56 protein-coding genes and 1 riboswitch (1 of these 57 only partly in view) are annotated in these 54,508 nt (G+C 71.1%); of the genes, 21 read left to right on the top strand and 35 right to left on the bottom strand.

Annotated elements, in window-relative coordinates:
• The first annotated feature begins 255 nt into the window (after window positions 1–255).
• Window positions 256–1,125: an MEDS domain-containing protein gene (locus ACQPWZ_RS33930; protein WP_433573342.1), complete on the top strand. Its 870-nt coding sequence runs from the start codon at window positions 256–258 to the stop codon at window positions 1,123–1,125.
• Complete coding sequence (locus ACQPWZ_RS33925) at window positions 1,122–2,078, top strand: anti-sigma factor RsbA family regulatory protein (protein WP_433573341.1); 957 nt, start codon at window positions 1,122–1,124, stop codon at window positions 2,076–2,078. Before ACQPWZ_RS33930 ends, ACQPWZ_RS33925 begins: the two co-directional genes overlap by 4 nt.
• Before the next feature lie 101 nt (window positions 2,079–2,179).
• Here the strand turns inward: ACQPWZ_RS33925 and ACQPWZ_RS33920 are convergent, their stop codons facing one another.
• The 11 genes from ACQPWZ_RS33920 to ACQPWZ_RS33870 all read right to left on the bottom strand — a co-directional run bounded on the left by ACQPWZ_RS33920 (window position 2,180) and on the right by ACQPWZ_RS33870 (window position 13,305).
• Window positions 2,180–2,914: an NPP1 family protein gene (locus ACQPWZ_RS33920; RefSeq protein WP_433573916.1), complete on the bottom strand. Its 735-nt coding sequence runs from the start codon at window positions 2,912–2,914 to the stop codon at window positions 2,180–2,182.
• 461 nt (window positions 2,915–3,375) lie between these two features.
• Entirely contained in the window at window positions 3,376–4,071 is a 696-nt protein-coding gene (locus tag ACQPWZ_RS33915) for a L,D-transpeptidase (RefSeq protein WP_356699793.1), read from the bottom strand.
• A gap of 139 nt (window positions 4,072–4,210) precedes the next feature.
• Entirely contained in the window at window positions 4,211–4,609 is a 399-nt protein-coding gene (locus tag ACQPWZ_RS33910) for an ACT domain-containing protein (protein WP_383246935.1), read from the bottom strand.
• A gap of 321 nt (window positions 4,610–4,930) precedes the next feature.
• Window positions 4,931–5,086 (bottom strand): DUF6131 family protein, encoded by a 156-nt coding sequence (locus tag ACQPWZ_RS33905; protein ID WP_313942358.1) that lies wholly within the window; start codon window positions 5,084–5,086, stop codon window positions 4,931–4,933.
• A gap of 110 nt (window positions 5,087–5,196) precedes the next feature.
• A complete protein-coding gene (locus ACQPWZ_RS33900) occupies window positions 5,197–5,724 on the bottom strand; it encodes a TspO/MBR family protein (RefSeq protein ID WP_433573340.1) in 528 nt (175 codons plus the stop codon).
• Window positions 5,725–6,386: 662 nt separating this feature from the next.
• Window positions 6,387–7,217 carry a DUF4397 domain-containing protein gene (locus tag ACQPWZ_RS33895; protein WP_433573339.1) on the bottom strand — a complete coding sequence of 277 codons (831 nt, stop codon included), beginning with the start codon at window positions 7,215–7,217 and terminating at the stop codon, window positions 6,387–6,389.
• Between the two features lie 93 nt (window positions 7,218–7,310).
• Window positions 7,311–7,700, bottom strand: coding sequence for a D-ribose pyranase (gene rbsD, locus ACQPWZ_RS33890; RefSeq protein WP_405574984.1), 390 nt, complete (start codon window positions 7,698–7,700; stop codon window positions 7,311–7,313).
• The gene (locus ACQPWZ_RS33885) at window positions 7,697–8,611 is read right to left on the bottom strand and encodes a ribokinase (RefSeq protein ID WP_433573338.1); all 915 of its coding nucleotides are present in this window, start codon (window positions 8,609–8,611) and stop codon (window positions 7,697–7,699) included. Before ACQPWZ_RS33885 ends, rbsD begins: the two co-directional genes overlap by 4 nt.
• Before the next feature lie 110 nt (window positions 8,612–8,721).
• On the bottom strand, window positions 8,722–10,683 hold the full coding sequence (locus tag ACQPWZ_RS33880; protein ID WP_405574980.1) for an ABC transporter permease/substrate-binding protein: 1,962 nt from the start codon (window positions 10,681–10,683) through the stop codon (window positions 8,722–8,724).
• On the bottom strand, window positions 10,673–12,220 hold the full coding sequence (locus ACQPWZ_RS33875; RefSeq protein WP_340477223.1) for a sugar ABC transporter ATP-binding protein: 1,548 nt from the start codon (window positions 12,218–12,220) through the stop codon (window positions 10,673–10,675). The genes ACQPWZ_RS33880 and ACQPWZ_RS33875 overlap by 11 nt, the downstream gene beginning before the upstream one ends.
• Window positions 12,217–13,305: a LacI family DNA-binding transcriptional regulator gene (locus ACQPWZ_RS33870; protein WP_433573337.1), complete on the bottom strand. Its 1,089-nt coding sequence runs from the start codon at window positions 13,303–13,305 to the stop codon at window positions 12,217–12,219. The genes ACQPWZ_RS33875 and ACQPWZ_RS33870 overlap by 4 nt, the downstream gene beginning before the upstream one ends.
• Window positions 13,306–13,513: 208 nt before the next feature.
• Between ACQPWZ_RS33870 and ACQPWZ_RS33865 the strand changes: the two genes are divergently transcribed.
• The 3 genes from ACQPWZ_RS33865 (at window position 13,514) to ACQPWZ_RS33855 (ending at window position 16,595) form a co-directional block, all read left to right on the top strand.
• Window positions 13,514–15,379 carry a glycoside hydrolase family 15 protein gene (locus ACQPWZ_RS33865; protein WP_405574975.1) on the top strand — a complete coding sequence of 622 codons (1,866 nt, stop codon included), beginning with the start codon at window positions 13,514–13,516 and terminating at the stop codon, window positions 15,377–15,379.
• A 187-nt stretch (window positions 15,380–15,566) separates the two neighbouring features.
• Window positions 15,567–16,022: a lamin tail domain-containing protein gene (locus ACQPWZ_RS33860; protein WP_433573336.1), complete on the top strand. Its 456-nt coding sequence runs from the start codon at window positions 15,567–15,569 to the stop codon at window positions 16,020–16,022.
• 222 nt (window positions 16,023–16,244) lie between these two features.
• Entirely contained in the window at window positions 16,245–16,595 is a 351-nt protein-coding gene (locus tag ACQPWZ_RS33855; RefSeq protein WP_433573335.1) for a PRC-barrel domain-containing protein, read from the top strand.
• Window positions 16,596–16,691: 96 nt separating this feature from the next.
• On the opposite strand, the gene ACQPWZ_RS33850 is transcribed toward ACQPWZ_RS33855, so the two are convergent.
• Genes ACQPWZ_RS33850 through ACQPWZ_RS33835 form a run of 4 tightly spaced genes read right to left on the bottom strand, consistent with a single transcriptional unit; the run spans window position 16,692 to window position 19,549 of the window.
• Window positions 16,692–17,123, bottom strand: coding sequence for a hypothetical protein (locus ACQPWZ_RS33850; RefSeq protein ID WP_433573334.1), 432 nt, complete (start codon window positions 17,121–17,123; stop codon window positions 16,692–16,694).
• A 14-nt stretch (window positions 17,124–17,137) separates the two neighbouring features.
• Window positions 17,138–17,494, bottom strand: a complete 357-nt coding sequence (locus ACQPWZ_RS33845) for an STAS domain-containing protein (protein WP_433573333.1) — start codon at window positions 17,492–17,494, stop codon at window positions 17,138–17,140.
• On the bottom strand, window positions 17,487–18,746 hold the full coding sequence (locus ACQPWZ_RS33840) for a PP2C family protein-serine/threonine phosphatase (protein WP_433573332.1): 1,260 nt from the start codon (window positions 18,744–18,746) through the stop codon (window positions 17,487–17,489). The genes ACQPWZ_RS33845 and ACQPWZ_RS33840 overlap by 8 nt, the downstream gene beginning before the upstream one ends.
• A complete protein-coding gene (locus tag ACQPWZ_RS33835; RefSeq protein WP_433573331.1) occupies window positions 18,746–19,549 on the bottom strand; it encodes an alpha/beta fold hydrolase in 804 nt (267 codons plus the stop codon). Before ACQPWZ_RS33835 ends, ACQPWZ_RS33840 begins: the two co-directional genes overlap by 1 nt.
• A 74-nt stretch (window positions 19,550–19,623) precedes the next feature.
• Between ACQPWZ_RS33835 and ACQPWZ_RS33830 the strand changes: the two genes are divergently transcribed.
• Window positions 19,624–19,800 carry a putative leader peptide gene (locus ACQPWZ_RS33830; RefSeq protein ID WP_383240777.1) on the top strand — a complete coding sequence of 59 codons (177 nt, stop codon included), beginning with the start codon at window positions 19,624–19,626 and terminating at the stop codon, window positions 19,798–19,800.
• A 92-nt stretch (window positions 19,801–19,892) separates the two neighbouring features.
• On the top strand, window positions 19,893–21,359 hold the full coding sequence (locus ACQPWZ_RS33825) for a sulfatase-like hydrolase/transferase (protein WP_433573330.1): 1,467 nt from the start codon (window positions 19,893–19,895) through the stop codon (window positions 21,357–21,359).
• Window positions 21,360–21,423: 64 nt separating this feature from the next.
• Here the strand turns inward: ACQPWZ_RS33825 and ACQPWZ_RS33820 are convergent, their stop codons facing one another.
• Both ACQPWZ_RS33820 and ACQPWZ_RS33815 read right to left on the bottom strand, forming a co-directional pair.
• Window positions 21,424–21,777, bottom strand: a complete 354-nt coding sequence (locus ACQPWZ_RS33820; protein ID WP_327677254.1) for an Asp23/Gls24 family envelope stress response protein — start codon at window positions 21,775–21,777, stop codon at window positions 21,424–21,426.
• Entirely contained in the window at window positions 21,774–22,436 is a 663-nt protein-coding gene (locus ACQPWZ_RS33815) for an Asp23/Gls24 family envelope stress response protein (protein ID WP_433573329.1), read from the bottom strand. Before ACQPWZ_RS33815 ends, ACQPWZ_RS33820 begins: the two co-directional genes overlap by 4 nt.
• Window positions 22,437–22,824: 388 nt before the next feature.
• Here ACQPWZ_RS33815 and ACQPWZ_RS33810 point away from each other — a divergent pair, with 388 nt between their 5' ends.
• From ACQPWZ_RS33810 to ACQPWZ_RS33795, 4 genes are all read left to right on the top strand, one after another.
• The gene (locus tag ACQPWZ_RS33810; protein WP_340477214.1) at window positions 22,825–23,811 is read left to right on the top strand and encodes a YihY/virulence factor BrkB family protein; all 987 of its coding nucleotides are present in this window, start codon (window positions 22,825–22,827) and stop codon (window positions 23,809–23,811) included.
• A 38-nt stretch (window positions 23,812–23,849) separates the two neighbouring features.
• Window positions 23,850–23,994: riboswitch (cobalamin riboswitch) on the top strand.
• A 69-nt stretch (window positions 23,995–24,063) separates the two neighbouring features.
• Window positions 24,064–25,179 carry a FecCD family ABC transporter permease gene (locus tag ACQPWZ_RS33805; RefSeq protein ID WP_433573328.1) on the top strand — a complete coding sequence of 372 codons (1,116 nt, stop codon included), beginning with the start codon at window positions 24,064–24,066 and terminating at the stop codon, window positions 25,177–25,179.
• Window positions 25,179–26,039 carry an ABC transporter ATP-binding protein gene (locus tag ACQPWZ_RS33800; RefSeq protein WP_433573327.1) on the top strand — a complete coding sequence of 287 codons (861 nt, stop codon included), beginning with the start codon at window positions 25,179–25,181 and terminating at the stop codon, window positions 26,037–26,039. The genes ACQPWZ_RS33805 and ACQPWZ_RS33800 overlap by 1 nt, the downstream gene beginning before the upstream one ends.
• A gap of 18 nt (window positions 26,040–26,057) precedes the next feature.
• Complete coding sequence (locus ACQPWZ_RS33795; RefSeq protein ID WP_383240789.1) at window positions 26,058–27,059, top strand: ABC transporter substrate-binding protein; 1,002 nt, start codon at window positions 26,058–26,060, stop codon at window positions 27,057–27,059.
• Window positions 27,060–27,222: 163 nt separating this feature from the next.
• Here the strand turns inward: ACQPWZ_RS33795 and ACQPWZ_RS33790 are convergent, their stop codons facing one another.
• The 4 genes from ACQPWZ_RS33790 to ACQPWZ_RS33775 form a co-directional block, all read right to left on the bottom strand.
• Window positions 27,223–27,636, bottom strand: coding sequence for a VOC family protein (locus tag ACQPWZ_RS33790; RefSeq protein ID WP_327677266.1), 414 nt, complete (start codon window positions 27,634–27,636; stop codon window positions 27,223–27,225).
• A 176-nt stretch (window positions 27,637–27,812) separates the two neighbouring features.
• Window positions 27,813–28,331: an AAA family ATPase gene (locus tag ACQPWZ_RS33785; protein ID WP_405574960.1), complete on the bottom strand. Its 519-nt coding sequence runs from the start codon at window positions 28,329–28,331 to the stop codon at window positions 27,813–27,815.
• 83 nt (window positions 28,332–28,414) lie between these two features.
• Window positions 28,415–29,680, bottom strand: coding sequence for a DUF4032 domain-containing protein (locus ACQPWZ_RS33780; protein ID WP_433573326.1), 1,266 nt, complete (start codon window positions 29,678–29,680; stop codon window positions 28,415–28,417).
• Window positions 29,681–29,838: 158 nt separating this feature from the next.
• The gene (locus ACQPWZ_RS33775) at window positions 29,839–30,621 is read right to left on the bottom strand and encodes a TSUP family transporter (protein WP_433573325.1); all 783 of its coding nucleotides are present in this window, start codon (window positions 30,619–30,621) and stop codon (window positions 29,839–29,841) included.
• Window positions 30,622–30,838: 217 nt separating this feature from the next.
• Between ACQPWZ_RS33775 and ACQPWZ_RS33770 the strand changes: the two genes are divergently transcribed.
• Window positions 30,839–31,222 carry a hypothetical protein gene (locus ACQPWZ_RS33770; RefSeq protein ID WP_356699839.1) on the top strand — a complete coding sequence of 128 codons (384 nt, stop codon included), beginning with the start codon at window positions 30,839–30,841 and terminating at the stop codon, window positions 31,220–31,222.
• A 124-nt stretch (window positions 31,223–31,346) separates the two neighbouring features.
• On the opposite strand, the gene ACQPWZ_RS33765 is transcribed toward ACQPWZ_RS33770, so the two are convergent.
• The 3 genes from ACQPWZ_RS33765 to ACQPWZ_RS33755 all read right to left on the bottom strand — a co-directional run bounded on the left by ACQPWZ_RS33765 (window position 31,347) and on the right by ACQPWZ_RS33755 (window position 33,918).
• A complete protein-coding gene (locus tag ACQPWZ_RS33765; protein WP_433573324.1) occupies window positions 31,347–32,306 on the bottom strand; it encodes a ketopantoate reductase family protein in 960 nt (319 codons plus the stop codon).
• A 155-nt stretch (window positions 32,307–32,461) separates the two neighbouring features.
• The gene (locus tag ACQPWZ_RS33760) at window positions 32,462–32,797 is read right to left on the bottom strand and encodes a hypothetical protein (protein WP_433573323.1); all 336 of its coding nucleotides are present in this window, start codon (window positions 32,795–32,797) and stop codon (window positions 32,462–32,464) included.
• Window positions 32,798–32,985: 188 nt separating this feature from the next.
• Window positions 32,986–33,918 (bottom strand): EamA family transporter, encoded by a 933-nt coding sequence (locus tag ACQPWZ_RS33755; RefSeq protein ID WP_383239776.1) that lies wholly within the window; start codon window positions 33,916–33,918, stop codon window positions 32,986–32,988.
• Window positions 33,919–34,001: 83 nt separating this feature from the next.
• On the opposite strand from ACQPWZ_RS33755, the gene ACQPWZ_RS33750 reads away from it, so the two are divergent.
• The gene (locus ACQPWZ_RS33750) at window positions 34,002–34,925 is read left to right on the top strand and encodes a LysR family transcriptional regulator (protein WP_433573322.1); all 924 of its coding nucleotides are present in this window, start codon (window positions 34,002–34,004) and stop codon (window positions 34,923–34,925) included.
• A gap of 99 nt (window positions 34,926–35,024) precedes the next feature.
• On the opposite strand, the gene ACQPWZ_RS33745 is transcribed toward ACQPWZ_RS33750, so the two are convergent.
• The 3 genes from ACQPWZ_RS33745 to ACQPWZ_RS33735 form a co-directional block, all read right to left on the bottom strand.
• Window positions 35,025–35,660, bottom strand: a complete 636-nt coding sequence (locus ACQPWZ_RS33745; RefSeq protein WP_405574951.1) for a maleylpyruvate isomerase family mycothiol-dependent enzyme — start codon at window positions 35,658–35,660, stop codon at window positions 35,025–35,027.
• A gap of 129 nt (window positions 35,661–35,789) precedes the next feature.
• Window positions 35,790–38,267 carry a DUF4132 domain-containing protein gene (locus ACQPWZ_RS33740; protein ID WP_433573321.1) on the bottom strand — a complete coding sequence of 826 codons (2,478 nt, stop codon included), beginning with the start codon at window positions 38,265–38,267 and terminating at the stop codon, window positions 35,790–35,792.
• A complete protein-coding gene (locus tag ACQPWZ_RS33735; protein ID WP_433573320.1) occupies window positions 38,267–38,680 on the bottom strand; it encodes a hypothetical protein in 414 nt (137 codons plus the stop codon). Before ACQPWZ_RS33735 ends, ACQPWZ_RS33740 begins: the two co-directional genes overlap by 1 nt.
• Window positions 38,681–38,814: 134 nt before the next feature.
• Here ACQPWZ_RS33735 and ACQPWZ_RS33730 point away from each other — a divergent pair, with 134 nt between their 5' ends.
• Window positions 38,815–39,681, top strand: coding sequence for a PhzF family phenazine biosynthesis protein (locus ACQPWZ_RS33730; protein ID WP_433573319.1), 867 nt, complete (start codon window positions 38,815–38,817; stop codon window positions 39,679–39,681).
• A gap of 61 nt (window positions 39,682–39,742) precedes the next feature.
• Here the strand turns inward: ACQPWZ_RS33730 and ACQPWZ_RS33725 are convergent, their stop codons facing one another.
• Both ACQPWZ_RS33725 and ACQPWZ_RS33720 read right to left on the bottom strand, forming a co-directional pair.
• A complete protein-coding gene (locus ACQPWZ_RS33725) occupies window positions 39,743–41,320 on the bottom strand; it encodes a glycerol-3-phosphate dehydrogenase/oxidase (protein ID WP_433573318.1) in 1,578 nt (525 codons plus the stop codon).
• On the bottom strand, window positions 41,317–41,916 hold the full coding sequence (locus ACQPWZ_RS33720) for a TetR/AcrR family transcriptional regulator (protein ID WP_340477196.1): 600 nt from the start codon (window positions 41,914–41,916) through the stop codon (window positions 41,317–41,319). Before ACQPWZ_RS33720 ends, ACQPWZ_RS33725 begins: the two co-directional genes overlap by 4 nt.
• A 68-nt stretch (window positions 41,917–41,984) precedes the next feature.
• Here ACQPWZ_RS33720 and ACQPWZ_RS33715 point away from each other — a divergent pair, with 68 nt between their 5' ends.
• The 4 genes from ACQPWZ_RS33715 (at window position 41,985) to ACQPWZ_RS33700 (ending at window position 47,467) form a co-directional block, all read left to right on the top strand.
• Window positions 41,985–43,583, top strand: a complete 1,599-nt coding sequence (locus ACQPWZ_RS33715) for an FAD-binding oxidoreductase (protein WP_433573317.1) — start codon at window positions 41,985–41,987, stop codon at window positions 43,581–43,583.
• A 31-nt stretch (window positions 43,584–43,614) separates the two neighbouring features.
• Window positions 43,615–44,496, top strand: a complete 882-nt coding sequence (locus ACQPWZ_RS33710; protein WP_356699856.1) for a diacylglycerol/lipid kinase family protein — start codon at window positions 43,615–43,617, stop codon at window positions 44,494–44,496.
• Between the two features lie 172 nt (window positions 44,497–44,668).
• On the top strand, window positions 44,669–46,015 hold the full coding sequence (locus ACQPWZ_RS33705; RefSeq protein ID WP_433573915.1) for a M1 family metallopeptidase: 1,347 nt from the start codon (window positions 44,669–44,671) through the stop codon (window positions 46,013–46,015).
• Window positions 46,016–46,168: 153 nt separating this feature from the next.
• The gene (locus tag ACQPWZ_RS33700) at window positions 46,169–47,467 is read left to right on the top strand and encodes a CAP domain-containing protein (protein ID WP_433573316.1); all 1,299 of its coding nucleotides are present in this window, start codon (window positions 46,169–46,171) and stop codon (window positions 47,465–47,467) included.
• Between the two features lie 81 nt (window positions 47,468–47,548).
• On the opposite strand, the gene ACQPWZ_RS33695 is transcribed toward ACQPWZ_RS33700, so the two are convergent.
• A complete protein-coding gene (locus ACQPWZ_RS33695; protein WP_433573315.1) occupies window positions 47,549–48,655 on the bottom strand; it encodes a DNA alkylation repair protein in 1,107 nt (368 codons plus the stop codon).
• Between the two features lie 57 nt (window positions 48,656–48,712).
• Complete coding sequence (locus ACQPWZ_RS33690; RefSeq protein WP_433573314.1) at window positions 48,713–50,218, bottom strand: metallophosphoesterase family protein; 1,506 nt, start codon at window positions 50,216–50,218, stop codon at window positions 48,713–48,715.
• A gap of 243 nt (window positions 50,219–50,461) precedes the next feature.
• On the opposite strand from ACQPWZ_RS33690, the gene ACQPWZ_RS33685 reads away from it, so the two are divergent.
• The 3 genes from ACQPWZ_RS33685 to ACQPWZ_RS33675 all read left to right on the top strand — a co-directional run bounded on the left by ACQPWZ_RS33685 (window position 50,462) and on the right by ACQPWZ_RS33675 (window position 51,951).
• The gene (locus ACQPWZ_RS33685; RefSeq protein ID WP_327677310.1) at window positions 50,462–50,695 is read left to right on the top strand and encodes a hypothetical protein; all 234 of its coding nucleotides are present in this window, start codon (window positions 50,462–50,464) and stop codon (window positions 50,693–50,695) included.
• 112 nt (window positions 50,696–50,807) lie between these two features.
• Complete coding sequence (locus ACQPWZ_RS33680) at window positions 50,808–51,587, top strand: aminotransferase class IV (RefSeq protein ID WP_433573313.1); 780 nt, start codon at window positions 50,808–50,810, stop codon at window positions 51,585–51,587.
• A gap of 100 nt (window positions 51,588–51,687) precedes the next feature.
• Window positions 51,688–51,951, top strand: a complete 264-nt coding sequence (locus ACQPWZ_RS33675) for a hypothetical protein (protein WP_313942406.1) — start codon at window positions 51,688–51,690, stop codon at window positions 51,949–51,951.
• Here ACQPWZ_RS33675 and ACQPWZ_RS33670 read toward each other — a convergent pair.
• From ACQPWZ_RS33670 to ACQPWZ_RS33655, 4 genes are all read right to left on the bottom strand, one after another.
• Entirely contained in the window at window positions 51,942–52,097 is a 156-nt protein-coding gene (locus ACQPWZ_RS33670; RefSeq protein WP_313942407.1) for a hypothetical protein, read from the bottom strand. The genes ACQPWZ_RS33675 and ACQPWZ_RS33670 overlap by 10 nt on opposite strands.
• 147 nt (window positions 52,098–52,244) lie before the next feature.
• A complete protein-coding gene (locus tag ACQPWZ_RS33665; RefSeq protein ID WP_340477188.1) occupies window positions 52,245–52,511 on the bottom strand; it encodes a hypothetical protein in 267 nt (88 codons plus the stop codon).
• A gap of 135 nt (window positions 52,512–52,646) precedes the next feature.
• Entirely contained in the window at window positions 52,647–53,579 is a 933-nt protein-coding gene (locus ACQPWZ_RS33660; protein ID WP_433573312.1) for a galactokinase, read from the bottom strand.
• Window positions 53,576–54,508, bottom strand: the 3' portion of a protein-coding gene (locus tag ACQPWZ_RS33655; protein ID WP_433573311.1) for a class I SAM-dependent methyltransferase. The gene runs 930 nt beyond the window's last position; only the last 933 of its 1,863 coding nucleotides appear in the window; its start codon lies beyond the right edge, outside the window; its stop codon occupies window positions 53,576–53,578. Before ACQPWZ_RS33655 ends, ACQPWZ_RS33660 begins: the two co-directional genes overlap by 4 nt.

Here is a 54,508-nt window from a genome sequence, read left to right as displayed (position 1 = left end):
CCGCGAGGGTTGGCATGCGCAGCACGAGGGGGCGGCGAACGCGAGACCCGAACGCAGGGTCCGGATCGGGGACGCCCGGCCTCCCCGCTCTTCGGCCGGTGCCGCACCGGCCGCCCGACGCCGCCGACGGCCCCGCGGTCACCTCCCCTCACTCTCCGGGGCGGATCCCCAGCGCGACCGATTCCGGCCTTGTAGTCTCGACGTTCGGGCGGTGCACGGAGGCGTCATGGGACCGCCGCTTCGCGAGGAGGAACGGTGCCTGCAGCCAGCGGCGGTCGGCCGGCCCCGCCACGGGGCGTCCATGCTTGCCATGCCTACCGCAGTCGCGCCGAGTGGGCCGCCACGGTGACCGCGTCGGTGCGCGAGGGGCTGGCGCAGGGGCAGCAGGTCCTCTTCTTCGCGGACACGGCCGAGCCGTCGGCGATCGCTTCGCTGCTCCGCTCCGACGGCGTGGACGTGGACACGCTGCTGAGCAGCGGGCAGCTGCGGGTGACGGACACCCACCGGAGCTATCTGGAGCGGCTCCCCTTCGATCCGGACCTGCTGATCGCGGGGCTGCGCGACACGTGCGGAGAAGCCGTGGCGCAGGGATATCCGGGACTGCGGGTGGTCGGCGAGATGAACTGGCACCTGCGGCGACCACCGGGGGCCGACCGTCTGCTGGAGTACGAACTGCGGGTCGAGGCAGAGGTGTACGCGGATCTCCCGCTGACCGGGATATGTCTCTACGACCGGCGTGACACACCGTCGGACGTCCTGCTCGCCGCCCATCACATCCATCTGTCGCCGTCCCTCACCCCCGTCGCGGGGGTCGACGCGCCCCTGACGGCCGTCCCATTGACCGGCAGCTCCGGGCTGCGGCTGCGCGGCGACGCCGACACGGACACCCGCACCGTCCTGACGGCCGTGCTGGACACCCTGCCCCGGATGCCCGGCAGCGTGGTCCATCTCGACCTGTCCGGGACGCGGTTCTTCGGCATGGACGCGGTAGGGGCACTGGTGGAGACGGCAGGCATCTTCAGGAGTCAGGGCCGCCGTCTCGTGCTGCGGTGGCCGCCACCCTCCCTGCAACGTGTGGCCGAACTGTTCCCCGACGAGTGCACGGTGCTGGAGGTGGCAGCATGAGCGAAGCGCAGGTTGTCCGGGAGCCGCAGACCGAAGCGTTCGTCCACCCCGGCCTCTTCTACCGCGGTCTCGACGAGTACGTGGCGGAGGTGGGCGGCTTCGTCACCCGGGCCCTGGAGGCGGACGAACCCGTGCTCGTGGCCGTACCCGGGCCGCAGTTGGCCGCACTGCGCGACAGTATCGGCGCCTCTGGACGCGGTGTCGACTTCAAGGACATGACCGTCCTCGGCATCAACCCCGGACGCATTCTGTCCGCCCTGCAGGGCTTTGCCGACCGCCACACCGGGCGGTCCGCCCGTATCGTCGGCGAGCCGATCTGGCCGTCCCGTTCCCACGAGGAAGTCCTCGAAGCGACGCGGCACGAGGCACTCATCAACACGGCCTTCGCCGGCCGCGCGGCCACCATTCTCTGTCCCTACGACGTCGAGCGGCTCGGCGAGTCGATCCTCGCGGACGCCCGCCGCACCCACCCGACACTCATCGAGGACGGCAGCCACCAGGCCAGTCCCGCGTACATCGACCCCGCTGTCGTCTGCGCAGACTGCGACGAGCCGCTTCCGGAACCGGCCGAAGCGTCCTCGCTCGCCTACGGCCGAGGCCAGCTCGGTCTCATACGCGAACACGCCGAGACGTGGGCCCTCGGCACCTCGCTCGACTTCGGGCGACGCAGCGACTTCGTCCTCGCCATCAGCGAGGCGACCGCCAACTCGATCGCTCATGGCGGCGGCAGCGGCACACTGCGCCTGTGGACCAGCAACAGCGGCTCGGCCGTCGCCGAAGTCCGTGACAGCGGTCGGCTGTCCAACCCTCTGGCGGGCCGTCGCCGGCCGTCCATCGCCTCGGCCAACGGTGGCCGAGGTCTCTGGATGATCCACCACCTCTGCGATCTCGTCGAGGTACGGGCCGCCGAGACGGGTCTGACGCTACGACTCCACATGGCACTCACCCGCTGAACAGCGCGGGCGAGCAGCGCGAGCCCGCCAACGGCATGACGCCGAGCGGCCGTTGCGCCGACGGCCCCCGTCCGCGTGCGGAGGGGGCCGGGGCCCGACGGTCAGGCGTTCGGGTCGAACGGGATGTTCGCCGGCTTGGCCCTGGAGAGGTGCCAGTTGAACTGATCGTCCTTGATGCCGAGGGTGGCGCTGCCGAAGTCGGCCGCGCTCAGCTTGTCGCGGAGGCCCGCGGGATAGCCGTTCCAGCCCACGAGCGTCGGGAACTGCCACGTACCCCTGTGGTTCTCCGGCGGCTCGTCACCGGAGCCTGCGGCACGGAAGGTGTGGGTGCTCACTCCGTCCTTGTGATAGACGATCTTGGGGTGTGTTCCGTCGAAGCGGATCTGGGAACGGTTGTGGACCGTGAACCCGCCGTGCGCGGAGGTCGACACGTACTCGACCTGGTTGTTCTGCACCCACACCACGACGTGCTCCCAGTCGTGGCGGTGACCGAGGCTGCCGCCGCCGAGTGACACCTGGTCCTTCTCGAAGTAGAGCGCGTAGACGATCGCGCACCACCCGTTGTTGCACTTCTCCCGCGAGTACCCGTTGGTGTTCTCCAGGTCGGACAGATCGCGGCAGCTGCCGTTGACGTCACCGCCGAGCTTCAGTCCCGGGGCGATCGTCCCGTCGGGGCCGATGGCGGGAGAGGAGTAGCAGCCGTCGCGGTCGTAGTCGTAGGCGGGCTGGAACGTCTGCTCGAGACCGTTGGCGTTGCCGGGGAGGGCGCGCGGGGGGTCGGCGAAGGCGGTGGCCGGTGACGCCACGACCAGGACGACGGCTCCGGCGAAGCTCATGAGCGACAGTCTGCCCAGCCGCCGCGACTGCTTCGGCTTGCGGGCCGTGGAGGCACCGTCCGCGGACACGGCGGGCTGTGTGGGGCGCCCGAAGGCCCTCGACGACCATTTCTTGTTCACTGCGTCCTCCTGATCGACACCGTCGCGGGACGGGCAGTCCGGCTGCGGCATGCCCGGAGCACCGTCTCCCACTTCCGTCGGCCTTCGGAGAGTGGACAGATGTCGCTCTGGTGAAGGAACGCCCAATACTGCGGAGAGGAAGGGGGGTTGGGCCCGGGGATGCTCCCGCGTGGCATGGGCATGAAGTCAAACTGCGCAGGATTCTGCCCGGTGTTGTTCAGGAGGCGCAGCCGAATGGCAGCACTGTGACCGGAGTTGGTTCACTCATCGCTCGGCCGGTTGCGCTCGCCGCCTTCGGAGGGACCGACGGCCGGCCGGCTCCCGCGGGGAGGGTGGTGCGCTCAGGTGCCCGGCTTGCGGCCGTAGACGAAGACGTCGTCGTTGGTGCGGAGCAGCTTCCAGTACGCGGCGGCGTCGGTCTTGGTCATGTTCACGCAGCCATGCGAGCCGGGCTGCCCCCAGACGCTGATGCCGACCGAGTGGAAGGCCTGGCCTCCGTCGAAGAACTGGCTGTAGGGCATCGGCGTGTCGTACAGGCTGGAGACATGGTCGATGTCGCGCCAGGAGACCTTCTTCAGCCCGGTGCGGGTCTCGTGCCCGTCGCGGCCGGTGCGCACGGGTACCGGTCCGTGGACGAGCTTCGTTCCGTCCTGGATCCAACTGAGCTGGAGCGTCAGGTCGACACAGGCGATCCGGCCCCTGTTCACGGGGCACGCGCCGGCCTTGTTCGGGTTGTGGCCGACGGCCTTCTGCCGGTTCATGAGATCCATGACGCCCCAGGTGACGGGACCGGCCAGGCCGGCGGCGGGGCTGATCGCGTGCTTGGTCTGAAACGCCTGGATCGCCTTGCAGTCGTTGACCGACTGCTTGCCGTCCACCGGGCGGCCGAGGAACCGCTCGACCTGCTTCTGATAGGTGCCGGTCTGTGTCGTACAGGAAGCCGCCTGGGCGGTCGTGCTCCCCACGACCACCGAGAGCGGGGCCACCAGGGCGGTGATCCCGAGTACGACGGCTCCCCGGCGACGTATGTCCCCCACGGCTGACACTCCTCGTTCGTGCATGGTGCGCTGTCGCCCGGAAGACGACAGAGAAGCCACATTAGTTGCACCAAGCACCAGTTCCACCCCCTGGGCCCGTATGTGACAACAGCCACAGGGAGGTACGAGTGCGGTCAGATCATCCGGAACGCCGCACAAGGTTCTCCAGCAGACCGAGCGCCTCGGCCGCGCGCGCGTGGGCGACGAAGAGGTGGTCGTGATGGAATCCGGCGACGACGTTGCAGCTCAGGCCCGCGTCGGCGAGTTCACCGGCGACCGCGGCGGTCAGGCCCACGGCATCCAGGGCGGAGTGGACACGCAGGGTGATCCAGCCGGCGACGTAGTCGTAGGCCAGGCCCGCCGCATCGGCCTCCTCCACGGGAAGCACCAACGTCAGCCCCTCCGGCTCGGTGACCGTGACCACGGGGGTGACACCGCGGGGGACACCGCCGTCGACCGAGGTGAACACATAGCGCCCGGGGTTCAGCTCGGGGCGCATACCGCTCAGCAGTTTCCGAAGGTCCCGCTCACCATTCATGATCACCACGCTATCCGGGGTGCCGCCTGGGGCGCGGGCACGGCACCCTCCGCGCCTGAGGCAGCGGTGCCGAGCGGGCCATCGCCGCGGGGTGCGGAGAACCGCCCACCGGCGGTGCTCACCCACTGCCCGCAGCCCGTCACGCGACGCATACGCACGCACCGGGGCCCATCACGGGCCTCACGCGGGTCACTCCTGAGCCTCGGCCGACCACGGACAGCGACAGGGCAGACACCCCCGAGAACCCGAGGGGGTGTCTGCCCTGTCCCGACGTGCGGGCGCACCGTTGTGCCGGCCGGCGAGCCGGCGGTCAGTCGCCGGTCACCAATAGTGCTGGCGACCGCCGACGGCGTGGCCCACCTTTCCCAGAATCCACAGTGCGGCTCCGACCGCGATCAGAATGAGCCCGATGGTCCACAGGATGCCTATGCCCGCGATGGCACCGATGATGAGCAGGATGAGTCCGAGAATGATCATTGCGTCCTCCGATGGTGGGTCCCGCACCAGCCGGGTTGCCTCATCTCGCCGCGGTAAACCACGCGCCCTCCGCACCGGTCACTGATCCTGTGCCCGACGCTCAGGAGCGGTCATGCCGACCGCAGTCGGACGCCCCTGGGGTTGCGGCGGGCCAGGTCGGCGTTGAGGACGGTGGCGAACGCGCACCAGGCGGTGTACGGCACGAGCGCGGCGCCCGCCGAGCGGCTGCTGAGCGCGGTGCGGACGAGGAGATGGGTGTTGCTCAGGTCCAGCGCCAGGGTGCCGAGGAGGCCGGCGCGCGGGCTGCGGGCCCGGAAGAACAGCCAGTTCCAGGCGGCGTTGAGGGTGAGGTTCACGGCCAGGCCGATCGCCAGGGGCTTCCGGTCCGGGGGTGAGGCCCGGTCGAGGGCGCGGCCGCCCGCCCAGGCGATGCTCGCGTACAGCGGTGTCCATACGGCGCCGAACGCCCACGGGGGCGGCTGCCACCGTGGCTTGGACAGTGCCCGGTACCAGGATGTCGTCGGGTCGACGGCGATCGATCCCGCGACGGCCGTCGCCGCGACCGCCGTCCCCGCGGCCACGTAGTACTTCCACCGGACGCGTGAACCGGGGTCGGTGCGCTCGCTGATCAGCCTCATGTCCCGACTCCTTCCCCGCGCCCGGCGAACCATGGAGGACGACCCGCAAACGGCCGAAGAGTGCCTGCGCCGGCGCGGCAACGGCCCGCGGGCCATACCGCTGCGCGCGAGCACGTCCGCGGGACTGCCGTTGCGGGCCTCTTCCACCACAACACGGCTCCGCCCGCGGCCGCTCCTGCGAGGAAGCACGCGGCGGCGAGGAGAAGCATCGGCTTGTGGCGGCGCCAAGTCGGGCGGAGCGATGCTTCCTCGACAGGCCCGGCGGTCCCGGTGGACGACCGGGCCACCCTCGCGTACGGGTCCGCCCTCATGTCCCTCGCGATCGCCTCCCACACCCTGCCGGGAGGAGCCCGCAGCAGGTCCGCCGGGCCGGCCGAACGCGCGGCCCGCACGACGCGTTGCAGCCCTTCCAGTTCGTGGCGGCACTGCGCGCACTCCCGCAGATGCCGCCGAACCTCCTCGTCCAGGTCCGCCTCACCCGCCGCTCCCAAGGACAGCTCCACGAGGTCCGCCGGATCGAGGTGCTCCGCCACCGTCTCCTCCTCCGCGCCGACGAGAACGAAGGCCCTGTACGCATTGCACGACGGGGAGGCCCGGCCGGCAGCGGACCGGCACGGGACCCCGCAGCGGGGGACCTGACCACCGTGGTCGACCGGCGGGGGTCAGACACGCTCGCGGGCCCGACGGCTCAGGACGAGTGCGCCCGCCACAGCGGCGACCCCTGCGGCGGCACTTCCCACGAGCCAGGAGTCCGAGGAGTTCGTCACGCCCATGGCACTCGGGCTGTCGGCGGCAGCACCCGGGGTGGACTGCATGCCGTCCAACGACTGCACCTTCAGGGCGAGGTTCTTGTCGGCGGCGCTGCCCCATGCGTAGACGACGGTGCCGGTTCCCTCGGCGAGCTCCAGGTCCGCGGGCCCGATGGCCACCGTGTCCGTGCCGGCGAGCACGACATCGGTGGAGACCGTGCCCGCGTCCACATCGGCGGTGGCCTCACGAGGGTTCACCAGCCCGTTGAACAGCGGTGTTCCGCCGGCCCGTACGTCCACGGCGGGTGCCGCCGCGACATGACGTACCGTCAGCCGCGCCTTCTCGGGAGGCACCTTGGAGACGTTGTTGACGAAGGCGTCGAGCTCCGGCGTCCCGTCGGCCGACAGATGGGCGACGACCGTCGCATTGGCGCCGGCCGGCACGTCGATCGTCTTCTGGATCGCGGGCGTACCGTCAGGTCCCTCGCCCGCCTTGAAGACCTTCAGGTCGTAGGAGCCGGCGGCGAGGGACTGCGGCTCGGTGAGTGTGCCGGGCTTGAAGTCACCCAGGAGTTCGTCACCGTTCGCGTAGACGTCCACTGTCAGGCCCGGCACACCGTGGAAGACGGAGACCATGGCCTGGTCCGCGCTCTGCTCCGCGGCGCCGACAGGAGCGGCGGCACCGAGTGCCAGAGCACATGCGCCGAGGGAGGCGACGACTGCTGCGGAGGTACGGGAATTCATGATCCGGCATCCCTTCGTGGCGGACTCGCGCGGTGCGGGTCTCGCCCGTACTTCCCTGCCGGGACGGTCGGCGGATGCGCAGCCGGCCTCCGCTCAGAAGAAGACGCCGCAGCGCAGCAGCACGTTCGCGTAGGGGCGCGCCTCTCCTGTGCGTACCACCAGACGGGCCGTCGCCGAGCGCGCCTTCAGCTCGTCGTGGGTGATGAAGTCCAGCCCCGGCAGCCGTTGCGCGAGGAGGTGGGCGGCCTCGGGGTTGGCCTCGGTGACCTCACTCGCCGCCGTCGCGCCCTCGATCACCAGCTCGTCCAGCAGGCCGTCCAGCACGTCCGCGAACGACGGGATTCCTGCCCGGAACGCGAGATCCACCACGCGCGGTCCGTCGGGGACGGGCATGCCGGCGTCACAGACCAGCACCAGATCGCCGTGCCCCAGTTCCGCCAGGGCGCCCGCCAGGTGGCGGTTCAGAATGCCTGTCTTCTTCACAGGGCAGCGACCTCCTCGGCCGTGGGAAAGGATTCCTGTGCGCCCTGCCCGGTGACGGCGGCGGCGCCCACACGCACGGCGAACGCGGCTGCGGTGGCGAGTGGCTCACCCAGGCCGATCCGCCACGCCAGGGCGGCCGTGAACGCGTCCCCGGCGCCGGTGGTGTCGACCGCCTCCACCCGCGGGCTGGGCACGTGGACGGGAGCACCCGTCCGCGTGTCGGCGACGAACGCCCCCTGCGCGCCGAGCGTGATGACGACCGAGCGCGGGCCGATGGCCAGGAGTCCCGCGGCCCACTCCTCGGGTGTGGCTCCCGCGGAGGGGCCCAGGATGAAGCGTGCCTCGTGCTCGTTGAGGACCAGGGGATCGCATGCCGCGAGCACGTCGGGGGGAAGCGGTGCGGGCGGGGAGGGGTTCAGGACGAGACGGGCCGTCGGCGGCAGTACGGCCACGACTTCGGCGACCGTGTCCAGCGGGATCTCCAGCTGGACCGAGATCACGCGTGCTTCGGCGAGGAGGTCCTCGGCCGCCCTGACATCCGCCGGTGTCAGCCGGGCGTTCGCGCCGGGCGACACCACGATGCTGTTGTCCCCCGACGGGTCCACGGTGATCAGCGCAACGCCGGTCGGCGCGCCGCCGACGAGGACGCCCGCGGTGTCGACACCCGCCGCCCGCTGCGACCGGAGCAGCAGGCGGCCGTGGTCGTCGTCGCCCACCCGCGCGATCAGCGCGGCGCGCGCCCCGAGGCGCGCGGCGGCGACGGCCTGGTTGGCGCCCTTTCCGCCCGGGTGGACGGAGAGGTCGGAGCCGAGCACCGTCTCCCCCGGCGCCGGGCGGCGTTCGACCCCGATCACCAGGTCGGCGTTGGCCGACCCGATGACCAGCAGGTCGTGGGGGCCGTGGTCGTGCATCGCTGGTCCTGCCTTCTCGTTCTCTCGGGTGGGGGGTGTGTGCCTGCCGGACCGGATGGATCCGGCGGGTCGGAGGGCCGCGGCGAACCCGCGGCCCTCCCGACCGCGGCTCAGGAGAAGTCGTCGACGTTCGCCTTGGTGACGACCTTCACGGGCACCTTCACCGTGCTGCTCACTTCCTTGCCCTGCGCGGCCTTCACCGCGTTCTGGACGGCGATCTTCCCGAGCTCCTTGGGCTGCTGGGCGACCGACGCGTACAGCGTGCCCGCCTGAACCGCCTTGAGGCCGTCGGGAGTTCCGTCGAAGCCCACCACGGACACGGACGTGCCCGCCTTGGCGCCGAGCGCCTTGACCGCGCCGAGTGCCATCTCGTCGTTCTCGGCGAAGACACCGTTGATGCCGGGGTTGGCCTGGAGCAGGTTGGTCATGACGTCCAGCCCCTTGGTGCGGTCGAAGTCCGCGGGCTGCTTCGCGACGACCTTGATGCCCGGGTAGGCCTTGAGCCCCTCGGCGAAGCCCGCGCCGCGTTCCCGGCTCGCGGAGGTGCCGGCCGTGCCCTGGAGAATGACGATCGTGCCCTTGCCGCCGAGCTTGTCGGCGAGCGTCTTCGCCGCGAGCTTGCCGCCGGCGATGTTGTCGGACGCGACGAGGGTCGCGGTCTCGGCCTTGTTGACACCGCGGTCGGCGGCGATCACCGGGATGCCGGCCTTGTTGGCGGTACGGACCGCCGGGCCGACCGCGTCCGAGTCGACGGGGTTCACGATGACGGACTTCACGCCGGAGCTGGTGAAGTTCTGCAGCTGGTTGGCCTGTTGCGAGGCGTCGTTCTGGGCGTCGGTGACCGTGATGTCGATGCCCGCAGCCTTGGCCTCCGCCTGCGCGCCGTCCTTCATCTGCACGAAGAACGGGTTGTTGAGGGTGGAGAGCGACATCCCGATCTTCGTGGTCGTCCCGGAGGAGCCGGGGTTGAGCAGGGACACACCACCGACGACGGCCGCGACACACACGGCGGCCACGCCGAGCTTCACCGCACCGCGTTTCCCGCTTCCCGGACCTCCGGTACCGGGAGCGCCCGCGGCCGCCGCCGTGGTTCCGGTGCGCCGGCGCAGGGTGTCGAGCAGGACGGCCAGGGCGATGACGACACCGATGACGACCTGCTGCCAGAAGGCGGAGACCGAGAGGAGGTTGAGACCGTTGCGCAGCACGGCGAGGATGAGCGCGCCGATGAGCGTGCCCGACGCCTTGCCGACTCCGCCGGCCAGGCTGGCGCCGCCGATGACGACCGCGGCGATCGCGTCGAGTTCGTAGCCCTGCGCGGCCTGGGGCTGTGCGGAGACGAGCCGGGAGGCGAGGACGATTCCGGCGACCGCTGCGAAGAGACCGGACAGGGCGTAGATGACGAGCTTCTGACGCTTGACGCGCAGGCCCGAGAGGCGGGCCGCCTCTTCGTTGCCGCCGATGGCGTACATCGAGCGGCCGATGTAGGTGCGGCCGAGGATCAGTGCGGTGATCAGGCCCATGCCGATCATCACGAGGACCGGGACGGGCAGCCAGCCGCCGAGCGTGTCGCCCAGCACGGAGATGGAGTCGGGGAAGGCGATCGGGCTGCCCTGGGAGATGACCAGGGACAGTCCGCGGCCGATCGAGAGCATGGCCAACGTGGCGATGAAGGGCGGCAGTTTGCCGTAGGAGATGAGGGCGCCGTTGACGAGACCGCAGGCCAGGCCCGTGCCGATCGCGAGAAGGACCGCGAGCCAGACCGGTAGTCCCTCGGACGTCGCGATCCAGGCGAGGACCGTGGCGCTGAGCGCGGCCACCGATCCGACCGACAGGTCGATGCCTGCCGAGACGATGACGAAGGTGACGCCGAACGCGAGGATCGCGGTGACGGCGGCCTGGACGCCGACGTTGAGAAGGTTCTGGGTGGTCAGGAAGTCGCCGGAGAGCAGCGACATCGCCACCACCAGGACCACGAGCGCGGTCAGGGCGCCATTGTCGAGCAGGATCCGGCGCAGGGTCGAGGCGGAGGCGCCGCTCTTGCCCGTGTCGTTCTTGAGCGTGTCACTGGCCACGGGGGCCCTCCTCGTTCACTGCGTCGTTCTGTGCGGGGGTTGTCGTGGGTGGTGCGCTGACGGCGAGCGCCATCACCGCGTCCTGGGTGGCTTCGTGTGCGGTGAGCTCACCGGCGATGCGGCCCTGTGCCATGACGAGCACCCGGTCGCTCATGCCGAGGACCTCGGGGAGGTCGCTGGAGATCATCAGGACGGCGTGACCGGACGCGGTCAGCTCGTTGATGAGCTGGTAGATCTCGACCTTCGCGCCGACGTCGACTCCGCGCGTCGGTTCGTCGAGGATCAGCACTCTGGTGTCGGCGAGAAGCCATTTGCCGATGACGACCTTCTGCTGGTTGCCGCCGGACAGGGTGCGGACGTGCTGGCCGAGGCCCGCCATCCGTACACCCAGTTGCTCGGCGATCCGGGCGGCCGCGACGCGCTGCGCCTTGAGGTCGACGAGTCCGGCGCGGGTGGCCGAGCGCAGGGTGACCAGGCCGAGGTTCTCCTGCACCGTGGCGTCGAGCACCAGTCCCTGGCCCTTGCGGTCCTCGGGGACGAGGCCGATGCCGGCCCGCATTGCGGCGTTCACGTCGTGTCCGCGGAGCTGTTTGCCGCGTACGTCGACGGTGCCCGTGTCGTAGGGGTCGGCACCGAAGACGGCCCGGGCGATCTCGGTGCGTCCTGCGCCGACGAGCCCGGCGAGGCCGACGACCTCACCGGCCCGCACCTCGAAGCTGACGTCGTGGAAGACGCCGCCCCGGGTGAGCCCGCGCACCGAGAGCAACGGCTCGCCCACCTCGGGGCGCTGCCGCGGATACTGCTGGTCGATGCTCCGGCCCACCATCAGCCGTACGAGTTCGGCCTCGGGGGTCGACGCGGGGACCTCGTCGATGCTGCGGCCGTCCCGCAGGACGGTCACCCGGTCGCCGAGTGCCGCGATCTCCTCGAGGTGGTGGGTGATGAAGATGATGCCCACGCCGTCCTCGCGCAGTTGCCGCACGATACGGAAGAGCTGGTCCACCTCCTCCGAGGTGAGCACGGCGGTCGGCTCGTCCATGATCAGAACGCGGGCGTCGAGACTCAGTGCCTTGGCGATCTCGACCATCTGGAGCCGGGCGATGCCCAGTTCGCGGACGAGGGCGCCCGGGGAGACCCGCAGTCCGACGCGGTCCAGCAGCGCGGCCGCGTCCGTCTCCATGCGCCGGCGGTCGATCATCCCGAACCGTCGCGGCTGACGGCCGAGGAAGATGTTCTCGGCAACCGTGAGATCGGGGACCAGGTTGAACTCCTGGTAGATGGTCGCGATCCCGAGCCGTTCGGCGTCCTGGGTGCTGTGGATGCGGACCTCGCGCCCGTCGGCGAGGATGCGTCCGCTGTCGGGGCGGTAGGCGCCGGAGAGCATCTTGATGAGGGTGCTCTTGCCGGCTCCGTTCTCGCCGAGCAGGACGTGCACCTCACCGCGGCGCAGGTCGAAGTCGACGGCGTCGAGGGCGACGACGCCGGGGAACGTCTTGCGCAGTCCTTCGATGCGCAGCAACTCGTCGGGGTGGCTCACAAGTTGCTCCTCTGGCTCGCGGGGTGGTCGGGGGTTTCGGGGGTGCCGGGGACGTCCGGCGCTTCGGGTCTGCCGGCGCTTTCGGCATGCGCGCCGCCTTCACCGCAGGAGCGGCGTACGACCAGACGCGCGGGGAGGCTGACGGAGCTCGGGGGTCTGCCCTCGATCACGTCGGCCAGCGCCCGGACCGCGGCTCTGGCGAGCTCGGCGGTGGGCTGGGAGATCGCCGTGATCGGTGGATCGGTGTGCAGGAACCACGGGATGTCGTCGAAGGCGGCGAGCCCGATGTCCCGCGGTACGCGCAGGCCGTGTCCACGGATGGCGTCCAGAGCTCCAAGTGCCATCAGGTTGTCGGTGGCGAAGACCACCTCGGGCGGCTCGGCGAGCGCCAGGAACGCCTCGGTGGCGCGGCGGCCGCTCTCGGCCTGGAAGTCGCCCTGCCCGATGTACGCGTCGATCAGCGGGAGCCCGTGTTCGCGCAGCGCGTCGCGGAAGGCGTCGACACGCTCGCGTCCGGTGGTGGTGGCCGCGGGACCCGCGATGATGGCGAGTCTGCGGTGGCCGAGGCCGTGCAGGTGGCCGACGAGATCCCGGATGGCCTGCCGGCCGTCGGAACGCACGACGGGCACGTCCACGCCGGGCACCCAGCGGTCGACGAAGACCATCGGGGTACCGCTGCGTGCCGCGTCCAGCGTCAGCGGGGACCGTCCGTCCGCGGGTGAGACGAGCAGGCCGTCGATCCGGCGGTCGAGCAGGGTCCGTACATGGTGGTCCTGGAGCTCGGGCCGCTCGTCGGCGTTGCCGATGATCACGCTGTAGCCGAGCGCGCGGGCCTCCTCCTCGACGAAGCGGGCCAGCTCGGTGAAGTACGGATTGAGCACATCACTGATCACGAGGCCGAGGGTGCGGGTCTGATCGGTGCGCAGCGACCGTGCCACGGCGTTCGGCCGGTAGCCGAGCGTGTCGACGGCGGCGAGGACGCGGGCCCGCGCCCCGGGACTGACGGAGGGATGGCTGTTGAGGACGCGGGAGACCGTGGCAACGGAGACTCCGGCCTCGGCCGCGACATCCTTGATGCTCGCCATCGACGGTCCACCTCCTTGTGGGTTCCGTGCGCCTCGCACCACGGCAGTGAGCCATGGAAACGATTACACGGCCGATTGGAATCGATTACATGGCTGAAACGCAAGGGTCGGACCGCTGACCGATACCGGATCGTGACCAGCGTGCGTTCGCCGCACCGGTGAGTGAGACTGGGCAGGACGAGTCACCGGGGTGGCGAGGTGCCGGGAAATGACCACAGCGCGAGCACAGGAGCCCACCGACAGCGACCCGAGCGGGTACCTGCCGATCGCCGAGCACGGCCTGATCGGCGATCTGCGCACGGCGGCCCTGGTCGGCACCGACGGACGGATCGACTGGTTCTGCGCCCCGCGGTTCGACTCCCCCAGCGTCTTCGGCTCCCTGCTCGACGCACAGCGTGGCGGCTACTGGGAGATCCGGCCGAGGTGCGAGAGCGTCACCCACCACCAGTTCTACTTTCCCGACACGAACATCCTCCTCACGCGGATGCTCACCGAGCACGGCATCGTCGAGGTCCAGGACTTCATGCCCATCCTCCGCGACAAGGACCCCGACCACAGGCAGCGCCTCGTGCGACGGGTGGTCAATGTGCGAGGCCATATGACGATGTCCGTGCGGATCGCACCGCGACTGGACTACGGCCGCGAAATGCCCCGCACCGAGCGGACCCGCCAGGGCGTACGGTTCACGGGCCGGGAGATCAGCCTCTCGGTGCGCTCCACCGTCGACCTGGAGCTCGATGCGACCGACGCCTACGCCCGGTTCGTCCTCCGTGAGGGCGAGACGGCGCTCTTCATCCTGGAGACGGCCGACGACGAGGACGGCACGACGTCGGACCCGGTGGAGGCCACCGCCGCCGACGAGCTCTTCGATGCCACGGTGACGTACTGGCGCAACTGGCTGAAGCAGTCGACGTACACCGGCCGCTGGCGTGAGATGGTCCACCGCTCGGCCCTGACGCTGAAAATGATGACCCATGAGCCCACGGGTGCGATCATCGCCGCGCCCACCCTCGGGCTGCCCGAACAACTCGGCGGCCGGCGCAACTGGGACTACCGGTACGTGTGGATCAGGGATGCCGCGTTCTCCCTGTACGCGATGGTGCGCCTCGGATTCACGCAGGAGGCGCAGGAGTTCATCGACTGGCTCGCCGCGCGTCTGCGCAACGCGACGAACGGCGCCGCGGGACCACTGCGCGTCATGTACTCGATCGACGGCGACGCGATCCTCCCCGAGGAGACGCTCGACCACCTGGAGGGGTACCGGGGATCGCATCCGGTGCGCATCGGCAACGGAGCGAGCGATCAGTGCCAGCTGGACATCTACGGTGAACTGATCGACTCGATCTATCTGTTCAACAAGTACGGCGCGGGCATCTCGCACGACAGCTGGGCCGACCTGTGCGGCATCCTCGACTGGCTGCTGAAGAACTGGGACGGCGCCGACGAAAGCATCTGGGAGACGCGGGCGGGGCAGCAGAAGCACACCTACTCGCGGCTCATGTGCTGGGTCGCGCTCGAGCGCATGGTCAGAATGGCCCGCCAGCGGGGTCTGCCCGGGGACCTGGTCCGCTGGATGCGGGTCCGCGACGAGATCTACGGCCAGATCATGGCGCGCGGCTGGAATCCGGAGGAGCGCACGTTCGTCCAGCGACTCTCCGACGACGACGGTCACCCGAAGACGATCATGGACGCGTCCCTGCTGCTCATGCCGATGGTCAAGTTCCTCTCCCCCACCGATCCCCGGTTCCGGTCGACCGTCGAGGCCATCGAGCGCAGGCTCGTGGTGGACAGTCTGGTGTTCCGCTACAACCCGGAAGAGGCACCGGACGGACTGGACGGGAGCGAGGGGACGTTCTCCATCTGCTCGTTCTGGTGGGTCGAGGCACTGGTGCGCATGGGCGAGGTGGAGCGCGCCCGGCTCGCGCTCGAGAAGATGTTCACCTATGCCAACCATGTGGGTCTGTACGCCGAGCAGATCGGGCTGACGGGCGAGCATCTGGGCAACTTCCCGCAGGCGTTCACGCACCTCGCCCTCATCAGCTCGGCGATCAACCTCGACCACCGGATGACCTGAGGCGTCCCCCGCACGGCGGGACGGAACCACTGCCCGGAACCGCTGTGCGCACACAGCCCTCGCATCGCACACATGCGCGATATCTCACGAATTCCCGAATACCGTCCGCCCCGAGGTGGTTGGACCTAACCTGGGCGTCTTGCCGGGCCCGATTTGGGGGGTGCCCGGCCTTGATCTGAGGACGCCCATGCTCCACACCCGTTCCATCGCCGCTGCCGCTGTCGCTGCGTGTCTCGGTGGCCTTGTCCTGATGCCCACGCAGTCCCAGGCGGCGCCCAGCTCGGTGCATCTGTACAAGATCTACTACGACAGCCCCGGCTCGGACACCCGCACCAACACCAGCCTCACCAACGAGTGGGTGCAGATCCGCAACACCACCGCCGCGGCCGTCAGCCTCACCGGCTGGACGCTCGTGGACGCCGCCAACCACCGGTACGTCTTCGGCGCCTACACCCTCGGCAAGGGCAAGACGGTGACCATCCGCACGGGCAAGGGCACCAACACCGCGACCAACCGGTACCAGGGCCGGGCGGCCTACGTGTGGAACAACGACCGGGACACGGCGACCCTCAAGAGGTCCACCGGGGCGATCGTCGACACCTGTGCCTACAACTCCACCAAGGTCGACTACAAGATGTGCTGATCCGAGCAGTACGCGAGAGCGCAGGCGCCCACCCCTCGAGGGGTGGGCGCCTGCGAGCATTTCCGGCCCCGTTTCCGATCACGTGTGTGACGTGAATGGGACGGGGCACTCGGTGGCCTGGAGGCCGAGAGCCATCGGCCCCGCCATTTGCACTTTCCGACGCATCATCAATAACGGGTCGACGGCCGGCAATTCAGCCGATCGAGCGACAGAGGAGAATTCATGAGTGAGAACATCTGGGGCTACCAGCCGACGACCGGTTACACCCCGGGTCACAGCCTGGTGGGATTCAAGGTCGAGGCGACGGACGGTCACATCGGCAAGGTCGACAAGCACTCCGACGACGTGGGGGCGGCCTACCTGGTGGTCGACACCGGTGTCTGGATCTTCGGCAAGCATGTCCTGCTGCCGGCCGGCACCGTCGTCCGCGTCGACGCCGCCGAGGAGAAGATCTACGTCGACCGGACCAAGGAGCAGATCAAGGACGCTCCCGAGTTCGACAAGGACAAGCACATCGGCGACGCCGGAAATCACGACGAGATAGGCGGCTACTACGGCCGTCCGCTCGCCTGAACGGCATGCACCCCGTGAAAAGGGGGCCGGCCGGAGATTCCTCCGGCCGGCCCTCTTCTCTGTGTCATGCGCTTCATTTCGTGCGCGGAATCCAGGTCATGCCGGTTTACCGAGGGACCAGCCGGCGACATCCGCAAGCCGCCCCCGCCACAAAGCGGCGGTCACCGGATGGGGGGTGCCGGTGAAACAGGTGGTGTCCCGCAGATGGATCCATTGCGGAAGGCCCTGGTGGCCGTCGTCGCCGGCCATCTCGTCCAGGGCCTGGTCCACCGATTCGGGAAAGGACGCGAGGAGTTGAGCGCCGGGCCCTTCCATATGCCGCAGGCTCTGCGCCCAGTCCGCCTTCCACGCCTCGTGGGCGATCAGATCACCGTGGATGACAGCGCCGGGGACGTTCAGCGTGATGGGCAGACTCATCCGGGGATCCTGTCCCAGGAGGCGGATCAGCAGCTGCAGTTGGAGATCCGGCACGGGTTCGGTGATCACTGATGTCCGCTCTCGCTGTGTCGGATCGGAAGGGCCGTTCATCGGTGTGCTCTCCCTCATTCGGTTTGCTGCGGCCAGGCGGCGACCGCGTCCTCCACGGTCGGGTACGTGACGAAAACCTGATCCAGACCGAGGATGCGGAAGACGCGCTGCACGCGGTCGGGGACTCCTGACAACGCCATGCCGGCCTGGGCCGCGAGGACATGATTGCGGGCAGCGAGGAGGACGGTGATCCCACTCGAGTCGCAGAAGGTCAGGGCGGTCAGATCGACGACGAGCTGTGTCCCCGGGCGCAGTTCCAGTCCGGACAGCAGGGCTCGGACCTCGGAGGCGGTGTCGTGGTCCAGTTCACCCGCCAGCTCGACGACCGGGCCGTTCGGCCCGGAGCGGGTGGTGACGCTCAGTTCACTCACGGTGGCTCTTCACTGGACGGAGGGGCACGCTGATGGCGAGGACGGCGGCGTCGTCGTCCACGCCGGCGCCGAAGGATGCGAGCAGGTCGCTCAGGGCGGTGACGGCGGCCGACGCAGTCGTCGGCGCGAGGGCCCGCGCGAAGTCGAGGAGCGCTTCGTCACCCCAGCGTTCGGCGGACGCGTCGGTACGGGCCTCGGTCAGGCCGTCGGAGTAGAGGATCAGTGTGTCGCCGGGATCGAGACGCACGGCGACCGTGGCGACGTGGGCGTCGGGCAGGACGCCGACGAGCTGTCCTCCCGGGGTGGGCAGGTAGTCGGCGGTGCCGTCGGCCCGCAGAAGCAGGGCCGGCGGATGCCCGCCGCCGGCCAGCGTGACGCGGAAGCCGTCGGCGTCGGGGGTCAGCACACCGAAGATGACCGTGCAGAATCGCGGGTCGTGCCCGTGGTACTCGTGGTTCAGCACGGTGTTCAGATTGCTGATCACCGCGGCGGGGGCGGGGTCGTACACCGCTGCGGCGCGCAGCGTGTAGCGCGCCAGGGACGTCACGGCCGCGGCTGCCGTTCCCTTGCCGCACACATCGCCCAGGAACAGGCCCCATGTCCCGGCGGCCAGCGGGAACAGGTCGTAGAAGTCGCCGCCCACCTGATCGATGGAGGCGATGTGATAGTGCGCGGCCACATCCAGACCCGGTACGGGCGCCAGAGCTGGGGGCAGCAGCGTCTGCTGGAGGGTTGTGGCGAGCTTCTGGAGGCGCTCACGTTCCGTGTCGGCCTCCCGGCGGGCGCGCAGCAGCTCGGTCTCGTACGCTCTGCGGTCCCGCGCGTCGAAGATCGTGGTGCGGATCAGGAGCGGCCGGCCGTCGCTGCCGGTCTTGACCGTCGAGGTGACCAGCACCGGCAGCCGGACTCCGTCGGCCGTCCGCAGCTCCAGAGCGATGCCGTTGATCTCCCCCTGCATCTGCAGCAGGGGGGCGAAATGCGTCTCGTGGTAGAGCCGGCCGCCGACGGTGAGCAGGTCGGCGAAGCGCTTGCGGCCCACGAGGTCCTCGCGGCGGTACCCCAGCCAGTCGAGGAGTGTGGCGTTGACCTTGGCGATCTGCCCGTCGAGGAGCGTCGAGAGGTAGCCGCAGGGCGCGTTCTCGTAGAGGTCCTCGGCGCTGTCCTCCAGCAGAGCGGAGAAGCGTGCCTCGTCGTCGCCCGGCTGCTCCGCATCCGGGCACGGTTCAGGCCCGCCGTCACTCGTGTCGCACATCATCGAGTCGTACCGGCGAAGGCCGCGATCGCCTTGGCCGTCGCCTCCGGTGCGCTCAGCTGCGGGCAGTGTCCCGTGGCTTCCAGGGTGACCAGCTCGCTGCCCGCGATCCGGGCGTGGACGTACGCACCCACCTCCGGCGGGGCGATCGCGTCGTTCGAGCACTGGGCCACCAGCGTCGGAACCGTGACCTTCGCAAGATCCGCCCGGTTGTCGGACAGGAACGTCGTCCGGGCGAAGACCCGTGCGATGTCCGGGTCGGTGCGGCAGAAGCTGTTGGTCAGTTCGTCCCCGAGCTCGGGCCGTTCCGGATTGCCCATGATGACCGGCGCCATCGTCGCCGACCAGCCCAGATAGTTGCTGTCCAGGGAGTCCAGCAGTTCCTCGATGTCCGCCGCGCTGAACCCTCCCCGGTAGTCCCCGTCGTCGATGTAGCAGGGCGACGGGGTCAGCAGAACGAGCCGCTCGAAGGCGTCCGGTTCCCGGGCGGCGGCCAGCACACCGACCATGGCGCTGACCGAGTGCCCCACGAAGGTCACCGGGCCCGCTGCGAGGTCTCGGCACACCTCCAGGACGTCGTCGGCATATCCGTCCAGCGTGGAGTACCTCTCCACGCTCCACGCCGCCAGATCCGACCGGCCGGCTCCGACGTGGTCGAACAACACGACCCTGAAGTCGCGCGCCAGATGGGGCACCACGAGGCGCCACATGTTCTGGTCGCAGCCGAACCCGTGCGACAGCACCACGACCGGGCCGTCTTCGCGGCCGGTCACCCTGACATGATTTCTGCTCCGCACGTCCATATGGCTCATCCTTCACCCGCGTTCCCTCGAAACACGAATCCGCACCCACCGTCTTCCGGATTCGGTGTTCCCCGATGCGGCGTTCCCCAGCGGGCCCACGGCGTTCCGGCCCGCGGACAGGCGTTGACAGGTACGCGCGGTGTGGGACAGGCTCCCCGATCATGCAGCCCCTCGGTGACCCGACGGTCACGCTCGTGGAGCGCCGCCACGTCGACCTGGTCCGTGTAGCGAGCGCCATCTGTTGCGTCTGAGTCGCGTCTGAGCCCTGCGGCTCCGAGCGCTGAACTCCCTGTCGTTGTCTGACCGGCCTCCGCGGCCGCCTCTTCCTTCGCCCTGCCCTCCCATGCCTGAGGACCCTGTCCGCAGGCGCGTGGTGATCCGACACGGGCAGGTCTCTTTGTCTGGAGACGTCATGGTTTCACGTGAATCCGAGCTGTCCCGTCGCACCTTCGGCGGGGTCATCGGCGCCGGCGCGGCCGCCGCTGTGGGGGTGACAGCGGGTGGGGCACAGGCCGCCGAACGGCCCTTCACAGCCGCCCCGCGACGCCCTTCCCGCAGGCCCAACATTCTCTTCATCCTGGGCGACGACCTCGGCTGGGCCGACCTGTCCTCGTACGGGTCCCCGCACATCAGGACGCCGCATCTCGACCGGCTCGCCCGGCAGGGTGTGCGCTTCACCGACGCCTACTCCGGGTCCGCGACCTGCTCGCCGACCCGGTTCTCCCTCTACACGGGCCGCTATCCGGGCCGCACCAAGGGCGGGCTGGCGGAGCCCATCGCGGACCGGTCCGTGGGGCTCGAACCGACCCATCCCACCCTCGCCTCGCTGCTCGGGGACGCCGGCTACGCGACGGCGCTGATCGGCAAGTGGCACTGCGGCTATCTGCCGGACTACTCGCCCACCAGGTCCGGCTGGGACGAGTTCTTCGGAAACTTCGGCGGAGCGCTGGAGTACTACTCGAAGCTCGGGCTCGGCGGTGAGTACGACCTCTACGAGGGCGATGCCGAGTACCGGGACCTGCGGTACTACACCCGCATCCTCACCGAGCGCGCGAGCGAGTACGTACAGCGCGACCACGACAGGCCGTGGCTGCTCAATCTCAACTTCACCACCCCGCACTGGCCCTGGATCGCCGACGGGGACACACGGGAGAGCGCCGAGATCGTCCGCAGGATCAAGGCCGGCGACGGGCGGGCGCTGTGGCACGCCGACGGCGGGTCCATCGAGAAGTACCAGGAGATGGTCGAGGACCTGGACCGGTCCGTGGGGCAGGTGCTCGCCGCGCTCCGCAGATCGGGACAGGAGCAGGACACCCTTGTCCTCTTCGCCAGCGACAACGGCGGTGAGCGGTTCTCCTACAACTGGCCGCTGAGCGGCAACAAGGCGTCGTTGCAGGAGGGCGGCATCCGGGTACCGACCGTGCTGCGCTGGCCGGCCGCGGTCGACGGCGGTCAGGTCAGCCGGGTGCCCGTGTTCACCCCGGACTGGACCGCGACCCTGCTGGACCTGGGCGGCGCCCGCCCGCATCGCGCCTACCCGCTCGACGGCATCAGTCTGGCCGGGTATCTGCGGCGGAGCGAAGAGCCCGCCGCGAAAAGGGAGTTGTTCTGGCGGGTGCGCGGCGAGCGGGCCCTGCGGCGCGGGGAGTGGAAGTACTACCGGGGCCGGAGCGGCCAGGACCAGCTCTTCCATCTGGCATCGGATGTGCGCGAACAGGCCGACAAGGCCGCGCTGCGGCCGGAGTTGCTGCGCGAGCTCAAGGCGGCCTGGGAGCGCACGGACGCCGGGCTGCTGCCGTACCCGGCGTAGGGGCCCGGTCGACGGACAGGGGGCCGATGCCGGAGGCGCACGGAGCACCACCGCGCGCCCCGGCTCAGACCACCCCGCTGACCGTCACCGTCACATGCACCGGCACCGATGGGCCGCGCGCGGGGCGGACCGTCTCCGCGACGGCCGCCCGTACCGCCCGGGTGACGTCCAGCGCACGATGGCCGCGCCGCAGGACGATGGTGACCTCGACGGTCCACGCCTCGGAGTCCTTCTGGCGCACGACACGCACTCCGCCGCCGGCTCTGGTCGTGTCGCCGGCCGGGCGGCCCCATCCGGAGCCGGACGAGGCGATGAGGAGGTCGGTGAGCCCGGGGCGCAGAAACGCCACGCCCCGGGTGCTGAGGACCGCGGTGGTGATGGCGTCCGCCAGTTGCGCGGACGGCTTGCTGTCCGTCATCGGTCTCCCCCTTCGTCGCCGGCCTCGGGGTCGAGGATGTCGGCGATCCGTACGTCGATGACAGCGACGTCCATGCCCAGTTCCGTGTCGGCGGCCGAGGTGATGTGCTCCCGGATGCGTGCGGCGACCTCCTGAAGGTTCCACGTTCTCGCCACGACGGCGTCCAGCCGGACGTGCACCGGACCACGCGGCCACCGGGCCGGCCCCGAATCCGCCGCGTCGAGCGGACGCACCACGCAGTCGCTGACGTGGACGCCGGCGAGTGACGCGGCCGCGGCCCGGAAGGTCCGGGCGGTGGCCGCCTCGGTGATCCACGTGTCCTCGTCGCTCCCGCCGAGCGGGAGGTTCCTGCCGGGGCTCAGCTCCAGGCGCACCACGTCCATGATCCGTGCGGTCCGGTCTGTGTCGTCGCCGGCGTCGGCGTCGCCGCCGGCGGAACCGCCGTCCCCGGCCCGGCGTACGACGTCGTTCAGCAGGGCGGTTTCGCTCAGCACGGCCGTGCAGTACGCGCAGGAGCGGGCGTGCGCATCGGGCTGCTCGCTCTGCCCCTGCTCGATGGTCCGGAACGGGTCGCGGCCGCACGGCAGAAGATCGACGTCCTGCGTCTCTTCCGTGCCGGGGCCGGCCTGCTCATGAGGGGCGTGAGGGTTCCGGGTCATCGCCGTACCACCGCCTCCCGTGTCGGGCGGCGGCGTGCGCGGACGCCTCGCGCGCGGGCCGGCTGCCGGTCGAGGCCCGTCATCTCGGCCATGGCCACGTGCTCACCTCGTCTGTCCATGGACACGCCCGACGACCGCGTGACGCGGCACGAGGGACGGTCCCGAGGAGTGTGCGGACGTTCCGCGACCGCGCAGCGGATCCGTGCGGCCGGTGCCCCCGGGTGCACCGTATCCACTGAACGCACCGAATGCCGTCACCTCTGTGACGAGGACATTGCCGTGGCGGGGGCACACGGAGGTCAGGGCCCTGTCGCCGGACCGGGCCCCCACCACGGATGACATGATCACAGCCGCTCCCCCGCACCACGCACCCCTGAGAGGCAACGCCATGACACGGCGCGTCCCCGCCCCCGACGGCATCGGCCTCGGCCTCAGGCCGGCCGCTTCCGCCCCCGCGGCCGCAGCCCCGGCGAAGCCCTGCGCGACCCCCCGCGCCCACACCGCCTGGTCGCAGCGGCGCGTGGCGCTGCGTCGCACACCGGTGTCGATGTGGAACGACGACGTGTCCGACTGGGCGGCGGCGCTCACCTACTACGCGATTCTCGCTCTGCTGCCCGCTCTCCTCGTCTCCGTCTCCGTCATCGGGCTGGTCAGCGACGCCACCACCGAGACGCTGATCGCCCATGTCACGGCGTGGGCGCCCGCCGAGGCGGGCAGCGCGCTCCAGGAGGCGCTGCGCGGGATGGCGGCTGAACGGTCCGCCGCGCTCACCCTCGTGGCAGCGGGCGGTGTCAGCGCCCTGTGGTCCGCGTCCAGTTATGTGGCTGTCTTCCGGCGGGCGCTGCATGCCCTCCACGGCACCGAGGACACACGGCCCGCCCTGCGTACGGCGTACCGGATCGTGCTGACGGCGATCACCGTGCTGGCCCTGCTGGTCGTCAGTGCGGTCGTCCTGGTGACCAGCGGTGCGCTGGCGGCCATGCTCGGCCGGTGGGCCGGCATCGGCGAGGGCGGCGCGGCGGCCTGGAGTCTGTTGAAGTGGCCGGTCCTGGTCGCGCTCGTCGCGGGCCTGGTGATGGTCCTCTTCCGTACGGGACCGACGTCCGCGCGCTGTCTGCGGCACGCGCTGCCCGGTGGTGTGCTCGCCGGCCTGCTCTGGCTCACCGCCTCCGCCGGCTTCACGGCGTACGTCTCCGGATTCGGCACCTACAGCAGGCTGTACGGCTCGCTGGCCGGGATCGTCGTCTTCCTGATCTGGCTGTGGGTGTCGAACCTGGCGCTGCTCGCCGGCGCCCAGTTCACCGCCGAACTGCACCGACTGGCAAAGGGCGCACCGGCGCAGGACCCGGGTCCGGCCGCCGCGTCGACCTCGTAGCTCGGGGCGTACGTGGGCCGGTCGCCCTGTTGCGGTCCGTCCGCGGCCCCTTGCTACGCTGCGCAGGCGCCCCGCGGGGGAAGTCCGGTGAGAGTCCGGCGCTGACCCGCAACGGTAAGCACGCCGCCTGGTGAACCAGGACGACGTGCAAGCCCGGTTACCCACGGAGCGTACGGAACTCCCCACTGCTCGCCGCGGACTGCGAGAGGGAAACCGCGCGCCTCGTGCCGTGCGGGCCGCCCTTGCTCACCTATGCCCGCGGCCCGATCCGAAGGACCGCGCGTGTCCGCAGCCACCGCCACGCCCGTGAAGTCTCCGGGGGCCGGTCCACCGCGCCGGACGCCTGCCGGGCCGCTCGCCGTCGGTCTCGCGGCCGCCCTGCTGCTGTCCCTCGTGTGCGGAGTGGCACTGGGAGCCTCGGATCTGACGTGGGGTGAGGTGCTGCGACTGCTGTGGGCCGGGCTGACCGGCGGAACGCTGCGGGCGGACGAGACGGCGGCCTACAGCATCGTCTGGGAGATCCGTTTCCCCCGCACCCTGCTCGCGGCCGTCGTCGGGGCGGGCCTTGCCACGACGGGCGTCGCCGTCCAGGCGATGGTGCGCAACGCGCTCGCCGACCCCTTCGTCCTCGGCATCTCCTACGGCGCGGCCGTGGGCGCCAACGCGGTGATCCTGTTCGGCACCTTCGCGGCGCTCGGGATCTGGGCGCTGTCCGTCTCCGCCTTCACCTCCGCGCTGGCGGCCATGACCCTGGTCTACGCGGTGGCCCGCAGTGCGCACGGTCTGACCCCGCTGCGGCTCATCCTCACCGGGACCGCCATGTCGTACGGCTTCTCGGCCGTCACCACCCTGATGGTCTTCGGCGCGGAACGCGGCGAGGCCGCACGGTCCGCCCTGATGTGGCTGCTGGGCAGCCTGAGCGGCGCGTCGTGGAACGCGCTGCCGATCGCGGCGGCGACGGTGGCCCTGGGGCTGGCGTATCTCGCTCTGTCCTCGGGCCGGCTCAACGCGCTGGCCATGGGCGACGAGACCGCGGCCGCGCTGGGAGTCAGCCCCGAGCGGCTGCGCCGCGAGCTGTTCGTCGTCACGGCCGGGGTCACGGCCGCCGTGGTCGCGGTGAGCGGTGCGATCGGCTTCGTCGGTCTGATGGTTCCGCACCTCGTCCGGATGCTGGTCGGCGCCGACCACCGGCGGGTCCTGGCCGTCGCGCCGCTGATGGGCGCGGTGCTCCTGGTGTGGGTGGACATCCTGTCCCGTCTGCTGCTCGCACCCGCCGAGCTCCCGGTGGGTGTGATCACCGCCGTGGTCGGCGTGCCTCTGTTCCTGGTGCTGATGCGCCGTCGTGGCTACGCCTTCGGGGGTCGATGATGCGGATCGACATCGAGCACCTGTCGGTCGACATCGGTGGTGCCCGCCTGCTGCGGGACATCGATCTGGGGGTCGCCGCGGGTCTGGTGGTCGGCCTCGTGGGCCCCAACGGCAGTGGCAAGTCGACGCTGTTGCGCTGCGTCTACCGGGCGCTGCGACCCTCGGACGGCGTGGTGCGTCTCGACGGCGAGGACCTGCACACCATGGACGCACGGGCCGCGGCCCGCGGTGTCGCCGCCCTCCCCCAGGACTCGGCCCCGGAGTTCGACTTCACGGTCGCCGAGGTGGTCGCCATGGGACGGCTGCCTCACCAGCGTGCCTCCGCGCTGGGCCGGCCGTCGGCGAACGACATCGCCGTGTGCTCCGAAGCGCTGGAGCGCGCCGGTGCGGGGCATCTGGCGGACCGTACCTTTCTCACCCTCTCCGGCGGTGAGCGGCAACGGGTGCTGATGGCCCGCGCCTTCGCGCAGTCCCCGCACGTGCTGGTGCTCGACGAGCCGACCAACCACCTGGACATCGCCCACCAGTTGGACCTGCTGGCGCTGGTACGCGACTGGCGGCCACCCGGCTCCGACCGTGCGGTGACCGTGCTGACCGCGCTGCACGACCTCAACCTCGCGGCGGAGTACTGCGATCTGCTGTACGTGATCTCCCAGGGCTCCGTCATCGCCTCGGGCCCGCCGGACGAGGTGCTCGCCCCCGAACTGCTGGCCGACGTCTTCGGGGTGCGCGCCCATCGCGTACGCCATCCCGAGACCGGCGCCCTGCGGCTGCTGTTCGACCGGCTGCCCGCGCAGGCCCCGATCCCCGTCGCGGCGCTTCCCGAAGCCGCTGTTCCCGAAGCCGCTCTCCCCGAATAGGAAGTCCGCATGTTCGCCATGTCCCGCCGCCGTTGCGCTGCCTTCGCCGTCGTTCTCACCCTGACGCTGGCGGGGTGCGGCGCGAAGAAGTCCGAGCCCTCCGACGCGAAGGGCGACGGCGGACCGGTGACCATCGAGAACTGCGGACGGAAGGTGACCTTCGACAAGGTGCCCCGGCGCGTGGTGACGAACGATGTCGGTATCACCGAGATCATGTTCGCCCTGGGTCTGGAGGACCGCATGGCCGGCTATGTGATGCCGGACGACAAGGGCGACCTGAACAAAGTGCCCTGGCGCGCCGGTTACGACAAGGTGCCGTGGCTGTCCAAGAAGGCGATCACGCGTGAGGTGGTGCTCGACGCGCGTGCCGACATGGTCTTCGCCGGCTGGAACTACGGCTTCAGCGAGGGCGACGGCATCACGCCGGACTCGCTGCGCAAGGTCGGTGTCGACTCGTACGTCCTCACCGAGTCCTGCCGCAACGGCAACGAGAAGGCACGCGGCATCATGCCGCCGCTCCAGGCCCTCTATACCGACCTCACCAACCTCGGAAAGCTCTTCGGGGTGGAGGACCGGGCCGCGAAGCTGATCGCCGACTTCAAGAAGCGGATCGCCGTCGTCGCGGCCAGGACTCCCGAGAGTGCCGAGCGGCCCACGGTCTTCCTCTACGACAGCGGCGAGGACAAGCCGTTCACGGCGGGCCGTTTCGCCGCGCCCGAGGAGATCATCACCAAGGCGGGCGGCACGTCCATCACGCATGACCTGGCGGACTCATGGACGACGATCGGCTGGGAGACGGTGGTCGAGAAGAACCCGGACGTCATCGTCATCAACGACTACGCGCAGCCGAGCGCCGAGGCGAAGCGGAAGTTCCTGCTGTCCTATCCCCCGCTGGCGCATGTCGCCGCGGTCAAGAACCGGAAGATCTTCGTGCTCGACTATGTGGACCTGGTGGAGAGCCCGCGCAATCCGGCGGCGATCGAGGCGCTCGCCGCGTATCTGCGGACGGTCGGCGGCTGAGGCCTGGCGACGCCGGGGCGCTGGTCGGGGGCGCCGCTCACGCGTGACGGCCGGCGAGTTGTGCCGGCGCTGCGCGTCGGCCCGGCGAGGAGTCGTTCTCGCCGGGCCGTCGACCACGCACACGTCCGGACGGCACAGCCGGGCCATGTCCTCGGGCGAGAGGTCAGCCCTGGTCGCCACCGGCGGCGGACATGTCCATCCAGATGACCTCCCAGTTGTGGTGGTCCGGGTCCTGGAAGGAACGGCCGTACATGAACCCGTGGTCCTGCGTCTCGCCCGCGGGCGAACCGCCGGACGCCAGCGCGTTGTCCGTGAGTTCGTCCACGCGCTCACGGCTCTCCGCACTCAGCGCGATGATGACCTCGCTGGTCGTGGAGGCGTCGGCGACGGCCTTCTTGGTGAAGTCCTTGTAGCGCGCCTCGGTGAGGAGCATCGCGTAGATGGTGTCGCTGATGACCAGACAGGCCCCCTGCTCGTCACTGAACTGGTCGTTGAAGGAGAACCCGAGCTTGCTCCAGAAGGCCTTCGTCGTCTCGAGGTTCTTCACCGGAAGGTTGATGTAGACCTGCTGTGCCATGTCCGTCACTCCGCTTTCGTGTCCGCGGCCGCCGCGGTGGCTGCCGTTCGGATAAGTAGACGGGCGGCGATCAGAAAACTCATCGGCTCGCGGAGGACGTGTTGCGGGTGGCCACCGGTTCAGCGCGCGGTGGCAGCCGGTACCGGCCTGCTGTGCGGCGGTCCGGAATGGTCAGGTCACACCTGCCGCAACCACTCCTCCGCGCTTCGGGGGGACGCGAAACGCAGGACGTGCAGCGGTGCGAAGCGGGGATCGCGGGTGCGCCGTTCGATCTCCGCACGCCGGGTGGCGTGCTGCGACCAGGCCCACCATGCCGGATGATCACGGCGGAACCAGTCGGAGACGGTCTCCACGTTGCCGCCGAAGATCCGCTCACGGAACAGCGTCCGCCGCAGCGACCTGCGCAGGATGCGGGGCATGACGACGGCTCTCGGGTAGTCGAGCCAGATCACGGTGTCCGCGTGCTCCCACAGCAGGTCCCGCACTTCGGGATAGCCGAGGGAGTCGATGATCCATCCCGGGCGGACGGCGATCGCCGCCACCTGCTCGACGAAGTCCGGGCCGGTCGCCCAGTCCGGGCCGGTGAACTTCAGGGAGTCCATCTCGTGGAACGGCAGGTGCAGCCGCTCGGCAACGGCCTGAGCCATCGTGGTCTTGCCGGCCCCGCTGATGCCGGCCACGAGGATGCGTTTCACGGGGTGCAGGCTATCCGCCGCGGTTGGGGGATCCGCCCTCGTCCACCGGGAGGGCCGGGCCCTTCCGCCACCCCACGCCCTCCTCATCGTGACGGTGGCGCCTGGTCCGTCCCCTGTGCTGCGCCGGTCTCGTTCGCCGCCTCCGGTGACTGGGGCAGCACATGCGTGACGAAGTCCTCGACCACCTTCTCCAGGCCTATGTCGTGCTGCGCGCGTTCACAGAGATACCAGCGGTGTTCCAGCAGCCCGTGGTAGACCTCGGCCGGGTCCATGGCGCCCCTGAGCTGCTGCGGGACCGCCCGTACCGTGGGCCTGAAGACCTCGCGGACCCAGCGGTGGGCCAGCACCTCCGTCCGGGCGCCGAGCGGGTCGCCCGGTGCGTAGTCCTCCTGTGTCGCCATCCAGCTCTCCAGGTCGTTCAGGAGGCGCCGGGCCTGGTTCTCCTCGGTGTCGAGTCCGGTGAGGCGCAGCAGTTGGCGCTGGTGGTGGCCGGCGTCGACGACCTTCGGCACGAAGGTGACCGTGTCGCCGTTCGAGGAGTGCTGGATCTGCATCTCGGCGACGTCGAAGCCGAGATCGTTGAGCCGCCGGATCCGGCGGTCGATGTAGTGGTACTTGCCCGCCGGATAGACCGAGGTGCGGGTCAGCTCCGTCCACAGATCGTGGTAGCGGCGGCAGATCTCGGTGCCGAACGCGATGGGATCGACCGAGGGATGCAGGGCACCCGACGCTTCCAGGTCCAGCATCTCGCCGATGATGTTCACGCGGGCCAGGTCGATGTCGTACTCGCGCTGGCCTGTGCTGAGTCGGCGGTGCAGCTCGCCGGTCTCCGCGTCCACGAGGTAGGCGGCGTAGGCACCGGCGTCCCGGCGGAAGAGTGTGTTGGACAGCGAGCAGTCGCCCCAGGCGAAGCCCGCCAGATGCAGCCGGACCAGCAGGACGGCCAGGGCGTCCATGAGCCGGTGGACCGTGGTGGGGCGCAGCGTGGTCTCGAACATGGAGCGGTAGGGCAGGGATCCGTTGAGGTGGCGGGTGATCAGCACCGGCTCCAGGGGCTCCCCGTCGCTTCCGCTGCGCCCGGTGACCACCGCGAGTGGATCGACCGCGGGAATGCCGACCCGGGCCAGGGTGCGCAGCAGTTCGTACTCCCGTGTCGCCGGCCGCTCCGCCAACTCCTTGACGGCGACCACCTCGGCCCCGGCGCGGGCGTAGCGCACGACGTGGCGGGAGATACCACGCGGCAGCGGCACCAGATACTTCTCCGGCCACTCCTCCAGCGGGAGATGCCACGGCAGTTCGAGCAGGACGGCGGGGTGCTCGGGGTTGGTGGCACTGATCTGCAAAGCCATCGGTCGCCTCGCGTCGTACGGTGACGGGTCACCAGTGTGACGTACGGGTTGCGCACCCTGTCGCCCGGCCTGGTGACCCGAGCCTGCCGCCGATCGGTCGCCCGACGGGGCTGGTTGGCGGGGCTGGCTGACAGGGCCTGTCGGGGAACGGCCGCCGGTCAGCGCAGGACCTGTACCGCGTACAGGATGCCCAGGGCCGCTGCCATCAGCCCGAGCATCACGCGCAGTGCCGACTCCGGGAGATGCGGCTGGAGCACGGCACCGAGATATCCGCCGATGAGACCGCCGATACCGCAGGCGAGGCCGAGGAACCAGTCGGGGGCGATGGCACCGGAGCCGACCAGGGACAGCAGCGCGTAGGCGCCGGCGCCGACCACGGAGGTGGCGAACGTCGCCGCGAGCGTGGCCGGGGCGACCTTGGCCACGGGTACGCCCCGGCCGACCAGAATCGGTCCCAGGAGCGATCCGCCGCCGATGCCGTAGATCCCGCCGACAGTTCCGACGGTCACGGCCAGGGCGGTGAGTGCCGGACCCGACAGTTCGTCGACGGTCCGCTGCCGTACGGGCCGGAGCGTGCGCAGGCACAGGGACAGCCCGAGCGGCAGCAGCAGGGACGCGATGAGCAGACGGAAGACCGTCGGCCCGGGGAGCGCGAAGACCCGGATACAGGCACCGAGGACGACGCCGGGCAGCGTGCCCAGCACCAGGCGACGCGTCAGCGGACCGCCGAGGGTGCCGGCGGTGCGGTGACGCCACAGTGCGCCCGGGCCGGCGACGACGTTGTACAGCAGGTTGGTCGGGGTGACCGCGGGGTTCGGCACGGCGAACACGCTCAGCTGCACCGGAAGGAGAAACACCGCCCCGGACACACCGACCGGCGCGGTGAGTACCGCGATGGCCAGCCCTGCGAGCAGGCCGCCGACCAGCGTCCACCAGTCCACCGCGGCCCCTTCCGCCGGTCTCGATCTTCTCCGGTGCGTCATTCAACCGGGTTCGTGCGGGTCGCGCACCGGCCCTCGTGATCTCGGCGGTTACGGGGGGGCGCAGCCGTGTGCCGCACGCGCGACTGCGCGCTGCGCCTCCATGACCGGCACTCCTGGAACCAAACACCCAGAAGGGCGGATACTGGGACAGACGACATCAACGAGAGGTCTCGCGATGGCGAACAAGCCCAGGCAGCCCCGGCACGGCGAGGGGCCGAGCCGACACGAGGGGGACAAGCAGCACGGGTGGTCGCCCGATGTGGACGAGAAGTCCCAGCAGTCGAACCCGAGCGCTCACCGGTCCTTCCACCCCGACACGTACGCCCCCGAGGCCGACGAGCCACGCAGGGCATCCACCAGGGAGGAGAAGCGGGCTTCGGAGGCCGGCACACCCATGGACAGCATGACCACCAGCGGCGAGGACCGTGGCAAGAAGTCCGAGGGCATGCACGACACCGGCCGCCGGGGAAAGTCCCAGCGCCCCAGTGGCGAGAAGGACGCTTCCGCCTTCACCGGCGTGGACCCGCAGGAATCGTCCGACAAGGACGGCAGCCGCTGATCCGTTCGGCCGGCGCGATCGGCCGGCGCGCAATCGTGCGCCCGGACCTCGTAACAGCCTTCCCGAGTGCCTGCTGTCCGGCCGCTGGGCCGGGCAGTCGGTGTGCGCTCAGGTCGCCGCCCGTTCAGGCGTCGGTGTCAGCGTCGATGGACTCGTCCACCGAATCCGGCTCACCCAGCTCGTAAGGGGCCAGGATGTCGGCGACGGTGCGGTGGCGTGGTGTGCTCACGCCGAGTTCCTCGCCCAGGTCGGCCACCGCGCCGCTCAGCCACGCCAGTTCGAGCCGGTGCCCCTCCGCCAGATCGTGATGCATCGAGGAGGTCATCGTCGCCGGAAGGCTGTCGCAGAAGGTGAGCCGGTCGTCGGCGAACGCCGGGTCCAGGCCGACGCCGGCGGCACGGCCGACCGCGACGACCTCCGCCATGAGATCGCCGAGCAGGGCGCGGGAGCGGGGGTCGGCGCGGACCACACCGATGGGTTGGCGGACCGCGGACGTCGCTCCCGAGATGCTGGCCAGGAAGACGAACTTCTCCCAGATGACCCGCTCGATGTCGGCGCTGATCTCGGCATCGATACCGGCCTTGAGACAGGCGGCGAGGAACGTCCGGGTCCGGTCCGAGTCCTGTCCGCCGTACTCGCCGAAGACCAGTTTCTGCATCTCGCCGTTGTGCACGACGATCCCGGGCTCGGCAATGGCGGCCGAGATGTAGCAGACGCCCCCGGCCACGGCCTCCGCGGGCAGTTCGCGGCGCAGGACCGCGTCCTTCTGTACGCCGTTCTGCAGCGAGATGACCATGGTGCCCGCGCCGACGTGGTTCCGGAGCTGGGCCACGACGTCGTCGGTGTCCCAGAGCTTGACGGCGACGAGAAGGACGTCGACCGGGCCGAGGTCCGCGATCGTGGGCACCACCGCGTCGGCGTGCACCCGGAACTCGCCCAGCGGGCTCCGCACCAGCAACCCGTCGCGGCGGATCGCCTCCAACTGCCTGCCCCGGGCCACGAACGTCACCTCGTTCCCGGCCGCCGCGAGGCGCGCACCGAAGTACCCGCCCACTCCTCCCGCACCTACGACAGCGATACGCATGACGCCTGTTCCTTCTCTGTGAACGACCCGCGCACTCCGGACAGCCCGCGCCCGAGCGCCGGCTCGGTCGGATCAACGGCCGACCGCCACGGTACGCGGCACCCTCCGCCTGCTGCGGCGCGGCTCCGGACGGTGTGCGGAGCAGGTGCGCAGTCCTACGCCGGAGAGTCCGGGCGCCGGGACCGGCCCGTCTCGAAGGCGGTGTCGATCCATCCCGCCACCACGGCGGCAGCATCCGGGGACGCCTCGGCGACAGCGCCGACCACCGCCTCGTCCTGGTCGCCGAACACGTCGAGGACTCCCGTACGGGCCAGCGCCCGGCGAAGGGTGTCCCGGCCCTCGGGCGACGTCGGGGCTGCCGCCTCCGCCGCGGCAACCACCGCTTCCCGCTCCGTACGCTCCCGTTCGCGACCCCCCTGCTCGGCGGCGTTCCTCCGGAGCTCGTCCTGCGGTCGCTGAGGTACGGCGTCGTCCGTGCCGTGATCGTTCATCTGCGTCTCGCCTCGAATCGCTGGATGTCGGCCCGGCCTCCTCGGAGGGCGGACCCGCAGGAGCCCGGCGCCCCGCGGGAGCGAGGGCCGAGGTCATCGGTTCCCCCGTGGGCCGCGTACCCGGTGCCCGGCCGGACATGGGCACACGAATGGACGCGCCCCGGGCGGGCGAGCGGGCCGCAGGCGCGCTACAGGACCGCGGGTCCGCCGGTCCGCCTGCGTGCCTCCGCCCGCGTCGCGCCGATGCCCGCGGCGACCACCAGAGCGGTGCCGGCGATCTGGAGCGAGGTGGGTGTCTGCGCGATGAGGATCACGCCGGCCAGCAGACTCACCGCCGGTTCCAGTCCGGCCAGAGTGCCGTAGGTGGTCTTGCCGATGCGCTGGAGGGCCTTCATCTCCAGCAGGAACGGCACGAGCGGCATGAGCACCGCGATACCGGCGACGGCCGCAGCGGTGTGCCAGGTGAGGGCCGGGACAGCACCGGGCGCGCCGAACGGTGCGGCCACGAGGGCGGCGACCGCGAGCGAGACAGCCAGGGCGTGGGACGCCGAGAAGCGGCTGCCGACGTGGGCCGTACCGACGACGTAGAGCGCCCAGCACGCCGCCGAGCCGAGACCGAACAGCACGCCCGTCAGGCTCGTGGCTCCCGCCCACGGTGAGGTGAGCAGCAGGACGCCGATGGCCGCAAGTCCCAGCCAGGTCAGCTCCTTGAAGCGCCGCGACGCGACGACGGCGACCGTGAGGGGGCCGAGGAACTCCAGGGCGGTGGCCGTCCCCAGCGGGAGGCGCGCGGCCGCTTCGGAGAAGAGGAGCATCATGCCCGCGCTGACCGCACCCAGCAGGAACGTGGCCAGCAGGTCGGCGCGCGGTGTCGTCTTCAGCGTCCGCCACAGGGATCTGCCGGTGCAGGCCAGCAGGAACACGGCCGCGAACGTCAGCCGGAGCCACGTGGTGCCGGCCGGACCGAGCGAACCGAACAGCTCGGTCGCCAGCGCGCTCCCGGTGTGCAGGGCGGCCATGGCGATGAGGACGAGCGCGGGGCCCGGCATCAAGCGGGGCCCGGAGGGGGCCGTGGCACCGGTGATTGCGTCGGTCGTATCGGCGGCGGTGGTGGCAGTCACCAGGCCATTGGACCGGCCGAGCTCTGTTTCTGTCCACGGGCCGATGGTGGACGCTTCGGCCACTTTCGGTGGACAATTGCTTGATGACGAGTGACGGCAACGAGCATCTGCCCGATCTGGGACGGCTGCGTCTCCTGGTCGAACTGCACCGCCTGGGCACGATGGCCGCGGTGGCCGCGAGCACGGGCTACGGGACGTCGGCCGTCTCCAAGCACCTTGCCGTCCTGGAGGAGGAGGTCGGGGTCCCGCTGCTGAGCCGGGTCGGCCGCCGCGTCCGGCTGACACCCGCCGGTCAGCGACTGGTCGAGCACGCGGTGGGCATCCTCGCCGCGGTGGAGGAGGCCCAGGCGGAGCTGCGGGGCGCTGCCGATCCGGTGGGAAGGGTGCGGCTGGCGAGCTTCTTCACCGCGGTGGAGCCTGTCGTCCTCCCCGCCCTGGAGCATCTGCGTGAGGTGTACCCACGGGTGGTGGTGGAGGTGTACGAGCACGAGCCCGAGCACACCGCGGGGCTGCTCCGCTCCGGCGGGATGGACCTCGGTGTCGTGTACGACTACAGCCTGGTCCCGCGCGGCCTCCCGCCCGAGCTGAGTGCCCGGCAGTTCGAGGAACAGCCGCTTTTCCTGGCGGTCCCCGTGGACCATCCGGACGCGGGAAGGCCCGTGGCGGTGTCCGAGCTGGCGGAGTTCGCCGGGACGGGCTGGATCGCCAACTCCCGCGGGACCGACGACGACGAGCTGGTGCAGCGCGTGTGCGCCATCGCCGGGTTCACGCCCCGCATCGCCCACCGCGTGGACAGCCTGCACCTGGTGAACAGCCTGGTCGGGGCCGGACTCGGGGTGGCGCTGCTCGCGGAATCGGGGATCGAGAGGAACCGGTCGGACGTCGCATTCCGCCCGCTGGACCCCCTGGCCGGCAAGCGCCGCAGCTTTCTGCTGGCGCGTGCCGGCCAGTGGTCGTGGCCGCCGATCACGGCTCTGGCCACCGTCATCACGGGCGTCGGCCTCTGAGCAGGGGACGGGGAGCACACGAGAAGAGCGCGGCATCCCGCGAGCCCGGTGCCATCAGGGCGCCCCTGTCGCGGGAAGCCCGGCTCGCGGGGCGCCCTGTCACCGCAGCACCGCCTCGAGGCGTCGCACGCCCGGGCCGGTGAGACCCGCCAGCCCCTCCGGACGCCCCGTCGCCAGGAGGAGCAGTTCCCCGACCGGTCCCCTCACCTCGTCCGGCCCCTCTCCCGCCGACCAGTCCGCGTCCGTGGCCACCAGCTGCGTACCACGGAAGCGTTTGCGTGCGCCGTAGAAGATGCTGCCGTGGACATGGGTGAGGGCCGCGACCGTCTGCTCCAGCGGCATGTCCCGGCGGCGCCCGAGTGGACGGGCCACGTCCTGGCCGTGCACCAGGGCGTCGACCAGCGGGTCCAGCGGGGCGGCGCCGGGCGCTCGACGAGACGAGCCGGCCGTCTCACGGAGCTGGGCGATCAGCTCGGCCGGACCGAACCCGGCCGCCCTGTCCCGTGCCTTGTCGGCTTCCATCCGGTCCCAGTTGCCGCGCGCCCGGATGATCCCGGTGATCGAGCCCGCCAGTGTGGTGCGGGTCGACAGGGTCAGGTGCGCTGCCACATCGTGGATCGTCCAGCCGGCGCAGAGCGATGCCGCCTCCCACTCCTCGTCATGGAGGCTTTCGAAGAAGTCGGCAAGGCTCAGCCGCTCGGCCTTCACCCAGGAGAGAATCTCGTCACGGTCCATGGTCGGCTCCACCGTCCAACGGGCGGGGCCTGTCCCCGCCTCTCACTCCTGCGTCGAACAGGAGACGGCCGGATCGACATGTGCCGCGACCTTTCTCCGAGGATTTCCCGGACCCGGCCCGCCACGCGCTCAGCGCAGCTGGCTGACGATCGTGGGATCAGTGATCTCCTTGTCCCTGGACAGCATCGTGGCCTTGCTGAGGATCACGGAGAGCATGCCGTCACCCTCGAACGGCAGATAGCCGGTGTCGTGTCCGCCGCCGGCCTTGGGCACGATGCACAGATACTGGTCGTTCGGCGTCCGCAGGATGTTGCCGGACCCCAGATGGATCTTGTACGTGTGCAGATCGCCCCGTACCTCCAGGAAGCGGCCCTCGACCGTGCAGCGGTCGGCCATCGCGAGGCGCGGCACGAGCCGGGTGAGGAGCTCGCGGCGGGTCGCCGCGCTCTGGTTCAGCTCGCCGAAGCCGTAACTGGTCCAGTACTCGCGGAAGCGGCCGCCGGGGCCGCCGTCCTGCCACGTGGGGTCATTGCCGACGGAAGCCACGCCGACGAAGAGGTCGACGTCGCGCAGGACTTCGGAGAGCACCAGCTCGGGGATGTCCGTGAGCGCCAGTGGTGCGACACGGTCACCGCCGTCCCGCAGCCACATCTCGTAGCGCCCGCTGCCGGCGTGCGCGTAGTTGTGCGGGGCGTCGATCGGATAGAAGCGGACCTGGTCGGTGGCCAGCCGCAGATAGCTGCCGGACTCGGTGGTCTCGCCCGGGCCCCAGCCCTCGCCCTCGCCGTCGATCCAGTACTCGGCGCGCAGCCCCCACTGGGGAAGGTCGCGGTAGGCCGGCGTGTAGGAATCGTCCACACAGAGTCTGAGCTTGTTCGTCCAGCCTCTGACCGCCGCGAGCGAGTGGAACTGGTGCTGGCGCAGGATGTGCCCCGCGAAGCGGTTGCTGTACGTCCCCGTGGTCCGCTCGGCGTCGGTGAGCGGATAGACCTCGCGGTGTGCCTGCTTGAACGGCTGGGTGATCGCGTGCCGTTCGAGCCAGAGCCGCCATCGGACGACGTCCGCGGCATCCTTGCCGACGGGGTGCCACAGCTCGACGGTGGTGCCGCCGGTGACGGGCTCGTCGTCCTGGCCCCGCAGCTCGCCGTCGGCGTATCCGCACGTCGTGCCGTCCACGGTCCACAGCAGCCGTCGCGCGAGGGTGCCGACGAGCGGATGGTCGAGGTACCGCTCGCGCCAGGACCGGTACGCCCATGACCTGCGGGCCAGGAACTGCCGGTCCAGCCGCTCGGACTGGGCACCGAGCATCTTGTCGATGTCCTTGGCCGCGCCCTTGAGCTCCTTCAGCTCGTCGGCGTGGTCGCGCCGCACCGCGGCGGGCGGCGCCTTGACCTGCTTGCCCGCGGCGTTCAGCCAGGTCAGGCGGGCCCGGCCGCCGGTCACGGTCAGCTCCGCCGTGCACTCCCCCAGGTGGTGCACCGCCCGGCCCACCTCGGTCAACCCGTAGGCGGGCACGGCGAGTTCCTCGATCTCGTCGCGGCTCAGCCCGAGCGCGGCGGCCCGTGCCTCCAGTGCCGCGTCGATCAGTTTCAGGGTCCCCTTGTAGGTCACGCGGGTGGCGAGCCGCGCCAGTTCGGCGAGGGCGGACTCGCTCTCGATACGGGCGAGTGCCGTGACCCCCGCGTTGGCGATCTTCGGGTTGCGCGGGCCGAGCCCGGCGACCTTGCGCAGACAGACGTCGGTCAGCGCCCCGAGCGCCCGGGCCGTTTCGGGGTGCGGCGGAAGCAGGGCCAGCATCCAGGCGAGACCGCGCAAGGCGTTGGCGTTGTACGGGTCGAGAGCGTTGTTGACGTCCGACTCGTAGGGGCCCCGGACCAGTTCCAGCGTCCGGGGCCGCCCGACCAGCGCGAACCATGACACCAGCGTCGTCCGCACCTGATCAGGTCCGATGGCGGCGATCAGCTCCCGGGCGGGCCGGTCCCACGTCGCGCTGGGCTTCGCCGAGGTGGCGGTCAGCGCGTGCGCCAGCAGGGCGGGCCAGTCACCGGCGAGCACGGGCAGGTCTGCCAGCGCACGGTCCGACCAGGCCTCACCGGGGTTGAGCACCGGCTCGGTGAGCCGCTTCGCGAGCTCGCCGAGCCTCTGTTTGTCGTGGTAGGCGCCCATGTGACAGCGCCGCACGACGGCGACCACATGGCCCGACAGCGGCCGTCCGGCGGCCAGTTCGGCTTCGACGAGGGTCTGGAGTTCGTGGGTTGCGTAGTGGGCGCTGACCCGGGAGAGGTCGTCCAGTTTCCGCAGCCGCTCCGTGGAGAGCAGATCGTCGGGCAGGTCACGGCCCACGACGCCGACCAGGGTGAGGACATGCCCGCGGACGATGTCACCGTCGCCGCCCGACCGGTGACGTGCGACCAAGGCGTTGGCGAGCCGCAGCCGGGAGTTCTCGGGCAGCGCGCGCACCGCCGCGAGGATCTTCGCGCCGTCGTCGTGCCAGTGGTTGTTGTTGACCGCGGCGATGTTCACGAGCTTCTTCGCCAGCTCGCCCATGGTGTCGTCGGCGATGTGGCCCTCGACCTGGCGCAGCTGTTCGGGTCCGTACTGGGTCATCAGCCACCCACCAGGGGGACGAGCTTGAGGAAGGTGACTTCGGTGTCCAGGCGCAGCTCGATCTCCTCGTCGAGATCCTCCACCTGCCGGTCGCCGACGAGTATCAGAAAGCCGTTGCGCTCGAAGGCGGCGAGCGCGAGAGCGCACTGGGCCTCCGGATCCATCCGGCCACCACCGGTCGCCCCGCTCGTACGGCCGCCACCGGACGCCCGGTCCGTCCCACCGTTACCGGAGGCGGGCCGGACCAGCCCTCGGTACTCGCCGGCGCCCCGTGCGTGGAACTCCGCGACCTCCTGGAAGACCCGCCGCCGGATCACCTCACGCAAGGCGAGCCGCTCCTCGGCGATGTCCAGTCCCCAGCCGTCGGTGCGGCTGCCCGATGTCGTCTCGTCGACGAATGTCACCCGTGCCATGCCGAGGAGATTAGGCGGCCGCACTGACAACGGCCCGCGAACGGACGGCTGTCGCGTCCCGCGAACGGCTTCGGCCTGTCACCTGCCGGACCGCGGGCAGGAACAACCCACGCCCGTCCGTGGTTGCGCCCGTCATGACGACGAAGCAAGAGGTCCTGCGCTACACCGCCTTCTCCGAGGATCCGAAGGGCGGCAACCCTGCGGGCGTCGTCCTCGACGCGGCAGGGCTCGGCGACGCGGAGATGCTGTCCATCGCCTCGGAGCTCGGGTACAGCGAATCCGCGTTCCTCACCTCACCGCCGGAAGGGCTCGGCGGCGAGAGCGGCCGTGCGTTCACCATCCGCTACTTCAGCCCGCAGGCCGAAGTGCCGTTCTGCGGGCACGCCACCGTGGCCACGGCCGTCGCTCTCGGCGAGCGCATCGGTCCCGGCGACCTGGTCTTCGCGACGCGCGCGGGCACGGTGCAGGTGACCGTGACCGAAGTGAGCGGCGCGCTGCGGGCCACGCTCACGACGGTCGAACCGCACACCGAAGAGATCGCGACCGCGGACCTCGACGAGGCGCTCGCCGCACTCGACTGGCCGGCCGGCGATCTGGATCCCGCGATCCCGCCCCGTATCGCCTTCGCGGGCGCGCGTCATCTCGTGCTGGGAGCCGCGACCCGCGAGCGACTGGCCGACCTGGAGTACGACTTCGAACGCCTCGAAGCCCTGATGCACCGCCTCGGCCTGACGACGGTGCACCTGGTGTGGCGGGAGTCGGAGAACGTCTTCCACGTCCGCGACCCGTTTCCGGTGGGCGGCGTGGTCGAGGACCCGGCCACGGGTGCGGCCGCGGGCGCCTTCGGCGCGTACGCCCGCGAACTGGGCCTGGTCCCCGCGTCGTCGGTGCTCACCCTCCACCAGGGCGAGGATCTGGGCCGCCCGGGGGTTCTGACGGTGGAGCTGCGCGAAGGCGACGAGCGGGTACGGGTGTCGGGGACGGGCACGCGGATCGCCTGACCCGGCGGCGAGGACGGGGGCGGGTGCACCAATGCCGATCGCTCGGCCCACGACCCCTCGGTCAGTCGCTCCCGCCCCCGCCGGGCGACCCCGCGAACAGCGCCGAGCGTGCCGCGTCCATCGCCGTCTCCCGGTCCTGCGGGACCAGTCCGATGCGGGTGCGACGGTCGAGGACGTCGGACTCGTCGAGCGCGCCTTCGTGCTGGACGGCCCACACGAGTTCGGCTCCGGTGACGGGATGGCCGGCGACCACCGGTTCCCGCAGGGCCGGGTCCTCGGCGCCGAGGGCGTGGACGGCGGGGGCCTCGGTGCCGTACCGCTCGACCAGGCGGCGGGGGACGTCCAGGGCGGCGAGGGCGTCCGGTGCGGCGGCCCCCACCAGCGGCAGCGTGGCCGTCCGGCACGGGCCGGCGACGAGTCCGCGCGTCTTCACTGCGTGGTCGACCGCGTCCTGCGCCATGCGCCGGTAGGTGGTGAGTTTGCCGCCGACGACGGTGACGACACCGTCCCGGGAACTGAGGACCGCGTGCCGGCGTGAGATGTCGGACGTACGCTCCTGCGTCCCGCTGCCCGCGGTCAGCAGGGGCCGCAGCCCGGCGAACGCGCCCACGACCGCGGACCGGGGCAGCGGTGCCGACAGGGCCGAACCGAGCACGTCGAGCAGGAACCCGATGTCGGACTCGGGGACGTCGGGGACGTCGGGGATGTCGCCGTCCACCGGCTCGTCGGTGAGACCGACGTAGACCCTGCCGTCGCCCTGCGGCAGCACCAGCACGAAACGGTTGGACTCTCCCGGGACCGGGATGTGCAGACCGGACGACAGACCGCCCAGAGCCTCGGCCCGCAGGACCAGATGCGTCCCGCGCGACGGGCGCAGGTGGATGTCCTCCACAAGGCCGCCCGCCCATACGCCCGTTGCGTTGATCACGGCTCGCGCCCGGACGAACCCTTCCTCGCCCGTGAGCTCGTCCCGTATCCGTGCGACGGAATCACCGACCTCCAGTGCACGGACCCGGGTGAGGATGCGGGCGCCGTGCGCCGCCGCCGTACGGGCGATCGCCGTCACCAGACGCGCGTCGTCGCTGAGTTGGCCGTCCCACGACAGCAGGCCACCGCGCAGCCCCGTCGAGCGGAGGCCGGGCGCCAGGTGCCGGGTCTCCCGCGCGGACAGGGAGCGCGGGGCGGGCAGCGTGGCACGCGAGGTGCGGGCGGACGCGCGAAGGACGTCGCCCGCGCGCAGACCGACCCGGGTGATGGCGGCCTGGGTCCGCCCCACCAGCGGGGTCAGGGGCAGGACGAAGGGCAGCGGGCGTACCAGGTGCGGGGCGGTCCGTTCCATCAGGATGCCGCGTTCGACGGCGCTCTCGTGGGCGACGTCGAGCTGGCCCGTGGCGAGGTAGCGCAGCCCGCCGTGGATCAGCTTCGAACTCCAGCGGGAGGTGCCGAACGCGAGGTCGTGGGCGTCTATCGCTGCCACGGACAGGCCCCGGGCGGCAGCGTCGAGCGCGGCTCCGGCGCCGGTCGCGCCGAGTCCGACGACCAGAACGTCAACAGTGGGGCCGTCGGTGAGCTCGGCCAACTCCCGTGAGCGCCGCGCGGCGTTGAGGGAGGAAGGGAAGGTGTCGGGGGTGGGGCTCATGGGGCGAGCATCCTCTCCAGGACGGTCCGCAGCTCCTGCTGGAACGCGGCGGCGGTGAGGTCGGGTTCGCTGTCGTCGGTCATGGTGCGCAGCGAGAGGGTGAATCCCTGGACGACGAGAAGCAGCGAGCGGGCCTGACGGACGGCGTGGTCCCGGCGGATCGAGCCGTCGGCCTGCCCCTCCTCGACCGCGGTGGTGATCAGCCCCAGCAGGGCGTCCTGCGTGGCACCGCGCCGGTCGAGCAGATAGGGCAGGAGCAGCTCCGGATCCACGTCGATGATCTTGCGGAACAACGGATGCGCCCGGAACGCCTGCGCTCCGGCCGTCAGCCCGTCGACCAGCCGGTCCCGGGTCGGGGCGGAGTCGTCGGCCTGAGGGAGCGCGCCCTGGGCGACGGCGATCCACTCCCGCGTCATCAGATCGCCGACGAGGGTCCGCACATCGGGCCAGCGCCGGTAGAGCGTCATACGGGAGACGCCGGCCCGCCGGGCCACGTCGGTCAGGGTGGTCCGGCGGACGCCGACCGCGAGAACACAGTCCCGGGCCGCGTCGAGAACGGCGTCGCCGTCCGAATGGTTGTGACGAATGGGCGTCATCTGTCACAGTGTAACGGCAGTGCGGCCGACTGACACGGCCACCGGACCAACCAGTGAGGAAAACCCGCGTGGACATGTTGTGGAGCGGCTGGGGCGACCCGGCCAAGGCGGCCCCTCTGCCGGACTCGGTCATCGAGCTCCTTCAGGCAGCCCTCGGCGTGAAGCCGCGGTCCGCGGATCCGATCGCCCTCGAGGAGATACGGGTCCCCGACTCGCCGCTCGGCGCCGACGTCCGTCACGCCCTCGCCGGCGCGCTCGGCGGCCCGGAGCATCTGCGGACGGACGCCGAGACCCGGATCCGGCACACCCGCGGCAAGTCGACGCCCGACCTGCTGCGCATCCGGGCCGGCAACACCGACGACACCCCCGCCGCGGTCCTGCTCCCCGGCAGTCACGACGACGTCGTCGCCGTCCTGGCGGTCTGCGCCGACCACGGCGTGGCCGTCGTTCCCTTCGGCGGCGGCACCTCCGTCGTCGGCGGGCTCGCGCCCGAGGGCCAGGGCCCGTTCGTCGCCCTGGACCTGCGCCGTATGGACGCCCTGCTCTCCCTGGACGAGGTCTCGCGCACCGCCACGTTCCAGCCCGGGCTCCGCGCGCCGGAGGCCGAGGCTCTCCTCGCCGAGCGCGGCTTCACGCTCGGGCACTTCCCGCAGTCGTACGAGTGGGCCACCATCGGCGGCTTCGCCGCGGCCCGCTCCAGCGGGCAGGCCTCGGCCGGATACGGCCGCTTCGACGAGATGGTGCTCGGCCTCACGGTCGCCACCCCCCGCGGCAGCCTCGATCTCGGCCGCTCGCCGCGCTCGGCCGCCGGCCCCGATCTGCGTCAGCTGGTCCTCGGATCCGAGGGCGCGTTCGGCGTCATCACCTCCGTGACGGTGCGCATCCGCCCCCGCCCGGTGGAACGGGTCTACGAAGGGTGGCGCTTCGCCACGTTCGAGGCCGGAGCCGCCGCCCTGCGCACGCTCGCCCAGGACGGCCCGCGGCCCACCGTGCTGAGGCTGTCCGACGAGACCGAGACCCTCATCGGGCTCGCCCAGCCCGACGCCATCGGCGGTTCCGGCCCCGACGGGGCGCCCGCCGGCTGCATGGCCATCGTCGGCTTCGAAGGCACGCACGAGGACAACGCGAGCCGGCAGCAGCAGGCACGGGCCGTGCTGGAGACCTGCGGGGGCGAGCTCGTCGGCACCGAGCCGGGTGAGCGCTGGGCCCACGGACGCTACTCCGCCCCCTACCTGCGGGACGCCCTGCTGGACGCCGGAGCCTTCGCCGAGACGCTGGAGACCGCCACCTTCTGGTCCGGCATCCCCGCGCTCTACGACGCGGTCCGTACGGCTCTCAACGAGACCCTGACCGCCGCGGGCACCCCGCCGCTGGTCATGTGCCACATCTCGCACGTCTACGAGACCGGGGCATCGCTGTACTTCACCGTCGTGTCCGCCCAGGGCGAGGACCCGATCGCCCACTGGACCCCCGTCAAGCGGGCCGCGAACGACGCGATCCTCGCCTCGGGTGGCACCATCAGTCACCACCACGGCGTGGGAACCGACCACCGCGACTGGTTCGGGCAGGAGATCGGCGCGCTCGGCACCGACATCCTCCAGGCCGTCAAGGCACGTCTCGACCCCGACGGGATCCTGAATCCCGGCGTCCTCCTCCCCCTCCGCTGACCGGCTCCCCTGCCTTCCGAAAGGCGTACGCATGCGACAGTTCACCGCCGTCGTCAACCCGGCCTCCGGGGGATCCAGCGGAGCCGCGACCCTTCTCCCGCTCGCCCGTCTGCTCCGGGAGGCGGGCGCCGACCTGGAGACGGAGTACAGCAACAGCCTGGAGCACGCCCGCAGCGTGGCCCGGGCGGCCGGCGAACGGGGCCGGACCGTCCTTGCGGTCGGCGGAGACGGGATGGCCGGCTGCGTGGGCGGGGCGCTGAGCGGCACGGACGCCGTGCTCGGCCTCGTGCCGGCCGGGCGGGGCAACGACTTCGCCCGTGCGCTCGGTCTGCCCACCGAGCCCGGAGCCCTGGCGGACGTTCTGCTGAACGGCGCTCCCCGCAAGGTCGACACCATCGAGGTCGAGTCGGCGTTCCACGACAGGACCGCCGTCCTCGGCAGTGTGTACGCCGGCGTCGACGCCCTGGCCAACCGCCATGCGAACACCTCGCGGCTGCTGCGCGGTGCCGCGTCGTACTACGCCGGCGGGCTGCGGGCGGTGGTCACCTGGCGGCCGGTGAACTACCGCATCACCGTGGACGGCACGCTGTACGAGCGCCGCGGCTACACGGTTGTGGCAGCCAACTCCGGCTACTACGGCTTCGGGCGTCTCGTCGCACCGAGTGCCCGTGTGGACGACGGTCTGCTGGACGTCGTCGTCATCCGGCACGCCCCGAAGCGGCTGTTCTTCACGATGATGAACGAGCTCAAGACGGGTGCCCACATCAGCCGCCCGCAGGTGGAGATCCTCCGGGGCACCGAGGTACGCGTCGAGACGGACCGGCCCGTGCCGTACGGGGCGGACGGCGAGGTCGACGCGACACTGCCGATGACCGCGCGGGTCCTGCCGGGGGCACTGAACGTCCTGGCCTGAGCGCACCTTGACCGTTTCGAGGGAGTTCCGTGGCGATCGGCACCCTAGTCTGGATCCGAGTGATCGCCTCCGAGCCCGAGGAGCTTTGGTGACCCGACCCTTCCAGCAGGTTGCCGGGCGCCCGGCGCGCCCCCGACGGCGTGCCGTCGTCGCGACGGGTCTCCCCGTCGCCGTGGTCGCCGCACTGGCCGCGGCGGCCGGGCCCGCCGTGGCCGGGACGGCGGGGTCACCCGGTGTCGGCGACCCGTACTTCACGCTGGCGGGCAACGGGGGCTACGACGTCCGTCACTACGACCTCACCCTCGGCTACGACACCACGAGCCGTCACCTCGACGGACGGGCCGTGATCACCTCCCGGGCCACGGAACGGCTGTCCCGCTTCCATCTCGATCTGAGCGGACTGCGGGTCACCGGGGTCACGGTCGACCACGCCAAGGCCTCCTTCCGCCGGGACGGGCAAGAACTCGTCATCACGCCGAGGAAGGCGCTGCGCAAGGGCCAGGAGTTCCGCACGACCGTCACCTACGAGGGGACTCCCCGGCCGGTCACCGACCCGGACGGGTCCCTCGACGGCTGGATCCCCACGGACGACGGGGCGTTCGTGGCGGGTGAGCCGCAGGGCGCCATGACGTGGTTCCCCGCCAACAACCACCCGAAGGACAAGGCCGCGTACGACTTCGCCGTCACCGTGCCGGCCGGGCGAACAGCGGTCGCCAACGGCGTCTTCCGCGGCCAGAAGACCTCCGAGGGACGCACGACGTTCCGCTGGCGCCAGAGCGAGCCGATGGCGGCGTACCTCGCGACGGCGACGGTGGGCACGTTCAAGGTCCAGCAGTACACCGCCCCCGGCGGTCTGCGGATCTACAACGCCGTCGACCCCCGCGAGGCGGCCGCGGCCGCTCCGGTCCTCAAGAAGCTGCCGTCGGTCATCGCGTGGGGAAGCAAGCTCTTCGGGCCCTACCCCTTCCGGGCCGCGGGCGCCATCGTCGACCGCGCGCCGCAGGCGGGCTACGCGCTGGAGACGCAGACCCGGCCGGTGTACGACAGGGCGCCCGACCTCCCCACCCTGGTCCACGAGAGCGCACACCAGTGGTTCGGCAACTCCGTGTCGCTCACCAGCTGGAAGGACATCTGGCTGAACGAGGGCTTCGCGACCTACGCCGAGTGGCTCTACGCGGAGCAGCACGGCGGCGAGACCGCGCAGAAGGCCTTCGACGCCCTGTACGCCGAGCCCGCGAGCAGCGAACTGTGGGCGTTCCCGCCGGCCGACCCGGGCAGCGGAGCGAACATCTTCGGCGCGCCCGTGTACTCGCGCGGGGCGATGGCTCTGCACCAGCTGCGCAAGGCGGTCGGCGACAGGACCTTTATGCGGATCCTGCGCGCCTGGGCGACCGACCACCACGACGGTCACGGAACCACCGCGCAGTTCGTCCGCCTCTCCGAGCGGCAGTCCGGCAAGGACCTCGACGGGCTGTTCCACACCTGGATCGGCACGAAGGGCAAGCCCGCCCGGCCGTAGAGCCGAGCCGGCCGGGAACCCGGGACCGGCCGTGCTCCGTTGAGCGAGCCGGGAACCCGGGACGGGCCGTGCTCCGTTGAGCGAGCTAGGGCCCGCCGCGAACAAGGGCCCGCAAGGCTCCTGCGGGGCACGTACACCGCGAAGGCGACGGTCATGAGCGAGTTGGTTCCGGGCGGCAACGTCCCCTTGCCGCACGGCACGCTCACCTTCCGCGTGCCGGGCCCCTTCGACCTTTCCGTGCTGGTCACGGGTGACGACGGCAGGGTCCGCGACGACGGCGACTTCGTGTTCTGGAACCAGCCGTCGGCGCCCGGTGTCCGCCTCGGCACGGCGACCGTGACGCTGGACCGGCAGGGGCTTCGCCCGGGCGCCGGCCGCGTCACCCTGGTCGTCAGCTCCTCCGCACCCGGCACGCCGCTCAGCCGCCTCCCCTCCCCCAGGATGGAGGTCGCCGACCTGTCGAACCGCACGCTCACCCACTTCACGCCGCGCCCGGCGGGGCAGGAGAGTGTGCTGCTGCTGGCCGAGGTCTACCGCCACCGCGGTGCGTGGAAGCTGCGTGCTCTCGGCCAGGGGTACGCGGACGGCCTCGCGGGCGTGGCGCGTGACTTCGGCGTCGATGTGTCGGACGACGGCACGTCCGACATCGCGCCCGACGCGGCTCCCGCGGGAGGGCCGCCGGACGCGTTCACGTCACTCGTCAACGCCGAGCGGCAGCGGGTCGGCGTCCCGCCCATCACCTCGGCTCCCGCTCTCACGGCCGCGGCCCAGGCGCATGCCACCGCGATGGCCCGGCAGAACCGCCTCGGCACCGAGGGACCCGACGGGCGGTCGCTGTACCAGCTCGTCACCGCCCACGGATACGCCTATCTCGACCTCGCCGAACACCTCGTCTCGGGTCCGCGCACTCCGGATCAATTCCTCGCCCACTGCCTCGACGGAGCCGCCGACCGGAGCACCGTGACGGCCCGCGACATCACCCACTTCGGTGTGGCCTCCGCCGTGGACAGCCGGGGAGAGACCTACTGGACCGCGCTGTGGGCCCGGCCCCTCACGCCGGACGGCCTGGCCCGTACGGTCGCCGAGGTCCTGTCCCGTACGAACGCGGAACGCGCCGTCGCGGGGCTGTCGCCCCTGGCCCCCGATCCGGTCCTGGCCGGCGTGGCACAGGCCTACAGCGCCGACATGGCCGCGCGCGGTTTCTACTCCCACACCTCCCCCGAGGGTCTTCAGCCGTGGGACAGGGCGGCCGCCGCGGGCAGTGACCACCGGGGTATCGGCGAGAACATCGCCTTCGGCCAGCGCTCTGCGGCCACTGTGGTCCAGGGATGGATGAACAGCCCGGGACACCGCGCCAACATCCTGAAGCCGGACTTCACGCACCTCGGCGTCGGCTTCGCGAGCGGCGGCCCCGGGGGTACGTACTGGACCCAGCTCTTCGGCATGCGGTGACACACACGGCCTGAACCGTCGCTCCCGCGGCCCGGTGCGACAACGCCGCGTCGCCGCGGGCGAGTTCCGGGCGGGAGGTTCTCATCCGGGCGGCAGCAGCGTGAACTCGGCGCGGCCGGAGCGGATGCCGTTGACCTGGAGCTCGACAGCGTGGGTGCCCGGGTAGTAGCGCCTCGTTGTGATCGCGCGGAACGAGTGGTCGCGGGCGATGTCGAAGCGTTCGCCCGGTTCGAGGGTCAGCGTCGTGAGCTTGAAGATCTTCTCGGTCTGTGTGCCGTTGGCCTTCCGGTGGTGAACGATGTAGTCGACCGCGAGCCGCGCCGGCTCCGGGCCGGTGTTGCGGATCGTCGCGGTGAAGCTGAGGGTGCCGCCGAACGCGATGCCGTCGGCCGCCAGGCGGGGACCGGTCACCTCGATGGCCGCCGGGGCGAAGCCCAGGAGACCGAGCGCCCCGGGGTGGCCCTTCTTGACGAGGGTGCGCAGCCCGTGGCGGACCACGCGTTCGGTGTTGTCGTCCGGGTCGGCGAGCCAGGCGGCCGCCGTTTCCACCACGAGGTCGGGCTGCCGGCGGCTGAGGTCGTTCAGATGGTTGGCGACGGAGCGCCGTACGTACTCGCTCTCGTCGCGGTAGAGGGCGTTGATGACGGGCAGGGTCGCGCGGGGTTCGGCCAGGATGCGTGGGACGCGGGTGGACCAGGGCAGGAAGGGTCTTGTTCCTTCCGAGGCGAGGCGGCGTACGTCGGCGTCGTCCGACGCCGTCCACGTCGCGACGGCTTCCAGTGCGCGGTCGAGGTCGTGGTTGAGGAGCCGGCGGATGGCGAATTCCGAGGTGAGCCGTGAGGTCAGCTCGGCCAGCAGCCGCAGGCCGTCGTCGAAGGCCTCGTCCGTTCCTTCGTCGACCGCCTTCGCCGCGACGGCGCTGGTGACGGGCCAGATCAGCCAGCCGCTGAACTCGGGGTCGCTGTCGCGGGCGGCTCGTACGGTCCGGGCGAAGGCCGCGTAGTCGCCCGGCAGATCCTCGATCAACGCGTCGCGCAGCAGATCGCTGCGCTCCCGCAGCGACAGCGGGTCGAGCGCGGAGGTCGCGGCGCGCAGGGCCTTGAGGGGCGCGTCGGGGGCCGCGGCCCGCACGGCGTTCGTGAGGGCTTCGGCCGTGGTCCGCCCGATGAGTTCATCGGCGAAAGGCATGGGGTTCTCCTGTCGGGCGGCACACGGCCGGATGGGGCTGGTCGGGTCGGAGGTCGGTCAGATCAGCGGGATCGTCACATCGTCCTCCACCGGCGGGTCGAGTTCGGCTTCCCGGTTCCCGGTCGCGGAGAAGCAGCGAAGACGAACCGATTCCGGGGTGACGTCCAGTCGCAGGAAGCACTTGAAGAACGGAGGGCTGTACGTCGCCGAGCCGGGCGAGAACAGCTGCGTGTAGGTCTTGCGGACCGGGAGGCGCAGCCACGACGCGCGCCGGGGGCGGCTGCCGGCACCCAGCAGGGACGCCACGACGCGGGTGCGGAGGGTCACGCGCGCCGGGGGCCCGGCGGCCCGGGTCGGGCGGATGCCGAGGCGATGGGCGACGACCGCAGCGGCCTGCGCCTCGCTGAGGTCGAAGAAGCGGCGCATGCGCAGTCTGCGGCCGTACAGCCTGCTGTAGAACGCGAGCGAGTCACCGCGCAGCGGGTAGCAGCGGAAGTCGTCCTCGGTGACCTGGGCGACGGAGACCCGCGGAATGGTGTGCGTGGCGTGCATGAACGCGCCCCCGCCACCGGCCACCACATACTGGATGGTGCGGCCGTCCACGTTCACCGGGTAGCGCTGGTAGTTGTGTATGTCGCCGCCGATCGCGGCGACATAGTGGTGCGCGGGGTTCCTGACGATGTCGTCGACCGTCCCGCCGCCCTCGATCGGGCACGGCTCGTGCTCGGCGTCCACATAGAGCGGCGAGCCCGTCACCAGAATCTTGGGGGTGTCGCCCCGCGAGACCTCACGCAGCCAGCGGCCCTGCTCGGCGTCGATCCCGCCCAGCAGGCCGGTGTCTATCCCTATGACGCGCACGGGCCCGGCGTCAACGGCCCAGTACGGGCCCGGCTGGACGGCCCGCTGGGTCGGCGCCGACCGCAACTGCCGTGCCTCGGCGAGGCGTTGCTCGTCGGGAGTCCGCGGTTTCCGCCACAGAAGGGAGCGCAGCCACGCCCGGCTGAGAGGCCGCGGCCGCGGGACGGCGTCCTGCGGCAGGGCCGGGGCGTCGCAGAAGACCCGCATGAAGCCGTTGATGCCGTCGTACCAGTCGTGGTTGCCGGGCACGGCGTAGATGGGCGCCGGATAGTCCTTGTAGGGACGGAAGAACTTCGCGCCGTACTCGTCGGCGTCGCCGACCGGGTACACGACATCGCTGGCCAGCACGGCGAAGCGCGTTCCCCGGCTCGCCGCCAGAAAGCCCGGGACCACCGCGTACTGCGGGTCGTCTCCCTCACCGGTGTCGGCGATGAGCATGAAGGAGAAGTGATCGGGGTCGTCGCGCCGGATCACCAGGTCGGCGGGGGCGCCGTCAACTGCCATGCGTTCCACCCAGCGTTGCCGGTGGTCGTTGGTGGGGTCGCCGAACCAGGAGGCCAGGACGCCGTTCCGGGCCGGCCAGAGCGTCCTCGGGTTGAACCAGGAGAGCTTTTCGACGTGCGGCGGCATCAACTCCTTGTACGAGCCGCGTTCCTTGGTACCCCAGCCGGCACCGTCGGCCGAGTCGCGCGAAGAGTCAGGCATCGGCGAACCGTAACAACGATCGCGGGTACGGCGGGAGGGATCAGCAGCGGGCGCACGTGCACGGACCAGGAGGGCTCCCCCAGCCCGGACGGCAGCCCGGATCGGCAGGTGGTCGGCAGGTGGTCGGCAGGCCGCGTCGACGGGTCCGTTCGGGTGGAACGGCGACGCATCACGCCACTGCGGAACCCGGGCGGTACTGATCACGTTGTGCCAGTAGGTACTACTGATCCTCAGGAGGCAGACATGGCCGGGTTCCTCGACCGAGCCAAGGAGCAGGCGCAGTCCGCGCTGCAGCAGGGCAAGCAGAAGGTCGACGATGTGCAGCAGCAGAAGGCCGGCGGTGACCTGCTGAAGAAGCTCGGCGCCGCGTACTACGCGGAGCGCCGTGGCAGCGGCAGCCCGCAGGCCACCCAGGACGCGCTCACCGCGCTCGAGGCCTATGTGAACACCCACGGAGACGCTTTCCTGCGTCACTGACCCGCCCTGGCCACGGCATCCCGACGCCCCGCACCGTTTCGCACGGCGCGCGGGTGTCGGTTCCAGCGGCCGTGCCCGACGAATCCGCCGAACCCGCGTCGAGGGTGATCGCTTGACCTGCGCAGAGACCACGTACACAGAGATCAACGGGGTGCCTGCCGTCGACTCCGCACTGGCGGCGCCCGCGCTCACCGGTCCCGGTCACTTCACCGCCATGCAGGTGCGTGACGGCCGGGTGCGGGGCCTGGCGCTCCATCTCGAGCGTCTGGACGCGGCGACCCGGGAGTATCTCGGCCGGGCAGGCCTGGACGGCGAGCGGGTGCGGGCGGAGATCCGGCAGGCGCTCGCCGCCTCGGGACGCGCTGACGCGTCCGTGCGGGTCCATGTCCACTGGCCGGACGGCGACAGCCGGGCGACGCTGAAGGTCACGGTGCGAGAGCCCCAGGTCGCAGCGACCGGGCCCTTGCGCCTGATCTCGGTGCCGTACGTCCGCCGCACTCCGCGGATCAAGCATCTCGACGGAGCAGTGCAGAACCGAGCCCTGGACGAGGCCGAGGCCGAGGGCGCCGACGAAGCGCTGCTGACCACCCCCGAGGGCCTGGTCACCGAGGGCGCCATCACCAACATCGCTTTCTGGGACGGCGAGCACGTCGTCTGGCCCGACGCGCCCTGCCTGCGCGGGATGACGATGGCACTGCTGGAGCCACGGCTGCCGTCGGTCCGCCGAGCAGTCACCCTCGCCGATCTGCCCCGCTATCGCGCCGCGTTCGTCACCAACTCCCACGGCATCAGCCCCGTGGGCCGGATCGACGACGTCGAGTTCCCGGTCGCCCGGGAGTTCATGGCCGGCGTCACCGCGGCGTACGCAGCAGTGCCCTGGGATGCCGTCTGACCTCCTGGGTCATGCCGTGGCGGAGGTGAGTATGTGGGGCGCGTCCGGCTGAGTATCCGAGCCGATACCCGCCGTCTTCCGAGCTGGTCGAATAGCGGCCATGACACCTGATGCGGCCCGCCGCCCCCGCCTCCAGCACGTCTCCGTCACCGGGGCCGCCCTGGTCGGCGTCCTGTTGCCGCTGGCCGCCGGCGTCCTGCTGGCGAGGACCATGGGCGCCGATCCGCTGACGCCGGTGAACGCGTTCATCACCCACGGCGGGCAGCGGGCCAACGGGCTGCCCGGGCAGTTGCGCCGCTGCGGACGGTACGCGCTGCGGCGCGGGCGACCCGTCGCCCGTCTGCGGCGAGTGCCTCAGCTGTAGCCGTGCGCCCGGGCGCGGAAGTTCATCGTCTGCTCGAGCTGCTGCTGGGCCTGCTCGGCCGTTCTGCGTGCTTCGGCCGGGACGTCCCCTCGCTCGTCGACGAGCTCTGCGTAGATGGGGGCGTCTGATCGGTCCGCGGTGCTCACGGTCGTGAGGTCCTTCCTTCGAGCGGCTTCCCGCTTCCCGCCGGCGGCCGGAAGCGGGAACAGAGTCTACGGTCCGCCCTGCGGCGATGACCGGCCGCCCCCTCGGGTGGGTCGGGGCGCGGGACGCGGGGTGGTGTGCGGGTGGGGTCAGCGGACGTCGCCCGTCCAGTCCCAGCGCCGTGGGTCACCGGCCCGCGGGCCGTACGCCGCACGACCGCCGGGCCCGAAGGAACCGAGCTCGGTGGGCAGCGCGGCCCCCTCCGCCAGTTGTGCCGCGGGCCAGTCGGTGACATCCAGCAGCAGCCCGTCCAGCGGCCCGCCGACCAGCTCGCGATAGACGTGCCCGGGCTGCGGGCCCGGATCGGGATCGTCATGGTCAGCGCCGTACACCCGGCCACGCATCAACTCGTCCATGTCTCACACCATCGCAGGCACCACTGACATCGCGGCCGGGTCAGGTGGGCGGCCGGTTCGTCATAGGGGCGGGAAGCTCTCCGCAGGCTCCCCGCTCCCCCTCGGCACGGTACGACTCAGTCGGCGACAGCCCTTTCAGTCCTCGCGGCGGGCCGGGCCCGCCACCGCGATGTTCAGGAAGCGCGGCACCGGCAGACCGGCGGACCGGAACTCCTGCGCCACCGCGGTACGCATGGGTGTCAGCCGGTCCTGCGGCAGCAGCACAAGCATGCTCCGTCCAGGACCCCGGCCCGGTCGCCAGGCGGCCAGGGCTCCGGTCCGACGGGCACACTCCTGCGCCCGTCGGACGTCGTCGGCGCCGAGGCCCTCACCTCGGGTCACCAGCAGCATCATCCTGGCCCCCTGGGCGGGAGGGTCGAAGTCGATCCGGCGTCTGCGGCCGCCTTCGAGCACCAGCGCCCGGCCGGGGCGGCCGAACAGGACGGCCTCGCGCAGCGCCGCGTCGCCTTCCGGGGACGCGGACCTCGCCAGGGACGCGAGGCGCCCTCGCGGCGGACGCGTTCCGGCGCGGGTGGTGTGCAGTTCGGCGATCGCAAGCGCCACCGCGCACTCCAGCGGTTCGGTGCTGGAGAGCCCTGTCGCCGGCGTCAGCGTGGAGTGGATGTGCAGATCGGCGCCGCCCCGGCCGTATCCGGCACGAGCCATGGTGCGCAACAGCGCGTAGCTGCGGGCCGCCCACTCGGGGTGCGACGACGAGGGCCCGGTGAGAGGGAACTCGCAGCTCTGCGCCGGGTGGGCCAGCGAACTCAGCCGCACCAGACCGTCGTCGCGTGGTGCCGCGGCCGCCGCCACCGGCCAGCCCGCGGCCGCGACGGTGTTGCGCGCCGCGAGGTGGAAGGCGTGCGGGGCGCTCCACACCGTGGCCGGCGGACGACCGTGAGCGGATTCGAGGGCGAAGGCCACCAGGCGGAAGAGCGGGTCGGCGGTGTGCCGGCGCGCGATGTCCGGCACGCTCGGCACGGTGCCCGTCCCCGCTCCACCGCCCGTGCGGCTTCCGGTGTCCGTCACCCCGCCTCCGGTGTCTTGCGGGCCAGCAGCCGGTACGCGTTGCCGCCCTCGGTGCGCCGGGCGACTGCCGCACGGGCGGCGTCGAGACCGGCCGCGACGGCGAAGCACGGCAGCGCGGCGGTGTGCACGGCGGCGCGGACGACACGCTTCCTGCGGGTCGCGGTGCCCTCGCCCCACGGGGCGTACGGATGGGGGGCGAGCCGGTTCGCGGTCAGCAGGACGGCCCCGACGAAGTCGCAGGACTGGTGCGCGGCGCCGTGTTCTTCTGCCAGCACCGTGAAACCGCGGCTCTCCAGCGCCTTGCGGAGGTTGCCGATCGGGATGAGGTGCTGGTGCTGGGGCTGGAACCACGGCAGCCAGTGCGGGCCGAGCACCCGGGAGAGCCGGGACTCGGGGTCCGGGAGCTCGATGATCAGATGGCCGCCGGGGGGCAGGACGGCCGCTGCCGCGTCGAGTTCGGCGAGCGGTTCACGGGTGTGTTCGAGGTAGTGGAACATGCTGACGGTGTCGTAGCGGTCGATGAGGCCGGTGGCGAGTTCGGGGAACTGGCCCTGGTGGGCGGCGGCGACCCAGCCCCGTACCTCCGCCTCGCGCACCGCGGGGCTCATGTCCAGGCCGTCGAAACGGGTGCCGGGCCAGACGTCGCGTGCGCTGTCGCAGAAGTGGCCGTGACCGGTGCCCACGTCGAGCCATGCGGTGGGAGTCCCGAACGGCTGGAGCATCGCGGCGCGTGCCCGGTAGGAACGGCCCATGGTGCCGAACACCTGGGCGGCGCCCGAGACTCCGAGGCCCTCGTAGAAGTCGCGGTAGTAGAAGTCGAGTCCGTCCAGGGAGAGGCGGGGATTCTGGAAGACGTGTCCGCAGTCGCCGCACTGCTCGAGGGTGAAGCGGCCCGGTTTGCCCTGGAGCAGGTCGGGGACGCGGATGCG

This window comes from Streptomyces sp. CA-251247, assembly GCF_050952975.1.
Classification (GTDB): domain Bacteria; phylum Actinomycetota; class Actinomycetes; order Streptomycetales; family Streptomycetaceae; genus Streptomyces; species Streptomyces achmelvichensis.
Note: the sequence above shows the minus strand (reverse complement) of the source record. Positions and strands in the feature narration are given on the sequence as shown.

Coding starts and splice junctions, on each gene's coding strand:
- ACQPWZ_RS33925 (WP_433573341.1), top strand. CDS start 1,122: ATGAGCGAAGCGCAGGTTGTCCGGGAGCCGCAGACCGAAGCGTTCGTC.
- ACQPWZ_RS33920 (WP_433573916.1), bottom strand. CDS start 2,914: ATGAGCTTCGCCGGAGCCGTCGTCCTGGTCGTGGCGTCACCGGCCACC.
- ACQPWZ_RS33910 (WP_383246935.1), bottom strand. CDS start 4,609: ATGAATGGTGAGCGGGACCTTCGGAAACTGCTGAGCGGTATGCGCCCC.
- ACQPWZ_RS33905 (WP_313942358.1), bottom strand. CDS start 5,086: ATGATCATTCTCGGACTCATCCTGCTCATCATCGGTGCCATCGCGGGC.
- ACQPWZ_RS33900 (WP_433573340.1), bottom strand. CDS start 5,724: ATGAGGCTGATCAGCGAGCGCACCGACCCCGGTTCACGCGTCCGGTGG.
- ACQPWZ_RS33895 (WP_433573339.1), bottom strand. CDS start 7,217: ATGAATTCCCGTACCTCCGCAGCAGTCGTCGCCTCCCTCGGCGCATGT.
- ACQPWZ_RS33885 (WP_433573338.1), bottom strand. CDS start 8,611: ATGCACGACCACGGCCCCCACGACCTGCTGGTCATCGGGTCGGCCAAC.
- ACQPWZ_RS33870 (WP_433573337.1), bottom strand. CDS start 13,305: ATGGCGAGCATCAAGGATGTCGCGGCCGAGGCCGGAGTCTCCGTTGCC.
- ACQPWZ_RS33865 (WP_405574975.1), top strand. CDS start 13,514: ATGACCACAGCGCGAGCACAGGAGCCCACCGACAGCGACCCGAGCGGG.
- ACQPWZ_RS33860 (WP_433573336.1), top strand. CDS start 15,567: ATGCTCCACACCCGTTCCATCGCCGCTGCCGCTGTCGCTGCGTGTCTC.
- ACQPWZ_RS33855 (WP_433573335.1), top strand. CDS start 16,245: ATGAGTGAGAACATCTGGGGCTACCAGCCGACGACCGGTTACACCCCG.
- ACQPWZ_RS33850 (WP_433573334.1), bottom strand. CDS start 17,123: ATGAACGGCCCTTCCGATCCGACACAGCGAGAGCGGACATCAGTGATC.
- ACQPWZ_RS33840 (WP_433573332.1), bottom strand. CDS start 18,746: ATGTGCGACACGAGTGACGGCGGGCCTGAACCGTGCCCGGATGCGGAG.
- ACQPWZ_RS33835 (WP_433573331.1), bottom strand. CDS start 19,549: ATGGACGTGCGGAGCAGAAATCATGTCAGGGTGACCGGCCGCGAAGAC.
- ACQPWZ_RS33830 (WP_383240777.1), top strand. CDS start 19,624: ATGCGGCGTTCCCCAGCGGGCCCACGGCGTTCCGGCCCGCGGACAGGC.
- ACQPWZ_RS33825 (WP_433573330.1), top strand. CDS start 19,893: ATGCCTGAGGACCCTGTCCGCAGGCGCGTGGTGATCCGACACGGGCAG.
- ACQPWZ_RS33820 (WP_327677254.1), bottom strand. CDS start 21,777: ATGACGGACAGCAAGCCGTCCGCGCAACTGGCGGACGCCATCACCACC.
- ACQPWZ_RS33815 (WP_433573329.1), bottom strand. CDS start 22,436: ATGACCCGGAACCCTCACGCCCCTCATGAGCAGGCCGGCCCCGGCACG.
- ACQPWZ_RS33810 (WP_340477214.1), top strand. CDS start 22,825: ATGACACGGCGCGTCCCCGCCCCCGACGGCATCGGCCTCGGCCTCAGG.
- ACQPWZ_RS33805 (WP_433573328.1), top strand. CDS start 24,064: ATGCCCGCGGCCCGATCCGAAGGACCGCGCGTGTCCGCAGCCACCGCC.
- ACQPWZ_RS33800 (WP_433573327.1), top strand. CDS start 25,179: ATGCGGATCGACATCGAGCACCTGTCGGTCGACATCGGTGGTGCCCGC.
- ACQPWZ_RS33795 (WP_383240789.1), top strand. CDS start 26,058: ATGTCCCGCCGCCGTTGCGCTGCCTTCGCCGTCGTTCTCACCCTGACG.
- ACQPWZ_RS33790 (WP_327677266.1), bottom strand. CDS start 27,636: ATGGCACAGCAGGTCTACATCAACCTTCCGGTGAAGAACCTCGAGACG.
- ACQPWZ_RS33780 (WP_433573326.1), bottom strand. CDS start 29,680: ATGGCTTTGCAGATCAGTGCCACCAACCCCGAGCACCCCGCCGTCCTG.
- ACQPWZ_RS33770 (WP_356699839.1), top strand. CDS start 30,839: ATGGCGAACAAGCCCAGGCAGCCCCGGCACGGCGAGGGGCCGAGCCGA.
- ACQPWZ_RS33765 (WP_433573324.1), bottom strand. CDS start 32,306: ATGCGTATCGCTGTCGTAGGTGCGGGAGGAGTGGGCGGGTACTTCGGT.
- ACQPWZ_RS33760 (WP_433573323.1), bottom strand. CDS start 32,797: ATGAACGATCACGGCACGGACGACGCCGTACCTCAGCGACCGCAGGAC.
- ACQPWZ_RS33750 (WP_433573322.1), top strand. CDS start 34,002: ATGACGAGTGACGGCAACGAGCATCTGCCCGATCTGGGACGGCTGCGT.
- ACQPWZ_RS33745 (WP_405574951.1), bottom strand. CDS start 35,660: ATGGACCGTGACGAGATTCTCTCCTGGGTGAAGGCCGAGCGGCTGAGC.
- ACQPWZ_RS33740 (WP_433573321.1), bottom strand. CDS start 38,267: ATGACCCAGTACGGACCCGAACAGCTGCGCCAGGTCGAGGGCCACATC.
- ACQPWZ_RS33735 (WP_433573320.1), bottom strand. CDS start 38,680: ATGGCACGGGTGACATTCGTCGACGAGACGACATCGGGCAGCCGCACC.
- ACQPWZ_RS33730 (WP_433573319.1), top strand. CDS start 38,815: ATGACGACGAAGCAAGAGGTCCTGCGCTACACCGCCTTCTCCGAGGAT.
- ACQPWZ_RS33725 (WP_433573318.1), bottom strand. CDS start 41,320: ATGAGCCCCACCCCCGACACCTTCCCTTCCTCCCTCAACGCCGCGCGG.
- ACQPWZ_RS33720 (WP_340477196.1), bottom strand. CDS start 41,916: ATGACGCCCATTCGTCACAACCATTCGGACGGCGACGCCGTTCTCGAC.
- ACQPWZ_RS33710 (WP_356699856.1), top strand. CDS start 43,615: ATGCGACAGTTCACCGCCGTCGTCAACCCGGCCTCCGGGGGATCCAGC.
- ACQPWZ_RS33700 (WP_433573316.1), top strand. CDS start 46,169: ATGAGCGAGTTGGTTCCGGGCGGCAACGTCCCCTTGCCGCACGGCACG.
- ACQPWZ_RS33695 (WP_433573315.1), bottom strand. CDS start 48,655: ATGCCTTTCGCCGATGAACTCATCGGGCGGACCACGGCCGAAGCCCTC.
- ACQPWZ_RS33690 (WP_433573314.1), bottom strand. CDS start 50,218: ATGCCTGACTCTTCGCGCGACTCGGCCGACGGTGCCGGCTGGGGTACC.
- ACQPWZ_RS33685 (WP_327677310.1), top strand. CDS start 50,462: ATGGCCGGGTTCCTCGACCGAGCCAAGGAGCAGGCGCAGTCCGCGCTG.
- ACQPWZ_RS33675 (WP_313942406.1), top strand. CDS start 51,688: ATGACACCTGATGCGGCCCGCCGCCCCCGCCTCCAGCACGTCTCCGTC.
- ACQPWZ_RS33665 (WP_340477188.1), bottom strand. CDS start 52,511: ATGGACGAGTTGATGCGTGGCCGGGTGTACGGCGCTGACCATGACGAT.